The sequence below is a fragment of the Curtobacterium sp. MCBA15_007 genome, from assembly GCF_001864905.1.
GTDB lineage: Bacteria > Actinomycetota > Actinomycetes > Actinomycetales > Microbacteriaceae > Curtobacterium > Curtobacterium poinsettiae.
In genome coordinates, this window is the sequence record NZ_MJGM01000001.1 from 474981 (window position 1) to 532651 (window position 57671).

The 57671-nt window shown below is 70.4% G+C and carries 49 protein-coding genes (1 of these 49 only partly in view); 25 read left to right on the top strand and 24 right to left on the bottom strand.

From position 1 onward, the window contains the following. Positions 1–39: 39 nt before the first annotated feature. From BIU95_RS02340 to guaB, 4 genes are all read right to left on the bottom strand, one after another. Entirely contained in the window at positions 40–1368 is a 1329-nt protein-coding gene (locus tag BIU95_RS02340; protein WP_071250158.1) for an ABC transporter substrate-binding protein, read from the bottom strand. A gap of 309 nt (positions 1369–1677) precedes the next feature. Next, on the bottom strand, positions 1678–2079 hold the full coding sequence (locus BIU95_RS02345; protein WP_071250160.1) for a VOC family protein: 402 nt from the start codon (positions 2077–2079) through the stop codon (positions 1678–1680). A 181-nt stretch (positions 2080–2260) separates the two neighbouring features. Further along, positions 2261–3166, bottom strand: coding sequence for a hypothetical protein (locus tag BIU95_RS02350; RefSeq protein ID WP_071250162.1), 906 nt, complete (start codon positions 3164–3166; stop codon positions 2261–2263). A gap of 206 nt (positions 3167–3372) precedes the next feature. Then, a complete protein-coding gene (guaB, locus tag BIU95_RS02355; protein WP_071250165.1) occupies positions 3373–4875 on the bottom strand; it encodes an IMP dehydrogenase in 1503 nt (500 codons plus the stop codon). A gap of 242 nt (positions 4876–5117) precedes the next feature. Between guaB and BIU95_RS02360 the strand changes: the two genes are divergently transcribed. From BIU95_RS02360 to BIU95_RS02385, 7 genes are all read left to right on the top strand, one after another. Continuing rightward, positions 5118–6512: a branched-chain amino acid ABC transporter permease gene (locus tag BIU95_RS02360; RefSeq protein ID WP_231564098.1), complete on the top strand. Its 1395-nt coding sequence runs from the start codon at positions 5118–5120 to the stop codon at positions 6510–6512. A gap of 12 nt (positions 6513–6524) precedes the next feature. Beyond that, the gene (locus BIU95_RS02365) at positions 6525–7511 is read left to right on the top strand and encodes a branched-chain amino acid ABC transporter permease (RefSeq protein ID WP_017885477.1); all 987 of its coding nucleotides are present in this window, start codon (positions 6525–6527) and stop codon (positions 7509–7511) included. After that, complete coding sequence (locus BIU95_RS02370; RefSeq protein ID WP_017885476.1) at positions 7504–8406, top strand: ABC transporter ATP-binding protein; 903 nt, start codon at positions 7504–7506, stop codon at positions 8404–8406. Before BIU95_RS02365 ends, BIU95_RS02370 begins: the two co-directional genes overlap by 8 nt. Further along, the gene (locus BIU95_RS02375) at positions 8403–9209 is read left to right on the top strand and encodes an ABC transporter ATP-binding protein (RefSeq protein WP_071250167.1); all 807 of its coding nucleotides are present in this window, start codon (positions 8403–8405) and stop codon (positions 9207–9209) included. Before BIU95_RS02370 ends, BIU95_RS02375 begins: the two co-directional genes overlap by 4 nt. A gap of 361 nt (positions 9210–9570) precedes the next feature. Beyond that, positions 9571–9762, top strand: a complete 192-nt coding sequence (locus BIU95_RS18080; RefSeq protein WP_139179596.1) for a hypothetical protein — start codon at positions 9571–9573, stop codon at positions 9760–9762. A gap of 95 nt (positions 9763–9857) precedes the next feature. Continuing rightward, positions 9858–10976: a GuaB3 family IMP dehydrogenase-related protein gene (locus BIU95_RS02380; protein WP_017885473.1), complete on the top strand. Its 1119-nt coding sequence runs from the start codon at positions 9858–9860 to the stop codon at positions 10974–10976. A gap of 62 nt (positions 10977–11038) precedes the next feature. After that, complete coding sequence (locus BIU95_RS02385) at positions 11039–12925, top strand: glycerol-3-phosphate dehydrogenase/oxidase (RefSeq protein ID WP_071250169.1); 1887 nt, start codon at positions 11039–11041, stop codon at positions 12923–12925. Positions 12926–13182: 257 nt separating this feature from the next. Here the strand turns inward: BIU95_RS02385 and BIU95_RS02390 are convergent, their stop codons facing one another. Next, positions 13183–13686 carry a hypothetical protein gene (locus tag BIU95_RS02390; RefSeq protein WP_042539852.1) on the bottom strand — a complete coding sequence of 168 codons (504 nt, stop codon included), beginning with the start codon at positions 13684–13686 and terminating at the stop codon, positions 13183–13185. A gap of 75 nt (positions 13687–13761) precedes the next feature. On the opposite strand from BIU95_RS02390, the gene BIU95_RS02395 reads away from it, so the two are divergent. The 5 genes from BIU95_RS02395 to guaA are packed head-to-tail and all read left to right on the top strand — an operon-like array spanning position 13762 to position 18563. After that, complete coding sequence (locus tag BIU95_RS02395; protein WP_017885470.1) at positions 13762–14292, top strand: cation:proton antiporter regulatory subunit; 531 nt, start codon at positions 13762–13764, stop codon at positions 14290–14292. Positions 14293–14295: 3 nt separating this feature from the next. After that, on the top strand, positions 14296–15747 hold the full coding sequence (locus BIU95_RS02400; protein WP_071250171.1) for a cation:proton antiporter: 1452 nt from the start codon (positions 14296–14298) through the stop codon (positions 15745–15747). Between the two features lie 5 nt (positions 15748–15752). Then, positions 15753–16529 carry an SURF1 family cytochrome oxidase biogenesis protein gene (locus BIU95_RS02405; protein ID WP_071250173.1) on the top strand — a complete coding sequence of 259 codons (777 nt, stop codon included), beginning with the start codon at positions 15753–15755 and terminating at the stop codon, positions 16527–16529. A gap of 10 nt (positions 16530–16539) precedes the next feature. Further along, complete coding sequence (locus BIU95_RS02410) at positions 16540–16986, top strand: DUF3817 domain-containing protein (protein ID WP_042539755.1); 447 nt, start codon at positions 16540–16542, stop codon at positions 16984–16986. Next, positions 16983–18563 carry a glutamine-hydrolyzing GMP synthase gene (gene guaA, locus BIU95_RS02415; protein WP_042539757.1) on the top strand — a complete coding sequence of 527 codons (1581 nt, stop codon included), beginning with the start codon at positions 16983–16985 and terminating at the stop codon, positions 18561–18563. Before BIU95_RS02410 ends, guaA begins: the two co-directional genes overlap by 4 nt. Positions 18564–18913: 350 nt before the next feature. Here guaA and BIU95_RS02420 read toward each other — a convergent pair whose 3' ends face one another. Continuing rightward, positions 18914–19786: a Bax inhibitor-1/YccA family protein gene (locus BIU95_RS02420; RefSeq protein ID WP_017885465.1), complete on the bottom strand. Its 873-nt coding sequence runs from the start codon at positions 19784–19786 to the stop codon at positions 18914–18916. A gap of 31 nt (positions 19787–19817) precedes the next feature. Further along, positions 19818–20813: a DUF817 domain-containing protein gene (locus BIU95_RS02425; RefSeq protein ID WP_071250175.1), complete on the bottom strand. Its 996-nt coding sequence runs from the start codon at positions 20811–20813 to the stop codon at positions 19818–19820. Positions 20814–20919: 106 nt separating this feature from the next. Between BIU95_RS02425 and BIU95_RS02430 the strand changes: the two genes are divergently transcribed. The 6 genes from BIU95_RS02430 to BIU95_RS02455 all read left to right on the top strand — a co-directional run bounded on the left by BIU95_RS02430 (position 20920) and on the right by BIU95_RS02455 (position 31827). Then, the gene (locus BIU95_RS02430) at positions 20920–21930 is read left to right on the top strand and encodes a glycerophosphodiester phosphodiesterase family protein (protein ID WP_042539763.1); all 1011 of its coding nucleotides are present in this window, start codon (positions 20920–20922) and stop codon (positions 21928–21930) included. A gap of 12 nt (positions 21931–21942) precedes the next feature. Beyond that, positions 21943–24390, top strand: coding sequence for an ATP-dependent helicase (locus BIU95_RS02435; protein ID WP_017885462.1), 2448 nt, complete (start codon positions 21943–21945; stop codon positions 24388–24390). 99 nt (positions 24391–24489) lie between these two features. Further along, on the top strand, positions 24490–26481 hold the full coding sequence (locus BIU95_RS02440; protein WP_017885461.1) for a LamG-like jellyroll fold domain-containing protein: 1992 nt from the start codon (positions 24490–24492) through the stop codon (positions 26479–26481). Between the two features lie 95 nt (positions 26482–26576). Next, complete coding sequence (locus BIU95_RS02445) at positions 26577–28001, top strand: aminotransferase class V-fold PLP-dependent enzyme (RefSeq protein ID WP_071250177.1); 1425 nt, start codon at positions 26577–26579, stop codon at positions 27999–28001. Beyond that, complete coding sequence (locus BIU95_RS02450; protein ID WP_071250179.1) at positions 27998–29419, top strand: lysine N(6)-hydroxylase/L-ornithine N(5)-oxygenase family protein; 1422 nt, start codon at positions 27998–28000, stop codon at positions 29417–29419. Before BIU95_RS02445 ends, BIU95_RS02450 begins: the two co-directional genes overlap by 4 nt. After that, the gene (locus tag BIU95_RS02455; protein WP_071250181.1) at positions 29416–31827 is read left to right on the top strand and encodes a GNAT family N-acetyltransferase; all 2412 of its coding nucleotides are present in this window, start codon (positions 29416–29418) and stop codon (positions 31825–31827) included. Before BIU95_RS02450 ends, BIU95_RS02455 begins: the two co-directional genes overlap by 4 nt. Before the next feature lie 30 nt (positions 31828–31857). On the opposite strand, the gene BIU95_RS02460 is transcribed toward BIU95_RS02455, so the two are convergent. From BIU95_RS02460 to BIU95_RS02520, 13 genes are all read right to left on the bottom strand, one after another. Then, positions 31858–32493: a pyridoxal 5'-phosphate synthase gene (locus BIU95_RS02460; protein ID WP_017885457.1), complete on the bottom strand. Its 636-nt coding sequence runs from the start codon at positions 32491–32493 to the stop codon at positions 31858–31860. Between the two features lie 18 nt (positions 32494–32511). Then, entirely contained in the window at positions 32512–33162 is a 651-nt protein-coding gene (locus BIU95_RS02465) for an NUDIX domain-containing protein (protein WP_071250183.1), read from the bottom strand. Then, positions 33159–34757, bottom strand: coding sequence for a nicotinate phosphoribosyltransferase (locus BIU95_RS02470; RefSeq protein WP_083389181.1), 1599 nt, complete (start codon positions 34755–34757; stop codon positions 33159–33161). The genes BIU95_RS02465 and BIU95_RS02470 overlap by 4 nt, the downstream gene beginning before the upstream one ends. Next, complete coding sequence (locus BIU95_RS02475) at positions 34754–35605, bottom strand: phosphoribosyltransferase family protein (protein ID WP_071250185.1); 852 nt, start codon at positions 35603–35605, stop codon at positions 34754–34756. Before BIU95_RS02475 ends, BIU95_RS02470 begins: the two co-directional genes overlap by 4 nt. A 53-nt stretch (positions 35606–35658) precedes the next feature. Further along, complete coding sequence (locus tag BIU95_RS02480) at positions 35659–39972, bottom strand: FtsK/SpoIIIE domain-containing protein (RefSeq protein WP_205123970.1); 4314 nt, start codon at positions 39970–39972, stop codon at positions 35659–35661. Positions 39973–40242: 270 nt separating this feature from the next. Continuing rightward, entirely contained in the window at positions 40243–40476 is a 234-nt protein-coding gene (locus BIU95_RS02485; RefSeq protein WP_071250189.1) for a hypothetical protein, read from the bottom strand. After that, positions 40473–41264 (bottom strand): hypothetical protein, encoded by a 792-nt coding sequence (locus BIU95_RS02490; RefSeq protein ID WP_071250191.1) that lies wholly within the window; start codon positions 41262–41264, stop codon positions 40473–40475. The genes BIU95_RS02485 and BIU95_RS02490 overlap by 4 nt, the downstream gene beginning before the upstream one ends. A gap of 27 nt (positions 41265–41291) precedes the next feature. Next, entirely contained in the window at positions 41292–41834 is a 543-nt protein-coding gene (locus tag BIU95_RS02495) for a hypothetical protein (protein WP_071250193.1), read from the bottom strand. Positions 41835–41851: 17 nt separating this feature from the next. Continuing rightward, positions 41852–42436, bottom strand: a complete 585-nt coding sequence (locus tag BIU95_RS02500) for a hypothetical protein (protein WP_139179597.1) — start codon at positions 42434–42436, stop codon at positions 41852–41854. Beyond that, entirely contained in the window at positions 42433–42993 is a 561-nt protein-coding gene (locus BIU95_RS02505; RefSeq protein ID WP_175470706.1) for a hypothetical protein, read from the bottom strand. Before BIU95_RS02505 ends, BIU95_RS02500 begins: the two co-directional genes overlap by 4 nt. An 80-nt stretch (positions 42994–43073) precedes the next feature. Further along, a complete protein-coding gene (locus BIU95_RS02510) occupies positions 43074–44282 on the bottom strand; it encodes a putative T7SS-secreted protein (protein ID WP_071250201.1) in 1209 nt (402 codons plus the stop codon). After that, the gene (locus tag BIU95_RS02515) at positions 44279–44506 is read right to left on the bottom strand and encodes a hypothetical protein (protein ID WP_139179600.1); all 228 of its coding nucleotides are present in this window, start codon (positions 44504–44506) and stop codon (positions 44279–44281) included. The genes BIU95_RS02510 and BIU95_RS02515 overlap by 4 nt, the downstream gene beginning before the upstream one ends. Before the next feature lie 155 nt (positions 44507–44661). Beyond that, entirely contained in the window at positions 44662–44955 is a 294-nt protein-coding gene (locus BIU95_RS02520; RefSeq protein WP_042539789.1) for a WXG100 family type VII secretion target, read from the bottom strand. A gap of 106 nt (positions 44956–45061) precedes the next feature. Here BIU95_RS02520 and BIU95_RS02525 point away from each other — a divergent pair, with 106 nt between their 5' ends. Then, positions 45062–45586: an FHA domain-containing protein gene (locus tag BIU95_RS02525; protein ID WP_161598103.1), complete on the top strand. Its 525-nt coding sequence runs from the start codon at positions 45062–45064 to the stop codon at positions 45584–45586. Here BIU95_RS02525 and BIU95_RS02530 read toward each other — a convergent pair. The 4 genes from BIU95_RS02530 to BIU95_RS02545 form a co-directional block, all read right to left on the bottom strand. After that, on the bottom strand, positions 45559–46482 hold the full coding sequence (locus tag BIU95_RS02530) for an oxygenase MpaB family protein (RefSeq protein WP_083389182.1): 924 nt from the start codon (positions 46480–46482) through the stop codon (positions 45559–45561). The two genes, BIU95_RS02525 and BIU95_RS02530, sit on opposite strands and share 28 nt — an antisense overlap. Then, entirely contained in the window at positions 46479–46844 is a 366-nt protein-coding gene (locus BIU95_RS02535) for a hypothetical protein (protein ID WP_139179601.1), read from the bottom strand. The genes BIU95_RS02530 and BIU95_RS02535 overlap by 4 nt, the downstream gene beginning before the upstream one ends. A gap of 38 nt (positions 46845–46882) precedes the next feature. Then, the gene (locus tag BIU95_RS02540) at positions 46883–47170 is read right to left on the bottom strand and encodes a hypothetical protein (RefSeq protein ID WP_017888156.1); all 288 of its coding nucleotides are present in this window, start codon (positions 47168–47170) and stop codon (positions 46883–46885) included. 244 nt (positions 47171–47414) lie between these two features. Next, positions 47415–49046, bottom strand: a complete 1632-nt coding sequence (locus BIU95_RS02545; RefSeq protein WP_071250209.1) for a RecQ family ATP-dependent DNA helicase — start codon at positions 49044–49046, stop codon at positions 47415–47417. A gap of 223 nt (positions 49047–49269) precedes the next feature. On the opposite strand from BIU95_RS02545, the gene sucC reads away from it, so the two are divergent. From sucC to BIU95_RS02575, 6 genes are all read left to right on the top strand, one after another. Next, complete coding sequence (gene sucC, locus BIU95_RS02550) at positions 49270–50439, top strand: ADP-forming succinate--CoA ligase subunit beta (RefSeq protein WP_071250211.1); 1170 nt, start codon at positions 49270–49272, stop codon at positions 50437–50439. Positions 50440–50450: 11 nt separating this feature from the next. Further along, positions 50451–51338, top strand: coding sequence for a succinate--CoA ligase subunit alpha (sucD, locus tag BIU95_RS02555; protein WP_071250213.1), 888 nt, complete (start codon positions 50451–50453; stop codon positions 51336–51338). 141 nt (positions 51339–51479) lie between these two features. After that, complete coding sequence (locus BIU95_RS02560) at positions 51480–53540, top strand: DUF6350 family protein (protein ID WP_071250216.1); 2061 nt, start codon at positions 51480–51482, stop codon at positions 53538–53540. 41 nt (positions 53541–53581) lie between these two features. Then, positions 53582–54175, top strand: a complete 594-nt coding sequence (gene purN / locus BIU95_RS02565; protein WP_071250218.1) for a phosphoribosylglycinamide formyltransferase — start codon at positions 53582–53584, stop codon at positions 54173–54175. Beyond that, positions 54172–55806 carry a bifunctional phosphoribosylaminoimidazolecarboxamide formyltransferase/IMP cyclohydrolase gene (gene purH / locus BIU95_RS02570; RefSeq protein ID WP_071250220.1) on the top strand — a complete coding sequence of 545 codons (1635 nt, stop codon included), beginning with the start codon at positions 54172–54174 and terminating at the stop codon, positions 55804–55806. Before purN ends, purH begins: the two co-directional genes overlap by 4 nt. Before the next feature lie 592 nt (positions 55807–56398). After that, positions 56399–57671, top strand: the 5' portion of a protein-coding gene (locus BIU95_RS02575; protein WP_042539805.1) for an ABC transporter ATP-binding protein. Its footprint extends 536 nt past the window's final position; 1273 of the gene's 1809 nt are visible here — the first part of the coding sequence; the start codon lies at positions 56399–56401; its stop codon lies beyond the right edge, outside the window.

Below are 57671 nucleotides of genomic sequence, written 5' to 3' on the forward strand. Positions count from 1 at the left end.
GGGGGCCTGTCGCTTTCGCGAGCGGTGCTGGGCTGAACCCTACTTCTTCACCGCACCCTGGATGGCGCTCTGGTAGACGGGCTTGTTGTCGCCGTCGAACTTGTAGATGCCGATGTAGGCGCTCGACGGGTCGTTGTTGTCGTCGAACGGACCGATGCCGGACGGGCCGGTGTAGTGGATGTCCTTGCCGTCGTCCAGGAGCGTCTTGCACTCCTTGAACGTCGCACACTCCGTGCCGCCGTCAGCTCCCGACACCGCAGCCATGTTGGCCTGGATCGTGCCGGAGTCGGTGCCCTTGCCCTTCACCGCAGCGAGGGCGGCGAGGACCGTGGCGTCGTACGACTCGGCCGCGTACGAGTAGTCGGCGAGCGTCTTGCCCGACGAGTCCTTGTAGAACGCGGCGAGCTGCTTCTTGAAGTCGTCCTTCGGCGAGGCACCGGGGATGGTGCCCTGGGCGCCGCTCAGGGTGCCCTTGTCGAAGTCCTTCGAGTAGTCCGCCGTGTTGCCGTCGGACATGTAGATCTTCGCGTCGTTCCCCTGCGAGACGAGCTCCGGGATGATCGACTTCGTCTCGTCGAAGGCCAGGACGACGATCGCGTCGGGCTTCTGGGCCAGTGCCGCGGTCACCTCGGACGAGAACGTGGTCTGGCCGGGCGGGAACTCCTGGCCCTCGCCCTTGCCGCCGTAGACGACCTGGCCGCCCGAAGCCTCGACCGCGGCCTGCACGGAGTTGCGGAGGCCGGTGCCGTACGTGTCGTTGAAGACCAGGAAGGCGACCTTCGCGTTGCCGTCACCGGTCACGAGCTGACCGAGCGCGGAACCCTGCACCGAGTCCGGCGGTGCGGTCCGGTAGTAGTACGACGAGTACCCGGAGAGGTCGCTCGCCGTGTTCGCCGGCGAGATCTCGACGATGCAGTTGCTGGTCAGCTGGTCGATGACGTTCAGCGTGACGGACGAGGACTCGGCGCCGATCGCGACCGGGACCTTCGCGTTGACGAGCTTCGTCGCCGCGGAGCTCGACACGGTCATGTCGTTGCTGTCACCGGAGTCGGTCGCCGGGTCGATCGTGACGTCCTTGTCGAGGACACCGCCCGCGGCGTTGATGTCCTTGACGGCCAGGCCGACACCGGACTCGGCCGGCGGGTTCAGGTAGGCCAGCGAACCGGTCAGGGGCAGGATCGTGCCGATCTTCAGCGCGTCCGTGCCAGGGGTGTCGGGGGCCTTGCAGCTGGCGGCGGGATCCTTCTTCGCATCGCTCGACGCCGAGCTCGAGGGGGAAGCACTGCCGGTGGTGGAACACGCGGCGAGGAGGACGGCTGCTGCGCCCGCCAACGCCAGTGCCGCGGTGGCACGGGTGGTTCTGATCATCCGTGGAGCCCTTTCTCTGCGCGGAGGCTGTGCCGCTTCGGGTGAATGCGACGCCTCCACTGGATGTCGAGAAACGTAGGGTCCATGTGTTTCGCCCGTGTGACGGGGCGGTACGCAAAGGTGTTTCGTTACCGAGCCGTGACGTTCCTGTGCGTGGGGACAGGCATCCGTGCAGGAGCTGCGGTGCCGGCGTGGTGCCCTGACCTGCGCCAGGCGGATGGTCCGGCAGGGTGTTCGGGAGGCCCGGGGGCGCGCCGGTGGACGGCGGGCCGGTCAGCCGTGCTGTCCCGGTCAGCCGTGCTGGCCCGGTCAGCTCTGCTGTCCGGCTTCCTCGTCGAGTTCGGCCTGGGACCGCAGGACGCAGAACTCGTTGCCCTCCGGGTCGGCGAAGACCACCCATCCGCCGTCCGGGTGGCGCAGGTCGGCGAGCTCCACGGCACCGATGCCGCGGAGCCGCTCGATCTCCTCGTCGCGGGTGCGGTCGGTGGGGCGCAGGTCGAAGTGGATCCGGTTCTTCACGGCCTTCGTCTCGGGCACCTGGAGGAACAGCACCGTGTGCGATCGATCGGGTGCTGTGATCTCGCACTCCTCGTGCCCCGGAGCGTTCGGGTCGTCGGGCAGGTCCACGTACCCGAGCACCTGCTTCCACCACTCGGACTGGGCGTAGGCATCGCGGGAGTCGATCGTGGTGTGGGAGACAGCGCTGACCATGCCGCGACACTACCGCCGGGGAACGCAGCTGCGGGGGACGGGGGGAGACGGGGGTGAAGACGCCGTCGTGCTGCTCCGACGCCGCGGTGCTCGCGAGACGCCGCCGGATTCGGCGGCGTCTCGGGGACTCGGCGGCGCCCAACCCACACGACGGCGTCTCGCGCTGCCCGCCAGCCGCTGCTCACGAGCCCGGCTGGCGACGTGCGCTGATCGGTGCTGCGCGGAACAAGGGGAGCCCGGCAGCCGACAGCACCGCAGCCAGCGCTCGTGCATCCGCAGCCTCCCGCATCGTCCACCGCGCGAACCCGCGCACCTCGGGATCCCGTCGGAGCGCGTCCTCACGGTTCTTCTCGTCCCACAGCGCTCGAGGGTCGTCGTACTTCAAGCGACCGTCGAACTCCCCGATCACCCCGGCGTCGGGCCACCAGAAGTCCGTCCTGAACCTGCCGAGCGGTGTCTCGAACTCGCGCTGCAGCTCCGGAGCAGGACCCCCGAGGTCACCGGCGGTGACGCGGCTGATCGACTCGCCGGGCGATTCGGCACGGGCATCGGCGAAGTCGATCGCGGCGGCAGCCTGTCGGCATCCGCGCAGGCGCCCGGGTGGTCCGAGCGCGTCGAGTGCGGCGACGAGCCCTTCGCGGCCGACCAGGGCAGACCGGAGCACGTGGTCGAGCACGACGACGGCGTGGGTGAACGACTGTCGACGCGCGATGTCGAGCACGGTCCGGTCGAGCGAGGTCGTCGGGATCCCGTCGACCACGACGCGTTCGCCGTTCCGGATCCGCCCAGCGTGACGGACGACGCCTCGACCGGTGTGCGTCTTGTCGAGCCGGACGTCGATCACGTGCAGCCGCCAGTCGGTCGCGTCGAAGTCAGGCAAGCCCCAGAGCGCCGCGGCCGAGGTCCCCGAGACGACGCACTCGGACTGCAGAGACCCGTACCGTGCGCGGACGAACAGTCGCCGGCGTTCCAGGGGTGAGAGCGCCTCCCACTCCGGACGTTCGACGGCGGCGCCGTGGAACAGGCGTACCGGCTCGTGCAGGGCCGACGGGACACGGACCAGTGCTGTCCGGGCGAGCGCGTTCATCCCCGCAGCATGGAACGCGACCACGGCGCGAGGCGACTCGCACACCGGACCGGTGGAGAGCCTCCAGGCCGTTGCCGCCTGTGGAGGAGTCGCAAGACGCCGTCGTCTCCGAACCACGCCCGGAAAGCGTTGAGACGCCGCCGGATTCGGCGGCGTCTCAACGACACGACGGCGTCTTGCGGACCAGAACCGGCCCGGCCCGCGGGCTAGCTGCGGTAGTTCGGCGCCTCGACGACCATCTGGACGTCGTGCGGGTGGGACTCCTTGAGCCCCGCCGCGGTGATGCGGACGAACTTGCCACGGGCCTTCAGCTCGGGGATCGTGCGACCGCCGACGTAGAACATCGACTGCCGCAGCCCACCGGTGAGCTGGTAGACCACGTTGCCGACCGAGCCGCGGTAGGGCACCTGGCCCTCGATGCCCTCGGGGATGAGCTTGTCGTCGTTCGGCACGTCCGCCTGGAAGTAGCGGTCCTTCGAGTACGAGGTCTTCTTGCCGCGGGTCTGCAGGGCCCCGAGGGACCCCATGCCGCGGTAGGCCTTGAACTGCTTGCCGCCCACGAACACCAGGTCACCGGGGGACTCGTCGGTGCCGGCCAGCAGTGATCCGAGCATGACGGTGTCGGCACCGGCGACCAGGGCCTTCGCGATGTCGCCCGAGTACTGCAGGCCACCGTCGGCGATGATCGGCACACCGGCTTCACGTGCGGCGAGGGACGCCTCGTACACGGCCGTCACCTGCGGCACGCCCACACCGGCGACGACGCGCGTGGTGCAGATCGAGCCCGGGCCGACACCGACCTTGACGGCGTCGACACCGGCGTCGATGAGCGCCTGGGCGCCCGCGCGGGTGGCGACGTTGCCGCCGATGACGTCGATCGCGTCGAACGTCGGGTCGGCCTTGAGGCGGCGGACCATGTCGAGCACGCCTTCGCTCTCGCCGTTGGCGGTGTCGACGACGAGCACGTCGACGCCGGCGTCACGCAGGGCCTCGGCGCGCTGCCAGGCGTCGCCGAAGAAGCCGATCGCGGCACCGACGCGGAGCCGGCCCTCGTCGTCCTTGGTGGCGTCCGGGTACTGCTCGCTCTTGTCGAAGTCCTTGACGGTGATGAGGCCGCGGAGCTTGCCCTCGGCGTCGACCAGCGGCAGCTTCTCGATCTTGTGCTGGGCGAAGATGGCGATCGCCTCTTCGGGGTCGATGCCCTCGAGCGCGGTGATCAGCGGCGTCTTCGTCATGACGTCGCGCACGTACGTGGTGGCCTGCTCGAACGTGGCCACGAAGCGCATGTCGCGGTTCGTGATGATGCCGACGAGGGTGCCGTCCTGCTCGACGACCGGCAGGCCGGAGACACGGAACTGGCCGCAGAGCGCGTCGACCTCGGCCACGGTGGCGTCCGGGGTGGTGGTCACCGGGTTGGTGATCATGCCCGACTCGGAGCGCTTGACCTTGTCGACGTAGGCAGCCTGGTCCTCGATGGACAGGTTGCGGTGCAGGATCCCGATGCCGCCCTGGCGCGCCATGGCGATCGCCATGCGGGCTTCGGTGACGGTGTCCATCGCAGCGGAGAGCAGCGGGACGTTGACGGAGATCCGCTTGGTGAGCCGGGACGCGGTGGACGCCTCGCTCGGGATGACGTCGGTGTGCCCGGGCAGGAGCATGACGTCGTCGTACGTGAGTCCGATGAATCCGAACGGATCCGGCTGGTCCATGGGTCCCCTTCGTGGGCGAGTGAAGTGTCGAGACACCGGGAACACGACGACGGGTTCCGGATAGGACATGGTAACGCGAGCGGCTGTCGCCGCATTCCGCCTGGAGGCACGGATCGCGCCCGCCTCGGAGCATTCCTCCACAACGTCACAGTTCGGGTACGAATCACACAGGGAACGTGTTGGAAACACGGGTGTCACAAAATCCCCATAGGTTCCTCGTCATCCGAACGAGAGGCTCTTCCGTGGGATCCATCACTCCTCCGGGACGGGCGCAGCCGCGCCTGTTCCGCCTCCGCCAGACACGACGACGACCGGTCCTCGCGGCCGTGCTCGTGGCCGCGTTCCTGGCGACCTTCCTGATCGACTGGGCGGTCACCCTGCCGGCCTTCAGTGCCACGTCGGCTCCGGCCACCAGCCAGGCGTGCACCGTCAGCCCCGACAACGGGTGCATCCAGGGCACGATCACCGACTCCGAGCGTGATCCGGCCGAGGGCGTCGACGTCGACGTGACCGGCCCGAGCGGCTTCGACCAGACGGCTACGACCAACGCCGACGGCCGCTGGTCCGTCAAGGTCGAGACCGCTGGCGAGTACACGGTGAGCGTCGACCAGGGCACCCTGCCGAAGGGGCAGTACCTGACCAACGCCGCGGACGCCGAGCGGAAGGTGCAGGCGACGCTGAACGCCAACGTCGGGCAGATCTTCCAGCTGTCCGACCAGAAGGGCGCGACGACCTCGTCCGACTCGTCGGGTGTGAGCATGCAGCGGGCCTGGCAGCAGTTCGCATCCGGGCTCCGGCTCGGCCTGCTGATCGCGCTGGCGTCCATCGGGCTCTCGCTCATCTACGGCACGACGGGGTTGTCGAGCTTCTCGCACGGTGAGCAGGTCACCCTCGGCGGTCTGCTGGCGTACGTCTTCGCCAACCAGCTCGGCTGGAACATCTGGGTCACCGGCATCGTCGTCACGCTGTTGTGCGCCGCGACCGGGTACCTGCAGGACGCCGCGATCTGGCGCCCGCTCCGGCGCCGACGCATCAGCCTGACGCAGCTCATGATCGTGACGATCGGGCTGTCGATCGCCGCCCAGTACGCGTTCCAGTACTTCTTCGGCGCCTCGACGGTCCGCATCCAGCAGGGCAACCCGGAGACCGTGCGGTTCGCCGGCGTGACCCTGACGGTGCAGTCCTACGTCGCCATGGGGATCGCGCTCGTGGTCCTCGTCGCCACCGGGCTCTTCCTGGCGAAGACGCGCTTCGGTCGGGCCACCCGCGCCGTGTCGGACAACCCGGCGCTCGCCGCGGCCTCCGGCATCGACGTCGACCGGGTGATCCGCTTCGTGTGGACGCTCGCCGCCGGTCTGGCTGGCCTGTCCGGCGTGATGCTCGGGCTCGTCCTGAACGGCGTGAACTGGCAGACGGGGCTCCAGCTGCTCCTGCTCATGTTCGCCTCGGTCACGCTCGGCGGCCTCGGTACCGCGTACGGCGCCCTGGTCGGCTCGATGATCATCGGGGTCGTCGTGGAGCTCACGAACCTGGTGCTCCCCGGTGACTTCAAGTACGCCACCGCCCTCGTCATCCTCATCCTCATCCTGCTGTTCCGGCCGCAGGGCATCTTCGGCCGCGCCGAGCGGATCGGCTAAGGGAGCACGCGCATGGACTACATCCTCAACCTGCTGTCCTCGCTCACCCAGGAGGCACTCGCCCCGACCACGGCGGCGTTCGCGCTGGCCGCGATCGGCCTGAACGTGCACTTCGGGCTCACCGGGCTCGTGAACATGGGCCAGGCGGCGTTCCTGCTGCTCGGGGCCTACGGCTTCGCGATCTCGATCACCAACGGACTGCCGTTCGTGATGGCGGTGCTCATCGCCCTGCTCGTCTCGATCGTGTTCGCGATCATCCTCGGCGTCCCGACCCTGCGGTTGCGCGGCGACTACCTGGCGATCGTCACGATCTCCGGCGCCGAGATCATCCGCATGGTGGGCCGCTCGAGCCTGCTCACCTCGACCACGGGCGGCTCGAACGGCATCACCGGGTCGAGCTACCGCGACCCGTTCACCGCCCTCAGCCCACTGCCCGACGGCACCACCACGATCCTGTGGTTCACGTACGCCAACAACGGCGTCAACGGCTGGTGGATCCGCATCGCGGCGTGGGCCATGGTCGCTCTGTTCACCCTGGTGCTGTTCCTGCTCATGCGCAGCCCGTGGGGCCGGGTGGTGAAGGCCATCCGCGAGGACGAGGACGCCGTCCGCTCGCTCGGCAAGAACGTCTACTCGTACAAGATGCAGGCGCTCGTGTTCGGTGGGGCGCTCGGTGCGATCGCGGGCATCATCTACGTCCTGCCGAGTTCCGTGCAACCGGACGCCATGGGCCGCTCGATGACGTTCTTCATCTGGACGGCGCTCATCCTCGGTGGCGCGGCGACGGTGTTCGGACCGGTGCTCGGAGCCGTGCTCTTCTTCGTCGTCCGGCTCTTCATCCGCACGCTGGCCGGCGACTTCATCCCCGACTCGATCATGAACGCACAGCAGGCCGAGCAGTTCTCGTACGTGCTCGTCGGCGTCGCGCTCATGCTGCTCATCGTGTTCCGTCCACAGGGGTTGCTCGGCAACAAGAAGGAGCTGACGTTCAGTGTCTGAGACCTACGGCCACCCCAAGGCCGACCCGATCCTCACCGTCGACGACGTCACCCGCCGCTTCGGGGGCATGACCGCCGTGGACGTCGACCACCTCGAGGTCCAGCGCGGCTCCATCACCGCCCTGATCGGCCCGAACGGCGCCGGCAAGACCACGTTCTTCAACCTGCTCACCGGATTCGACAAGCCGAGCCCCGGTGCGAAGACGCAGTTCAACGGCGCCACGCTGCAGAAGACGAGCGCGACGCACATCGCGAACAAGGGCATGGTCCGCACCTTCCAGCTGACCAAGGCCCTGTCGCGGCTCACCGTGATGCAGAACATGCTGCTCGGCGCCCGCGACCAGCCCGGCGAGAACTTCTTCGCCGCCCTGGTCAAGCCGGTGTGGGCGAAGCGGGAGCGCGAGATCACGGCCAAGGCCGAGGACCTGCTCGCCCGGTTCAAGCTCGACACCAAGGCCGACGACTACGCGGGCTCGCTGTCCGGCGGGCAGCGGAAGCTGCTCGAGATGGCCCGGGCGCTGATGTCCGACCCGACGATGATCATGCTCGACGAGCCGATGGCCGGCGTGAACCCCGCGCTCACCCAGTCGCTCCTCGGGCACATCCAGTCCCTGCGCGACGACGGCATGACCGTGCTGTTCGTCGAGCACGACATGCACATGGTCCGGCACATCTCGGACTGGGTGGTCGTGATGGCCGAGGGCAAGGTCGTCGCCGAGGGCCCGGCGGACACGGTGATGGACGACCAGGCCGTGATCGACGCCTACCTCGGTGCGCACCACGACACCGACCTGGGTGACGACTCGCTCCTCACCGAGGAGACCTTCGAGGAACTGGCAGAGGAAGTGGCGGAAGAAGACGCGGCGGACGCAGCAGCAGAGGAGACGACCCGATGACGGACCAGGCGGACCCCACGAACGCGAGCAGTGCCTCCAGTCCGTCCCCGGCGGCCACACTGGAACGCGAGCCGGTGCTCAGCGCGAAGAACCTCGTCGCCGGGTATCTGCCGGGCGTGAACATCCTGAACGGCTGCGACCTGGACTGCTACCCGGGCGAGCTCATCGGCATCATCGGGCCGAACGGGGCGGGCAAGTCGACGCTCCTCAAGGCGCTGTTCGGGCTCGTGTCCATCCGCGAAGGCTCGGTGACCCTGCAGGGTGACGACATCACGAACCTCAAGGCGAACAAGCTCGTGCAGGCCGGTGTCGGCTTCGTGCCGCAGACGAACAACGTGTTCCCGTCGCTGTCGATCGAGGAGAACCTGCAGATGGGGCTGTACCTGCGGCCCCGGAAGTTCACCGAGCGGCTCGAGGTCATCTACGACCTGTTCCCGATCCTCGCCCAGCGGCGGAACCAGCGGGCCGGATCGCTGTCGGGCGGTGAGCGGCAGTCCGTCGCGATGGCCCGGGCGCTGATGATGGACCCGAAGGTGCTGCTGCTCGACGAGCCGAGCGCCGGACTGTCCCCCGTGCGTCAGGACGAGACGTTCCTGCGGACCCGCCGGATCAACAAGGCCGGTGTGTCGATCATCATGGTGGAGCAGAACGCGCGACGCTGTCTGCAGATCTGCGATCGTGGGTACGTGCTCGACCAGGGGAAGAACGCGTACTCGGGCACCGGGAAGGAACTCGCTGACGATCCCAAGGTCATCGAGCTCTACCTGGGGACGCTCGCCAAGGACGTCGACGCACAGCGCTAGCGCTGTCGTCGGCTACGGGTACCGCTGTGGGGGTGGTATCCGTGACGGGTGGGGCCGTGCGTGGTCGCTTCGCGCCGCACGGCCCCGCTCCTGTACCCGCCCGGAGGCGCGGCTCGCCTCTGGTCGCGTCCGATCGCGTCTGGTCGGGTGACTGTGGTCGCATGACGCCGTCGTGTTCCGTCGACGCCGCGGTCCCGTCGAGACGCCTCGGAATCCAGCGGCGTCTCGTCGGGATGGCGGCGTCCTGCGCTGACGACGGCGTCTTCCGTTGACGACGGCGTCTTCCGTTGACGACGGCGTCGCCCGTCGCACCCGGCCAGGAGGCGCTACTCGCCCCGCGCGGGTCGGTATCGTTCCGCAGGTGCAGAGATTGTCGGTGAGCGCGATGGACGCCCTGGTGTGGGTGGTCTTCATCGCGCTGTTCGTCGGTGCTGCGCTGCTCGTCAAGGTCGCGGCTGTGCTCCTCGTCGTCCTCGTGGTGCTCGCGCTCCTGCTCGGCTTCGTGCTGCGGGTGCTCCGCAAACGTCGACGAGCCCCGCGCCGCCCGCGCTGACGGCTCCGCCGTGACGGCTGCACGGTGCGAGGTTGCCGGCCGTCCGCACCGTCCGGCCCGTGCACGCCGCAGAGCCCGCCCGGTAGGCTGTCCTGGTGAGCGAAGTCGAGATCGGTGCAGGCAAGCGCGGACGTCGGGCGTACGCGTTCGACGACATCGCGGTGGTCCCCTCCAGGCGGACGCGTGACCCGCGCGACGTCAGCGTGCAGTGGTCGATCGACGCGTTCACGTTCGAGTCGCCGATCCTGTCGGCACCGATGGACTCCGTGTCCTCGCCCGCGACGGTCATCCAGATGGGCAAGCTCGGCATCCTGGGCGTGCTCGACCTCGAAGGCCTGTGGACCCGCTACGAGGACCCGACCCCGTACTACGACGAGATCAAGTCGCTCACCGACGGCAACGTCACGAAGCGCATGCAGGAGATCTACTCCGAGCCGATCAAGGCCGAGCTCATCACCGCCCGCCTGGCCGAGATCCGCGCAGCCGGGGTGCCGGTCGCCGGTTCGCTCAGCCCGCAGCGCACCCAGGAGTTCTCGAAGACGGTCGTCGACGCCGGTGTCGACCTGTTCGTCATCCGCGGCACCACGGTCTCGGCGGAGCACGTCTCCCAGACCGAGGAACCCCTCAACCTCAAGAAGTTCATCTACGAGCTGGACGTCCCGGTGATCGTGGGCGGTGCCTCGACCTACACGTCGGCGCTGCACCTCATGCGCACCGGTGCCGCCGGTGTGCTCGTCGGCTTCGGTGGCGGCGCAGCGTCGACCACCCGTGCCGCACTCGGCATCCACGCCCCGATGGCCACCGCCGTCGCGGACGTCGCAGGTGCCCGTCGCGACTACCTCGACGAGTCGGGCGGCCGCTACGTGCACGTCATCGCCGACGGCGGGCTCGACACCGCGGGCGACATCGTCAAGGCCATCGCCGTCGGCGCCGACGCCGTCATGCTCGGCACCGCGCTGGCCCGTGCGACCGAGGCCCCGGGTGGCGGCTACCACTGGGGTGCCGAGGCGCACCACCCCGAGCTGCCGCGTGGCCGCCGGGTCGAGGTGGGCACGATCGCCCCGCTCGAGAACGTCCTGAACGGCCCGACGCCGACCCACGACGGCCGCGCCAACCTGGTCGGTGCCCTGCGCCGCTCGATGGCGACGACCGGATACTCCGACGCCAAGGAGTTCCAGCGAGTAGAAGTGGTCGTGGCGCCGTACCACCAGTGACGGTGGCACCCGGACACTGCTCCGGGTGACGCCACGGCGCCGACCGTGACCCGGAGGCGACGATGGCGAAGTCCAGCACGACGAAGCAGACCAGCACGGCCGGACGTCCGCGTGACGTCGCGCCCGGCGTGGGGTTCGACCCCACGGCGAAGCTCGGACCGGACGAACGTGCGGCCGCGATCGAGACGCTGAAGAGCAAGGAGCTCGACGTCCTGGTCGTCGGCGGCGGCATCGTCGGTGCGGGCAGTGCGCTCGACGCCGTGACCCGCGGCCTGAGCGTCGGCATCGTCGAGGCCCGTGACTGGGGCTCGGGGACGTCGAGCCGTTCGTCGAAGCTCGTGCACGGCGGCATCCGGTACCTCGAGCAGCTCAACTTCGCACTCGTCCGCGAAGCCCTCATCGAACGCGGGCTGCTGCTGCAGCGCATCGCCCCGCACCTGGTGAAGCCCGTGCGCTTCCTCTACCCGCTCAACCACCGGGTCTGGGAGCGCTTCTACATCGGCATCGGCATGGCGATGTACGACGTGTTCAGCTGGTCCGGCGGCCGTCCGCCCGGCGTCCCGCACCACCGGCACCTCAGCCGGAAGCAGGTGCTCAGGAACATGCCCGGGCTCAAGAAGGACGCCTTCGTCGGCGGCATGACGTACTACGACGCCCAGGTCGACGACGCGCGCTACGTCGCGTCGCTCGTGCGCACCGCGGCCTCGTACGGTGCCGAGGCGGCGAGCCGCGTCCGCATCGAGGGGTTCATCAAGGTCGGAGAGCGCGTGGTCGGCGCGCAGGCCCACGACATCCAGACCGGTGAGCGGTTCGAGATCCGCGCGAAGCAGGTCGTCAACGCCACCGGTGTCTGGACCGACGACACCCAGGCGATGATCGGCACCCGCGGGCAGTTCAAGGTGCGGGCGTCGAAGGGCGTGCACCTCGTCATCCCGCGCGACCGGTTCCAGTCGAACACGGGCATGATCCTGCGCACCGAGAAGAGCGTCCTGTTCGTCATCCCGTGGGGCCGGCACTGGCTCGTCGGCACGACCGACACCGACTGGTACCTCGACAAGGCGCACCCGGCGGCGACCGCGGCGGACATCGACTACATCCTCGAGCACGTCAACAAGGTGCTCGCCGTCCCGCTGACCCGCGAGGACGTCGAGGGCGTCTACGCCGGCCTCCGCCCGCTGCTGGCGGGGGAGTCCGACCAGACGTCGAAGCTCAGCCGCGAACACGTCGTCGCGCACACCGTGCCCGGGCTCGTCGTCGTCGCCGGCGGCAAGTGGACGACGTACCGCGTGATGGGCAAGGACGCGATCGACGAGGCCGTCGCTGCCATGGACGGCAGGATCCCGGAGTCGACGACCGAGGACATCCCGCTCCTCGGCGCGGAGGGCTACCCGGCCGCGTGGAACCGACGCGCCCGCACCGCACGGAGCTGCAACGTGCACAAGGTCCGGATCGAGCACCTGCTCAACCGGTACGGCACCCTCGCGACCGAGGTGCTGCAGCTCGTCGAGCAGGACCCCGCGCTGGCCGAACCCCTACCCGGGGCCGACGACTACATCGGCGCCGAGGTCGTGTACGCCGCCTCGCACGAGGGCGCCCTGCACCTGGAGGACGTCCTCGCCCGCCGCACCCGCATCTCCATCGAGGCCTGGGACCGCGGCGAGTCAGCGGCGCCCGTCGCCGCGAAGCTCATGGCGGACGTGCTCGGGTGGGACCAGGAGACGACCGAGCACGAGGTCGCGAACTACCTGAAGCGCGTCGCCGCAGAACGGGAGTCGCAGCTGCAGCCCGACGACGAGAGCGCGGACCGCGTGCGGCTCGAGGCTCCGGACATCGCGTTCGGCTTCGACGAGGACGACGTGGTCGTGGGTGGCGGCCGTTCGGACGGCGCGGAGGGCGCGAAGGCGTCCGACGAGCAGGTCATCGGCGAGAAGACGAGCGAGCCGGAGTGAGGAGGCCCGCAGACGCCGTCGTGTCACCGAGACGCCGGCGTCTGCGGGTTGCGTAAGACGCCGTCGTCTCGGGTCGACGCCGTCTGGTCGCCGAGACGCCGCCAGATCAGGCGGCGTCTCGCGGTGGACGAGGCGTCTCGACGAGACGACGGCGTCTTGCGGAGTCCACCCGCGCCTCCAGGACGGAAGACCGGAAGACCGGAAGACCGGAAGACCGGAAGGACGGAAGACCGGACTGGAGGCCCGTGGTGCGTCCGTCAGACGGCGCGCGACCGCAGGGCCGCACGGCGCACGTGCACCGCCTGGCCGACCACGAGCACCACCGGGATCCCGATCAGCGCGACGAGGCTCGTCACGTACATCACGCCCGACCAGATCGTGTGGGCACCGCCGCCGACCCCGTAGGCATCTGCGACGTCCATCTGCAGGGCGAACGCCGCCACGAACGACATCGGCGTCCCCATCACGACGACCGCGAGCAGCACCGCCGCGATGACGTGCGCCCTCGCCCGGGTGATGAGCAGCAGCACCGACAGTCCCGCGGCGAACAGGACGCCGACGACGGCGATCCCCACGACGGTCGCGATGTCCGCCCCGACCGAGAACCCCTGCTCCGAGAGCTCGGCGTGGATCTCGGCCAGGCTCGCACCGGGGACCGCGGCGAGCGGGTCCAGCACCAGTGCGTTCAGCGCGAGCAGTGCCGCGTACAGCGCGACGACCAGCACCCCGACGACGGCCACGACGATCCGTGTTCTCCCCATCCACAGAACAGTAGTGCGCGGAATGCGCGGGGTCACCGGGTGGTTATCATCGGGGTACTCGAAGAGGGAGCCATCATGGTCGACGTCCATCGCGTCAAACTCCCCGGAGTCGGCGTGCTGCACAGCTTCTACACCGACGACGGTGGCAAGTGCGGTGTCATCACGCACCGGTCGGGGCACTCCGACCTCATCTCGTTCGCCGACGTCTCCGACGGCGCGGACAAGTCCGAGAAGGTCTCGCTCCGTCTCAGCGAAGACGAAGCGCACACCCTCGCCGAACTGCTCGGCGGCACCCGGATCACCGAGGGCCTCGACAAGCTCGACGAGATCCCCGGGCTGTCCATCGACTGGTTCTCGGTCGACTACGACGACGCCATCGCGGGCAAGCCCCTCGGTGACCTGCACGACTCGGGCTTCATCGGCCTGACCGTCGTCGCCGTGGTCCGTGGCGACAGCGCCAACCCGGCGCCCTCGTCGGACTTCGTCGTCTTCCCCGGTGACACCATCGTCGTGGCCGGATCCCCCGAGAAGGTCGCCAAGGCGTTCTCCTTCTACCGCAGCGGAGAGCTTGCGGCCGCCTCGGCCGAGGCCCCGCGGAAGAGCTAGCGCATGCACCTGGGTGGTGAGCTGCTCACCATCGGTGTGCTCTTCGTCATCGCCTACGTCCTGGGCCGACTCGGCAAGACCATCGGTCTGCCGGCCATCCCGATCTACATGGTGGTCGGCCTCGTCGCGAGCCCGAACACGCCGTGGTTCGGGCTGAGCGTCGAGTCCCACACGATCGAGCTCATCGCGACGTTCGGGCTCATCCTGCTGCTGTTCAACCTCGGGCTCGAGTTCGACCAAGAGGAGTTCTACGGCAACGCCGGCAAGCTCCTGGTGTCGGGCGGCACCTACGTCGTCATCAACATGGGCGTGGGGTTCGCCTTCGGGTTCTCGCTCGGCTGGGGCACCCGTGAAGCCCTGATCATCGCGGGCATGACGGCCACGTCGTCGAGCGCCATCGTGACGAAGCTCCTCATCGAACTCCGCCGTCTGGCGAACGACGAGACCCCGATGATCCTCGGCGTCACCGTCATCGAGGACGTCTTCATCGCCGTGTACCTGGCGATCGTCTCCGTCGTGCTGTCCGGCGACACCAACCTCTGGGCCGTCGTCGGCAAGCTGGCCCTGGCGTTCGGGTTCCTGATCGTGATGTTCACGCTCGCGCGCTTCGCAGGCAAGTGGGTCTCGAAGATCTTCGCCACGCGTGACGACGAGCTGTTCACCGTGCTGTTCTTCGGACTCGCGGTCATGTTCGGCGGCATCGGCGACCTGCTCGGTGTGACCGACGCCATCGGCGCCTTCGTCATCGGCCTGCTCTGCGGAGCGACCCGGTACCGCGACCGCATCGAACAGCTCGCCCTGCCGATGCGCGACGTCTTCGCGGCGTTCTTCTTCGTGAACTTCGGGCTCGGTCTCGACCTGTCGACCTTCGGCGAGGTGCTCTGGCCCGTCCTCGGCGCCATCGGGATGACCATCGTGCTCAACGCGGTCGCCGGCCAGATCGTCGCGCGGATGAACGGCTTCAACGTCCAGCAGGGCATCAACACCGCCGTCATCCTGGTGAACCGCGGCGAGTTCGCGCTGATCCTCGCGACGCTGTCGGCTGCCGCCGGGCTGGAGGCGCGGATCACCGCCTTCGCGGGCCTCTACGTCCTCTGCATGGCGGTCCTCGGGCCGCTGCTCGCGGTGAACTCGGAGCGGATCGGCCGCCTCGTGGTGCGCCCGGGCCGGCTCATCCGCCTGCGCGGACGCCTGGGCGGCCGACGTGCCGTCGCCGCGGCAGCCGCCGCCGAGAGCGCCGAAGCAGCCGAGGCCGAGGCGGACGCCACCGCCGCGGCACGGAAGGCCGAGCGGGATCGCCAGTTCGCCGAGGAGTTCGCCCTCGTGGAGGCCGCTGGCAGGGACGAGCGAGACAATGAGGGGTCCGAGCCGACGTCCGCACCCGTGACGTCGCCGGTCGAGATCCCCGCCGAGCGCCCCGAACGCCCGGTCCGACAGCGCGATCCGGAGTACTGATACAGATGTGGGCCGTTGCCCGACGACCGAGGTGGATCGCGCTGCTGTTGCTGGCGCTCGTGCTGGCGGCGGTGTTCGCCGGGCTGGGCAAGTGGCAGCTCGAGCGGTCCATCGCCAACGGCAAGCCCCTGCCGGCGACCACCGAGACCCGCCGCACGCTCGAGGCGGTCACGACTCCGGAGCGCCCCGTCAGCGAGAGCCTCGCCGGGCAGAAGGTGACCGTCACGGGGACCTTCGTCGCCGACGACACCACGGTGCTGACCGGACGCACCGGGGGTGGGAAGTACCAGACCGTCGGGCACCTGGTGGACTCGGATGGTGGGGCGAGCCTCCCGGTCGTCATCGGGTGGTCCGACCAGCGGTCGGCCGCCGTCGCCGGGGGCGAGCGCCTGGCGGACGGCCAGACGCTCACGATCCAGGGCCGGTACTACCCGGCCGAGTCCCCGGACCAGGACGCCTACAAGAAGGCCGAGTACTCGGCCGTCGCGCCCGCACGGTTCGTGAACACCTGGCAGGCCTTCGACGACCGCATGTACCTGGGGTACGTCGTCGCCGACGGTGCCACCGCGAAGGCCGCCGACCTCGGCACCATCGCCGACCGTGCTCCGTCACGCGAGGTCCAGTTCGACTGGCTCAACCTGTTCTACGCGATCGAGTGGGTCGTCTTCGCGGGCTTCGCCGTGTTCCTCTGGTACCGGTTCGTCAAGGACGCCTGGGAGCGCGAGCAGGAAGAGGAGCGCGAGGCACTGCTCGCCACCGAAGCCGACGCGCTCCGACGGTAGGATTGCCGGCATGGCCCTGACCGTCCGAACCCGTGACATCCCCAAGATCCCGGGGGCGGTGAAGTGGTACCGCGTCTCGGCGTACATCACCGGTGTGCTGCTGCTCGCCCTGGTGGTCGAGGTCATCATCAAGTACACGCCGCTGCAGCTCGAGATGCAGCTCGGCAACGGCCCGTTCTTCGTGCCCAACGGCACGGCGGGCGAGACCCCGGGCACGTTCAACCTGTCGATCGCGATCCTCATCGCCCACGGCTGGCTGTACGTGCTCTACCTCTTCACGGACTTCCGTCTGTGGAGCATCATGCGCTGGAGGCCGTCGCGCTTCCTGCTCATCGCCCTCGGGGGCATCATCCCGTTCATGTCCTTCGTGGTCGAACACCGTATGCAGCAGAAGGCCATGGACACCTACCACGAGCTGATCGCTGCCCAGCAGCGTGAGAAGGAGGCCGCTCGGTGAGCGAGACCGAACAGCGTCCCGTCCTCGTCGTCGACTTCGGGGCCCAGTACGCGCAGCTCATCGCGCGTCGGGTCCGAGAAGCGAACGTCTACAGCGAGATCGTGCCGCACTCCATCACCGCGGACGAGATCCGCGCCAAGGACCCGGCGGCCATCGTGCTGTCCGGCGGTCCGTCGTCCGTCTACGAAGCAGGTGCGCCGTCGCTCGACGGTGACATCCTCGACCTCGGCGTCCCCGTGCTCGGCATCTGCTACGGCTTCCAGGCCATGGCGACCGCCCTCGGCGGCGAGGTCGCGAACACCGGTCTGCGCGAGTACGGCGCCACCGACGTGACGCTCGCGCCCGGCACCAGCACCCTGCTCGGCGACCAGCCGGCAGACCAGGTGACGTGGATGTCGCACGGCGACTCCGTGGCGAAGGCCCCGGCCGGCTTCGAGGTGCTCGCCTCGAGCGCATCCACACCCGTCGCAGCGTTCGCGTCCGACGAGCGCAAGCTCTACGGCGTGCAGTGGCACCCCGAGGTGAAGCACTCCGTGTACGGCCAGGCCGTCCTCGAGAACTTCCTGCACCGTGCCGCGGGCCTGCCGGGCGACTGGAACTCCAGCAACGTCATCGAGGAGCAGGTCGCCCGCATCCGCGAGCAGGTCGGCTCCGCGCGGGTCATCGCCGGACTCTCCGGTGGTGTCGACTCCGCCGTCGCCGCAGCCCTGGTGCACAAGGCCGTCGGTGACCAGCTCACCTGCGTCTTCGTCGACCACGGGCTCCTGCGTGCCGACGAGCGCAAGCAGGTGGAAGAGGACTACGTCGCCTCCACCGGTGTCCGGCTCATCACGATCGACGCCGAGCAGCAGTTCCTCGACGCCCTCGCCGGTGTCAGCGATCCGGAGCAGAAGCGCAAGATCATCGGGCGCGAGTTCATCCGCACGTTCGAAGGCGCAGCCGAGGCACTCGTGCTCGAGGCCCAGGCGTCCGACTCCGATGCCGAGGTCAAGTTCCTCGTGCAGGGCACGCTCTACCCGGACGTCGTCGAGTCCGGCGGCGGAGCGGGTACCGCGAACATCAAGTCGCACCACAACGTCGGCGGCCTGCCCGAGGACATGACGTTCGAGCTCGTCGAGCCGCTGCGCACCCTGTTCAAGGACGAGGTCCGTGCGGTCGGTCGCGAGCTCGGCCTGCCCGAGGTCATCGTGGGTCGCCAGCCGTTCCCCGGCCCCGGCCTCGGCATCCGCATCGTCGGCGAGGTCACGAAGGACCGGCTGGAACTGCTCCGGGCCGCCGACAAGATCGCCCGCGAAGAGCTCACGGCGGCCGGCCTCGACGAGGAGATCTGGCAGTGCCCGGTCGTGCTGCTCGCCGACGTCCGCTCCGTGGGCGTGCAGGGCGACGGCCGGACCTACGGGCACCCGATCGTGCTCCGTCCGGTCTCGTCCGAGGACGCCATGACCGCCGACTGGACGCGTCTGCCGTACGACACCCTGGCGAAGATCTCGAACCGCATCACGAACGAGGTGCCCGACGTCAACCGGGTCGTGCTCGACGTCACGTCGAAGCCGCCGGGGACGATCGAGTGGGAGTAGGACTCCCCTGAGCGACGGGAGGCCCGGCACGCGTCACGCGCGCCGGGCCTTCGTGCGTCCGGGGGCGCTGCCGGAGCGGCGGGCGGTGCTGACGGGGTCGTTGAGTGGTCACAACACCCCGCGGGCCCGGTGCCGAGGGGTCACGAAGTGTCGACTGGCCCCGGCTCCGGCGACGCTTCGTGACCACTCGGCGGGCGACCGGCGGGGTGTTGTGACCACCCGGGACCGCCGCCGCCGCCGCCACCGCCACTGCCTCCCGCCACCGCCACCGCCCCGGCCGTCGCCGACCACCGGCCCGGGAACGACGAAGGGCCTCGGCAGCGCCGGGGCCCTTCGTGTGTGCGGTGGTTCTAGTTGCGCGAGCTGCTCGCGATGATGGCGAGGATGCGCAGGATCTCGAGGTACAGCCAGACGAGCGTCACGATCAGGCCGAACGCCGCGGTCCAGGCGTAGATGCGGGGTGCGCCGCGCTCGACACCGGTCTTGATCTGGTCGAAGTCGAGGATCAGCGAGTACGCCGCCATGACGACCACGAAGATGCCGATGAGCACACCGAGCGGGATGCCGAAGAGCGTCACGCCCATCAGGCCGAACGCGCTCTGCGTCACGCCGGTCCACATCAGGACCAGGTTGACGAGCGAGAACGCCATGTACCCGACCATCGCGATCAGGAAGAAGCGCGTGGCCTTCGGGGTCGCGCGGACCTTGCCGGAGCGGAACAGCAGCAGGGTGACGAAGAACACACCGAGCGTGCCGAACACCGCCTGCGCGACGATGCCGTCAGCTTCGGGGAACGCAGTCTGGAAGTAGTTCGAGATACCGCCGACGAACAGCCCCTCGAAGAACGCGTACGTCAGGATCAGACCCGGCGACGGCTTCTTCTTGAAGGTGTTGACGAGCGCCAGGACGAACCCGACGAGCGCGCCGACGACCCAGACGGCCGGCGGCAGGTTCCAACCGGCCACCGCACCGACGACGAGCACGCCGAACGCGAGCAGCGTCTTGACGATGGTGTCTTCGTACGACATGCGGTCGGTGTCCACCGGGGACGCAGTCGGGCGGTCGTACATGTACTGCAGCTGCTCGGGGGTCATGCCGCCCTGTGCCTGCTGCGGGGTCTGTCCCCAGCCGGCCTGCTGCTGACCAGCACCGCGCCCGCCCCAGGTGTTTGCCCCCTGTGCGTTGAAGGCGGGGGACTGGTCGAAACCGGGCTTGAAGGCCATGGTGTCCTCTTCCTAGGAGATTCGAGTCCTCTCAGCCTAGGTGCGCTCGGTCGCGGAAGGCTGAGGATTCGCGGCGAGCGGACGCGGGCCCAGCGGGCCCCGACGAGGGAAGCCTAGGGTCGCCCGCTGCACGCGCGCCTCGAAGACGTCGAGAGTCCGCCGTCGAGCGCGGGGAGCCCGCGGGTGACGCCGGGTGCAACCAGGTCACGAGCGCGACCGAGATCGTCATGAGCAGGAACCACGCCACGATCTTCGTCGGGGCCACCGGGTGCCAGGCGGCGAGCTGCGCCGGGTAGCTCCACGCCCCGGCCCAGGTCGCGACGTTCTCGGCTGCCCAGACGAACACGGCCACCAACCCCATCGCGACGAGCACGGGCATCCGCATCGTCGCCCGGTGGATCCGGACGTCCATGGTGGTGCGGGCGAAGAGCAGCAGCACGAGCGCCAGCAGGACGTACCTTGCGTCGGCGACGAAGTGGTGTCCGAAGAAGTTCAGGTAGACGCCGCCCGCGACGACCGCCAGCAGCCACTGCCGCGGGTACCGGTCGAACCGCAGGTCGAACAGCCGGTGGACCCTGACCATGTACGACCCGACGGCCCCGTACATGAACCCCGAGAACAGCGGCACCCCGGCGACGACGAGCAGCCCTCCGGGTTCGTAGGTCCACGAGCCCATGTGGGTCTTGAACACCTCCATCACGGTGCCGACGACGTGGAACAGAACCACCACCCGGAGTTCCCGTACGGTCTCGAGCCCGAACACGAGCATGCCGACCTGCAGCAGCACGGCCGCGGTCGTCAGGACGTCGTTCCGCATCGGGGCCGGCACGGTCAGGTGCCCGAGGGCCATCGTCGCGAGCAGCAGCGCCCCGAACGCACACGCCCAGGCCTGCTTCGCACCGAACACCAGGAACTCGGTGACGAACACGCGGACGGGTCGGTGCGGTCGGTGCCCGGCGTCGAGCACACGGCGTGCGGCCCGGTCGATCCGGGCCTCGACGGCGGTGGAGAGCGATCGGACGGTCATGCGGTGATGCTCGGCGTCGGCGCTGGGAACGGCGGTCCCCGGCGCGACGAGTGTGTCCCGCGACACAGGTGGCCCGCTCGTCATCCCGGGCAAGTAGGGTCGCGCCATGACCCTCGTGATCGCCCACCGCGGCGCGTCCGGCTACCGCCCCGAGCACTCGCGGAGCGCGTACGACCTGGCCATCGAACTCGGCGCCGACGCGATCGAACCGGACCTCGTGCCCACGAAGGACGGCGTCCTGGTGCTCCGGCACGAGAACGAGGTCTCGGGCACCACGGACGTCGCCGACCACGCCGAGTTCCGGCACCTGCGCACGACGAAGACCGTCGACGGCCAGACGCTGACGGGCTGGTTCACCGAGGACTTCACGTGGGCGCAGCTGCAGACGCTCCGCACCCGCGAGCGCTTGCCCGCACTGCGCCCGGGATCCGCCGAGCACGACGGCGCGCAGCCGATCCTGCGGTTCGTCGACCTGCTCGCGATCCTCGACGCGGCGCCCCGCCCGGTCGGGCTCGTCGCCGAGGTCAAGCACGCCGCGTCCTTCGACCGCGCCGGGTTCCCGATGGGCGAGCTCGTCGACGCCGCGCTCGGCGAGGCCGGGTGGCGGCAGGACGAGCGGCTCACGGTGGAGAGCTTCGAGAAGGGCGTGCTGCGGGACCTGCGCGAGCGGGCGACCGGTGGTCGGCTCGTGTACCTCCAGGAGGCCCGTGGCAGCGCCGCGGACGAGGTCGCGTCCCACGGGGCGCTCGCCCCCACCTACGCCGCCGAGCGCTCCGAGGACGCGCTCGCGTCGTTCGCAACCGAGTTCCACGGCATCAGCGTCGACCTCGGCACCCTGATGGCCGGCGTGGACAGCGTCGCGCTCGACGACCCGACGCCGGTGCGCAGCGCGATCGTCGACCGTGCCCACGCCGCCGGGCTCGCGGTGTACACGTGGACCCTCCGGCCGGAGAACCGGTTCCTGCCGTCGCCGTTGCGTCGCGGCGGGGACGTCGCGGCCTTCGGCGACTGGGAACGCTGGTTCACCTCGGTCATCCGCACCGGACTCGACGGCGTGTTCGCCGACCACACGGACCTGGCGGTGCTCGCCCGGTCCGCTGTCGGGGGTCCCGCCTAGACTGTTCCGGACATGACGATCGTGCTCGACCCCTTCGAATCGACGCCCGAACCGGGCGCCGGTGCCCGCGCGTACCAAGACCCGTTCACCGCGGGTCTGAACCCCCAGCAGAAGGAAGCCGTCGAGTACCGCGGCGAGTCCCTGCTGATCGTGGCCGGTGCCGGTTCCGGCAAGACGAGCGTGCTCACCCGCCGCATCGCGCTGCTGCTCGCCAACCGCGAAGCCTGGCCGTCGCAGATCCTGGCGATCACGTTCACGAACAAGGCCGCCGCCGAGATGCGCGAGCGTGTCCGGGCCCTGGTGGGCGGCGAGGCCGAGGGGATGTGGATCTCCACCTTCCACTCGGCGTGCGTGCGCATCCTGCGGCGCGAAGCCGAGCGGTTCGGGTTCCCGCAGTCGTTCACGATCTACGACTCCGCCGACTCCAAGGCGCTGCTGAAGCGGATCATCAAGGAGCTCGAAGCCGACTCCCTCGGGCTGACCGTCGGTGCCGCGGCGTCGAAGATCTCGAAGCTCAAGAACGAGCTGCAGGACATCGACACCTACGCGCGCAACATCAACGTGAACGACCCGCAGGAAGTCATGTTCACCGAGGTGTTCCGGCGCTACACGAACGAGCTCCGCCGGGCGAACGCGTTCGACTTCGACGACCTCATCGGCCAGACGGTGTTCCTGTTCCGCGCCTTCCCGGACGTCGCCGCCCTGTACCAGCGGCGCTTCCGGTACATCCTGGTCGACGAGTACCAGGACACGAACCACGCCCAGTACGCCCTGATCCGTGAGCTCACCCGCCCGGTGCCGGTCGAACAGGTCGACAAGCTCGAGGACTCCGGCCAGCACGTCGCCCGGATGCGCGAGACCGACGGCTCGATCGCGCCCGCGTCCCTGACGGTGGTCGGTGACTCTGACCAGTCGATCTACGCCTTCCGCGGGGCGGACATCCGCAACATCGTCGAGTTCGAGCGGGACTTCCCGAACTCCAAGACGATCCTGCTCGAGCAGAACTACCGGTCGACGCAGAACATCCTCGACGCCGCGAACGCCGTCATCGCGAACAACTTCGACCGCCAGGCGAAGAGCCTGTTCACCGACGTCGGAGCCGGCGAGAAGATCGTCGGTTTCACCGGGTACACCGGCCACGACGAGGCGCAGTTCGTCGCCGACGAGATCCAGCGCCTGCGTGAAGACGGCATGGACTACCGCGACATGGCGGTGTTCTACCGGACCAACTCGCAGACCCGTGCGCTGGAGGAGATCTTCATCCGTGCGGCGATCCCGTACCGGGTGCTCGGCGGTACCAAGTTCTACGAGCGCGCCGAGATCAAGGACGCCATGGCGTACCTGATCACGGTCGCCAACCCGGCCGACCCGATGGCCCTGCGCCGCATCCTCAACGTGCCGAAGCGCGGCATCGGGTCGGTCACCGAGACCACGCTGCAGCGCTACGCCGACGAGCACGAGACCACGATGCGCGACGCCCTGCGGCACGCGGGTGAACTCGGGTTCGGGCCGAAGGTGCGGAACGCCATCACGGAGTTCGCGGCGCTGCTCGACGCCGTGTCCGAGAAGGCGCAGACGCAACCGGTGGTCGACACCCTGACGCAGCTGCTCGACGGCTCCGGGCTGCTCGACAACCTGCGGAAGTCGCCCGACGCGCAGGACGCCGCCCGCGCCGACAACATCGACGAGCTCGTGGCCGTGACGCGTGAGTTCCAGAAGAACAACCCCGAGGGCACCCTGTCGGACTTCCTGACCGAGGTCTCCTTGGTCGCAGCGGCGGACGAGCTCGACGACTCCTCGGGCACGGTCTCGCTGATGACCCTGCACACCGCGAAGGGCCTGGAGTACGACGCGGTGTTCCTGACCGGTGTCGAGGAAGACCTGCTCCCGCACCGGATGTCCGCCAACGAACCCGGTGGTCCGTCGGAAGAGCGCCGGCTGTTCTACGTCGGCATCACCCGCGCCAAGAAGGTCCTGTTCCTGTCGCTCGCGATGACCCGTGCGCAGTTCGGCGACGTCAACGTGGCGATGCCGTCGCGCTTCCTGCAGGAGATCCCCGAGGGGCTCATCGAGTGGAAGCAGTCGCCGGGCATGGCGAACAGCCGCGGTGGCACGCAGCCCCGGGCCCTGAACGCCAAGCGCGACGGCGGCTTCAACGGTGGCGGCGGCGGCGGTGGCTACCGCGGTGGTGGTGGCTGGGGCGGCGGATCGTACGACCGTGCAGCAGCAGCCTCGAAGACCCGTCCGAAGACCGAGTGGGCGAACCGGGTGTCCGGCCAGGTGCGCGACAACGGGGACATGGAACTCGTCGCCGGCGACCGCATCAAGCACGTCGACTTCGGCGAGGGCACGGTGTCCGCGGTGACGGGGCAGGGTGCCAAGCGCATCGCCGAGATCGCGTTCGACTCCGCGGGCCGCAAGAAGCTCCTCATCAAGATCGCCCCGATCGAGAAGCTGTAGGAGCCCTCACCGGTCCACACCGAACCGGCAGCAGCGGCCGGTCTGGTGTTCACGGGACAGACCCGGGGCGTTCCCCCGCGGACCGTACGGTGCGGTGCTGTGCAGAACAGCCCTGACGACCACGAAGCCGCCCACGACGGTGCAGCAGCCCCCGCCGACGATCGCAGCAAGCGCATCCCGGTCTCCCGCCGTGGTTTCCTGGTCGGGTCCGGACTGGCCGGCGCCGCAGGCCTCGTGGCGTCGAACGGTTTCGGCAGCGCCCCGGCCGTCGCCGACGCGCTGACCGCAGCCCCCGCCGTCACCCCGGCGGCCCTCGGCGGGTCCGGCATCGCGGCCCAGCAGGCGGTGGCACGTGGGCGCACCGGTCCGTGGCGACCCGACACGACCTCGCCGCGCTTCACCGTCGCGGTGATGCCGGACACCCAGTACATGTTCGACGGTGCCGCGGTCGACCAGGCCCCGATGCGCGCCTCGCTCGAGTACGTCGTGCGCGAGCAGGCCCGGCACAACACGGTGTTCCTCGTGCACCTCGGCGACCTGACCCAGAACGGTGCGGCGTCCGAGATGCGCGCGTCCGGCGAGGTCTTCGACGTGCTCGACCGTGCCGGAGCGCCCTACAGCGTGCTCGCCGGCAACCACGACGTCGACTCGTCGACCGACGACCAACGCGGCCGCACCCCGTACCTCGACGTGTTCGGTCCGCAGCGGTTCCGGAAGGCCCCGGGCTGGATCGGTTCGAGCCCCGACGGCTACAACACCGCCCACCGGTTCACCGCGGCCGGCCGCGAGTGGGTCGTCCTGGCCCTCGACTGGCGGACGAGCGCGAGCGGCCTCGCCTGGGCCAGCTCCGTGCTCGCAGCCCGGCCGCACTCGCCGGTGATCCTCACGACGCACGCCATCGTCGACTCGGACGCCGACGGCGGGGCGGCGTTCGACCCCTACGGGCAGCAGCTCTGGGACTCCTTCATCACGAAGCACGACCAGGTGTTCCTGACGCTCAACGGCCACTACTGGGGGCCGGGCCGCACGACGGCGAAGAACGCGGTGGGACACGACGTCGCCCTGCACCTGACCAACTACCAGAACCGGTACTACGGCGGGGCGGCCATGATCCGGCTGTACCACGTCGACCTCGAACGGAACGTCATCGACGTCGAGACGCTGTCGCCGTTCCTGCTCGCCGGCGGGCTCGGCGAGGCGAACGAGCTCGCCGCCCAGGAGGTCAACCTCAGCGGTGACGTCGACCGCTTCACCATGGCAGTGGACTTCGAGGCGCGCTTCGCGGGCTTTGCGCCGGTCGCACCACGGGCCTCCCGGCCGGCGGCACGCATGCTGGTACCGGGGACGCTCGCGTACTGGCGGTTCGACGGCAACCCGGACGGGGCGGCGCTCGCGCCGACCACGCGGGTGCGCGACCAGAGCGGCAAGGGCAACGACCTGGTGGTCGCCCGCCGGACCGGCGCCGTCGCAGGGGCGTTGCGCTGGACCGCCGCGCACCACCCCGACCAGCCGGGTGCCGGCAGCCTCGCGCTGCAGGGTGGCAAGACCGGGGGCGACCACCTGCAGACCGTCCGGGCGGCGCCGCTCAACCGCACCCACTTCCCTCGCGGGTACACGGTCGAGGCGTTCTTCGCGCTGCCGACCACCTTCGACCCGAGCACGAACGGGTTCAGCGCCCTGCTGTCGCAGTACTCGAGCGCCGGCCAGGCGGGGAAGGCGACCGGAGCCGACGGCGACCCGGACGAACCCGCGGTGACCCTGAGCCTGTCGGGGGACCGCGAACTGCAGTGGTGCGTGTACCCGACGAGCCAGGACGGTTCGTTGACGAACTGGGGGCACGAGCTGCCGCTCGGAGCCTGGTGGCACGTGGCCGTGGTGAACGACGGGACGCACACCGTGCTCTACGTCGACGGGTGCCCGGTCGTGCGGAACCCGTCCACCCAGAACCGCGGTCTGAGCACGATCGGCAAGCCGTGGCTGCTCGGCGGGTACCGCTACGGCGGCAAGCTCGACAACGTGTTCGTCGGGTCGATCGGTGACGTGCGCATCGTCGGCCGGGCGCTGCAGCCGAGCGAGTTCATGAACGCCTGACGACCCGACAGACGGCCGTCTGACACGCCCGGCCGACCAGGACACCCCTCGTTCGGGTGGCGTGAACGCGTTTTGTGAGGTTAGCCTTACCTAACGTGACACCTCCCATCGAACTCCTGACCACCGCCACCGCCGAGCGCTACCGCTCCGCCGTGACGTCCACGGTGGACCGTCTGGCCGACCGGTTCGCCGCGGCCGACCGTCCGACCACCGACACCGCCCCGGACGTCCTCCGGGCCCGGGTGCAGGACGTCGACCTCGACGCCGAACCCCTCGGGACGGACCGCGCGCTCGCCGAACTCGACGAGCTGTTCGTCAGCGAGGCCGTCTGGTTCCACGACCCGGCGTACCTCGCGCACCTGAACTGCCCGGTCGCGCTGCCCGCGGTCGCTGCCGAGTCGGTCCTGGCCGCCGTGAACCCGTCGGTCGACACGTGGGACCAGTCCCGCATCGGCACCGAGATCGAGCGCCACGTCGTCGCCTGGCTCGCCGGTCGGATCGGGTTCGCCGCGGGGGACGGCATCTTCACCTCGGGCGGCTCACAGTCGAACCTGCAGGCCCTGCTGCTGGCGCGCGAGGCCCTCGGCACCGGCGGCACCGTGTTCACGACCGCTGAGACCCACTTCAGCATCGCGAAGTCCGCCCGGCTGCTCGGGCTCGAGACCGTGGTCGCCGTCGCGACCGACCACGCCGGCCGGATGGTGCCCGCGGCCCTCGCCGAGGCGATCGCTGCAGCCAGGGCCAACGGGCAGCGACCGATGGCCGTCGTCGCCACGGCCGGTACCACCGACCGCGGCGTGATCGACCCGATCGAACCGATCGCGGACGTCTGCGACCTGGAGGACGTCTGGCTGCACGTCGATGCCGCGTACGGCTGCGGGCTGCTCGTGTCGCCGACGCGCCGCCACCTGCTCGACGGCGTCGAACGAGCCAGGAGCGTGACCGCCGACCTGCACAAGTCGTTCTTCCAGCCGGTGTCGTCGAGCGCCCTGCTCGTGCAGCGCCCGGAGGACCTGCGCCGCACCGCGTGGTACGCCGACTACCTGAACCCGGAGGACGCCGCCGAGCCGAACCAGGTCGACAAGTCCCTGCAGACCACCCGCCGGTTCGACGCCCTGAAGCTCTGGGCCACGCTGCGGGCAACGGGGGCCGACGCGATCGGTGCGGCGTTCGACGCCGTCATCGACCTCGCCGTGGTCACCCACCGGATCGTCGAGGAGCACCCCGACCTGGTGCTCGTCGCGCCGACGCAGCTCAGCACGGTGCTGTTCCGCTGGCAGCCCGCCGGCATGACCGACGAGGCCGCCGACGCGCTGGTCGCCCCGATCCGCTCGGCCCTGCTCGCCGAGGGCCGGGTGCTCATCGCCAAGACGGTCATCGACGGCCGGCCGTGCAACAAGCTCACGCTGCTCAACCCGGAGACGACGCCGGAGCAGATGCGCGCGTCGCTCGAGCACGTCGTCGCCACGGCCGCCCGGGTCAGGGCCACCACCACCGCCCCGGAAGGAGCGTCCCGATGACCGCCGACCGCGCAGCAGACCGCGCAGCAGACCGCACCGCCGACACCGTGCACGACGTCGTCGGCATCGGCATCGGCCCGTTCAACCTCGGCCTGGCCTGCCTGACCGACCCGATCGCCGACCTCGACGCGGTGTTCCTCGACGCTGCCGACGGCTTCGCCTGGCACCACGGCATGATGCTCGACGACGCCACGATCCAGGTGCCGTTCCTCGCCGACCTGGTGACGATGGCCGACCCGACGTCGCCGTTCTCGTTCCTCGCCTGGCTCAAGGAGACCGGACGCCTGTACCCGTTCTACATCCGCGAGGACTTCCACCCCCTGCGCAGCGAGTACGACGCCTACTGCCGTTGGGCCGCCGACCGGCTCGACACCCTGCGGTGGGGCCGCCGGGTGACCGCCGTCGAGCACGACGCGGACACCGACACGTTCACGGTGCACGCCGAGACCGATCAGGGTCCCGAGACGTACCGCGCACACCACGTCGTCGTGGGCATCGGCACCGAGCCGTCCGTCCCCGCCCCCTTGCGCGGGATCGGCGGGCCGGCCGTCCACTCCGCCGAGTTCCTGCCGAACCGCGACGCCCTGCGCGACGCCGGGTCGATCGCCGTCGTCGGCAGCGGGCAGTCCGCCGCCGAGGTCTACCGCGAACTGCTCGAGGACATCCGGCAGGACGGCTACCGCCTCGACTGGATCACGCGCTCGCCCCGGTTCTTCCCGATGGAGGACACCAAGCTCACCCTCGAGATGACGAGCCCGGAGTACACGGACCACTTCCACGGGCTGCCCGAAGCCGTCCGCGACCGCCTCGGACGGGAACAGCGGGGGCTGTACAAGGGCATCAGCGCCGACCTGGTCGACGACCTGTACGACCAGCTCTACCGGATCAGCGCGCGGGGTCCGGTCCCGACGACGCTCCGGACCGAGACGAGCGTCGTCGACGCCGCCTGGCTCGCCGACCGCGGCACGTACCGGCTGACGCTCCGCCACGAGCAGCTCGACCAGACGTACGAGCACGAGGTCGAGCAGCTCCTCCTCGCCACCGGGTACACCCCGCGGGTCCCGCGCTTCCTCGACCCGGTCGAGCACCTGGTCGCCCGCGACTCCCGCGGTCGCCTCGCCGTCGCCCGCGACCACCACGTCGACACCCTGGGCGGGCGCATCTGGGTGCAGAACGCCGAGGAGCACACGCACGGCCTGACCGCGCCCGACCTCGGCATGGGGGCGTGGCGGAACGCGTCGATCATCCGGTCCGTCACGGGTCGCCCCGTGTACGGCCTGGAGGCCCGGATCGCCTTCCAGGAGTTCGGCCTGCCCGCCTCGGAGCAGTCAACACCAGAGCCGTCCACCGCCCATCCCGGCGCCGCGGAGCGCGCGCCGGCCCGTCCCGCGACCGAACGTGCGGAGGTCTCCGCATGAGCACGACCGTGACCACCACGGCGCCGGACGCGACCGCGCCCGGAGGAGCCGGGCCGGGCCTCCTGACCGTCGAACCCGTGGACCCGGAACGCGACGCCGCCGTCGTGCAGTTGTGGCTCGCCCACCCGGCGTCGTCGTGGTGGGAGATGGGCGACCTCGACGTGGACGGCGTCCGCACCTACCTGGCCGGCGTGCAGGCCGACCCCGCGCAGGCCGCGTGGCTCGGCCGCCGGAACGGCGAACCGTGCTTCCTGGCCGAGACCTACGACCCCTCGGCCGTCCTGCTCACCGACGTGTGGGCTGCCGAACCCGGCGACGTCGGCATGCACCTGCTCGTCGCACCGGTGCCGGCCGAGGGCCGCGTGCACGGCCTGACGAGCGCGGTCATGCGTGCCGTCGTCGAGCACTGCCGGGACGTCCTCGGCGCGCGTCGGGTCGTCGTCGAACCGGACGTGCGGAACACCGCCGTGCAGGCGAAGAACGCCGAGGTCGGGTTCCGTGCCCTGCGACAGGTCGACGTCGACGGCAAGCGGGCGCTGCTGTCGGTGCTCGACACCGACCGGATCGGCGTCCCCGACGACGACGGGCCGGCCGCGCACCTGCGGCCCGAGCACCTGGAACCCGCCGAACGGCACCTCGTCGCGAAGGCGATCGCGGAGTTCACCCACGAACGGCTCATCGCACCCGTGCCGGACGGGGACGGGTGGCGGCTCGACACGGGGGAGTCGAACTACCGGTTCCGGGCACGGCAGCACCTGCTCGAGCACTGGTCGATGGACGAGGCCTCGCTGACGCGGACCCGTGCGGGGGCGTCGGCACCACTCAGCGCGCAGGAGCTCGTGCTCGAACTGCACGAGGTGCTCGGGATCCCCGACGAGTTGCTCGGCACGTACCTGGAGGAGATCGCGTCGACGCTGGCGAGTGCTGCGGCGAAGCTCCGGCGGGGCGGGCCGTCGGCAGGGCAGCTGGCGCGGGGGCGGGGCGGGGCCGGGTCGGCCGGTTCGGTCGGTTCGACCGGTTCGACCGTCTCGTCCGGGGCCGTCGACGACGCCGTCGCGTCGTTCCAGGACGTCGAGTCGGCGATGACCGAGGGCCACCCGGCGTTCGTCGCCGCCAACGGGCGGATCGGGTTCGGCCTCGACGAGTACCGGGCGTTCGCGCCCGAGTCCGGCGGCCGGTTCCGGTACCGGTGGCTCGCCGCCCGACGCGAGCACACGCACCTGGCGCTCGCCGCGGACCGGACCGAGCAGGCGCACTGGGAGTCCGAGCTCCCGGCCGCGGTCGTGACCGGGTTCCGCGCCACCCTGGAGCGCCACGGGCTCGACCCCGACGACTACGTGTGGCTGCCCGTGCACCCCTGGCAGTGGCAGCACCGGATCGCCGTGACCTTCGCGCCTGACCTGGGGCGGCAGGACCTGGTGGACCTGGGCGAGGGGCCCGACGAGTACCAGCCGCAGCAGTCCATCCGCACCGCGTTCAACCGCACCGAGCCGGCACGCTCGTACGTGAAGACGGCGCTCGCCGTGCAGAACATGGGGTTCCTGCGGGGGATGTCGCCCGCCTACATGCGGAACACGCCGGCCGTGAACGACTGGGTCGCGTCGATCGTCGCCGCCGACCCGACGCTCGCCGAGGCCGGGTTCTCGGTGCTCCGGGAGCACGCCGCCATCGGCTACACCGGCGACGCGTACCACCGGGTCGACGTGTCCTCGCCGCAGCGCAAGATGCTCGCGGCGCTGTGGCGGGAGAGTCCCGTCCCGCAGCTGGCCGAAGGCGAACGCCTGCTCACCATGGCGGCACTGCTGCACCGGGACGCTTCGGGGAACGCCGTCGTGTCAGCCCTGATCGAGGCATCGGGAGTCCCTGCCGACGAGTGGGTCCGACGCTGGCTCGACGCCTACCTGCTGCCCGTCGTGCACTGCCTGACCGTGCACGACCTGGTGTTCATGCCGCACGGTGAGAACCTGGTGCTCGTCGTGCGCGACGGTGTCGTCGTCCGCGCCGTGATGAAGGACATCGGCGAGGAGGCCGCGGTGCTCGGCCGGCACGACGACCGCCCGGTGCCCGCCGACATCGACCGGATCGTGCACCCGGTGTCCGACGACGAAGCCGCGCTCGCCGTGTTCACCGACGTGTTCGACGGGGTGCTGCGGTTCGTCGCCGCGATCCTCGACGACGACGGGGTGCTGCCGGAGGCCCGGTTCTGGCAGGTCGCGGGGGAGTGCATCGACGCGCACGCCGCCGCACACCCGGACCGCCGTCGACCCCTGGACCTGCGGGTGCCGACGTTCGAGCACTCGTGCCTGAACCGCTTGCAGCTGCGGAACACCCTGTCGATGGTGGACCTGGCCGACCAGTCGTCGTCGCTCATCCGGGCGGGCGCGATGCCGAACCCGATCGGGCGGTAGGGGGCGCCGGCGCTCGCGATGCGCGAGACGTCAGGGCTGCAGGCGGGTGGCCGACCACGCAGCGTCGGCGAGGACGTACTGCAGCCGGCGGTGCATCCGGTCACGGCTGCCGTGCCAGAACTCGACGACGTCGGGTTCGAGTCGCCAAGCCACCCAGCCGGCCGGCCGCGGCACGGCGTCGTCGGTCTCGTCGAGCAGGTCGTTCGCGTCGTCGATCAGGTCCTGCAGGGTCCGCGGTTCGAGCACGTCGGACTGGTCGGCGATCGCGGTCGCCGCGCGGGACTTCGGGGAGCGGTCGGCGAACAGCGCGTCGGACTCGTCGTCGGAGAGCTGCACCGCCCGGCCCTCGAACCGCAGCTGCTGCATGGTCTCGCGCCAGTAGACCTGCAGTGCTGCATGCGGGTTCTCGGCGAGCTGGCGTCCCTTCGGGCTCAGGGTCGAGGTGCCGAACACCAGCCCGCGGTCGTCCAGGCGCTTCACGTCCACCGTCCGGGCGCTCACCCGACCGTCGGCGCCGGCGGTGGCGAGGGTCATCGACCTCGGCTCGGAGACGTCGCGCTCGTCGGCGGCCTCGAGCCACTGTCGGGCCAGGTCGAGGGGTGATGCCGGGGGAGCGTCGAACTCGGGCAGCTGCAGGGAATCGTCACCGGACAGGGAGGAGGACATGCCTCCACCCAACCGTGCTCAGGCGCTCCACGTCCAGGCTGCCGGGGGACGACCCCCGCGGGGACCGGCCGCGGCGGGGGCGTCGACACGGCTGAGCACCGGGTTCGTCCGGAGCATCCGGTTCAGGTTGCCCGGGTCCGGGCTCGCGCCGGTCAGCGCGGTGAGCAGCCGACGGGCGTCCGCCGTGGTGAAGGGCGATCCGAGCAGCGCACGCGTCAGGGGGACGTCCGACCAGCACCGCAGTCGCACGTGCTCCAGCGCGGCGTCGACGATCCGGTCGTGGTCGAAGGGCAGCGCGAGGGGGCGGTCCGCGGCGGCGTGCCACGTCGCCGTCGAGTCCGTGCCCGGCTCGACGACCGCCAGGAACGCGATGCTGATCGCGGCGCTCCGCGGGTCGCGGTCGGGTCCGTCGAACGCGCCGATCTGCGCCAGGTGGCGGACCGCGGCCGCGTCGATCCCGGTCTTGGTGCGCAGCGCGCGCCGCGCACCGTCCGCCAGGATCTCGGTGCCGTCCAGGAGCACGCCGGGCAGGGCCTCCAGTCCGGCGTACGGGGCGTAGGCCCGACGCGCGGTGGCGACCCGCAGGCCGTCCGCCCCCGCGAACGACACCGGGACGACGTCGATCGCGATGAGCGGTTGGCCGCGGGTCGCCGGTCCGGCGGCCGTCACGCGATGGTCGTCCGGCGGGCGGCGCGGGCCGCACGTTCGTCCCGCAGCGTCTGCCGGACGTCGGCGAAGGACTGGAGGCGCGTGAACCGTCCGTCGATCCACACCGGCTGGAGCAGGCTGGTCGCCTCGTCCTCGGCCGTGGCCTGGTCGGTCTGCCGGATCTCGCCGGTCTCGTCGCGGTGCAGGGCGATGCGGCCCTTCGCGCTCTTCTTGCCGCTGCCCGTCTTCGGGTCCTTCTGGATGTCGACCGGCTCGCCGTCGACCAGCGCCCAGGTCGCCTTGACGGCGCTGCCGAGGTTGTCGCGCGTCATGTACTGGTACGTGTACGACCCGATGCCGAGCACGATGTTGTCGCTCGAGTAGCCCTTCGCGGCGAGGCGCTCGTAGATGCGCTGCGCCCGGTCGAGCGTGATGCTGTCGCCGTAGATGACGCCGATGTGCTGATCGAGGACCTTGAAGCCCTGGTCGTTCACGGTGTGGCCGAAGATCTCGTCGAGCAGTTCGACGACGCCCTTCTCCTCGTGGCTGCGCCCGGGGGCGAGCAACTCGGCCTCGTCCACGCCGTGCACGGTGCCGGTGACGATCTCGACCGGGTCGCCCGAGTCGGGTCGGATGACGAGCTTGCCGTCGCGGGCCGTGATGCGGTCCTTCAGGGCCGGGAGGGTCTCGGTGACGACCTTGAACAGGTCGAAGCCGTCGCTGACCGCCGACACGATGCCCGTCGGGTAGACGTCGAGGATCTGCTCGAACGTCGCGAGCTCCCCGTCGGCACCACGGACGCACATCACGCTGTGCTCGGTCGCGGGGACGCTCGCTGCCACCAGCCCGTTGTCGCCCGGGTAGTACCGGTCGATGAAGTCGAGCGACGGCATCGAGTCGGTGCCGAGGAACGAGAGCAGGTGGCCCGCCCCGCCCGCCGCAGCCGACTCGATGCTCGACTGCCCGCGGAACGAGAAGTCGTGCGCGGCGAAGTCGATGCCGGCCGGGACGGCACCGGTGCGCGCTGCCCAGTCCTCCATCAGGTCGCGGTAGGCGAGCGCCTTGGTCGCGACCGTGGACGGGTGCCAGATCGATGCGGACAGGGCGGTCTCGATGTAGTTGGGCAGCCAGAAGAACTCGTCGATCGTGTTCTCGACGGTCAGGGTTGCTACGCCGATCGGGGCGAGGGTGCCCTCGGGCAGGGCACGGATCTCGAGCGGCAGGTAACCCAGGCGGTGCAGGGCGCGGACGTGGTCGGTGCCGATGTGGTTCGGGCCGAAGTACCCCTGCAGGGCTTCTTCGAACAGTCGGGCGACCTCGTCCTCGTCCGCGGCGAAGAACGGCGCCCAGGCCTCGACGAGCGAGCGCTGGATGAACGCCTGCAGCCCGAAGACCACGGCGTGCGTCGACTCGGGCATGTGCGCGTTCGACCGGTTCGTCCAGTTGATCAGGATCCGGGTGGTGCCCGCGGGGTAGACCTGCCGGTGCGAGTGCTTGTACCCGTCGACGGCCAGCAGCGGCGCGATCGGGCTCGCCGTGGTGATGCGGGGTTCGAGGCCGGCGGCAGTGCCGGTCGCGTTGGCTCCGGCGGTGGTTGCGGGCGCGGTCTGGGTCATCGGATCTGCTCCGTCAGGTAGGGGGTGAGTGCGATCGTGCGCAGGCCGTCGATGGCGTTCTGCGCGGGGTACGAGTCGGTGGTGACGATCTCGCCGAAGTGGTCGGCGAGCTGCGCTGCCCGGCCGGAGAAGACACCGTGCGAGACCCAGAGGCTGAGCCGCTCCTTCGGCAGTCCCGTCGAGCCGGCGAGGCCCATGAACGTGCCGCCACCGTCGCAGATGTCGTCGACCACCAGGAACCGGCCGGTTTCCGGCAGCGGTTCGCAGGTGAAGCCGTCGAGCTTGCCGGTGTCGGGGTTGCGGTGCTTCTCGGCGCGGTACACCGGCAGGCCGCATGCCCGGGCGACCGCGGTCGCCCGGGGGACCGCGCCCTTGTCCGGGGCGATGATGCCGGTGTACGGGTCGCCACCGCCGTGCTCGGATGCCCCGACCACCGCGTCTCGGACGACCTGTTCGCTCGTGACGACGGTGAGGTTGTCGACCAGGCCGACGATGACCGGCGAGTGCGGGTCGAACGCGATGACCTGGTCGACGTGGAAGCCGTTGAGGATGTCGGCGTAGACCTTCGCGCCGAACGGCAGGCCACGGTCCTGCCGGGCTCCGGGCAGGTAGGGGACGAGCGCGACGGACTTCGAACCGCGCTGTCGCACGGCGTCCGCCCACATGCCGAGCATGATCAGGTCGTCGCCGTTCGTGCCGCGCAGGGTCGCGATCTCGGTGAGGCCCCCCGGCTCGGCGGTGTCGTTCGCGACCTTGACGTGGGCTTCACCGGCGGGGAACCGCATGGTGCAGAACGTCGGTGTCGTCTGGTTGCCCTGGGCGTCCCAGGTGCTGAGTTCGACTGCCATGGCTCGACCGTACCACGGTAATTGTCAGTGTGACAATTATTGTTCCGGTGTGATCACGGGGAGGGGACCTGCACCGACACGAGTGCACCGTCGCCGAGGTGCACGAGTGCCGAGCCGACCTGGACGCGCTCGACGATGCTGCTCCGTGGCAGGCGCATGCCGAGGAGGTCCCCCTCGGTGATCGCCTGTGGGCTCAGCAGCGCACCCGAGCGGTTGCGCTTCATGTCGACCTGCCAGCCGGTGAACCCGACACCGAACTCGGCGGTCAGTCCGGCGGCGACGATCGCCTGACCGTTGTCGGCCGCCCGCTTGACGAACCCCTGCAGCCAGCTCTTCGCCGGCGCGTCCTTGACGAGCTCGGCGTCGTCGATCACCAGGACGCGTCGACCAGGCTGCCCGTCGAACAGGGGTGCGAGGTCGTCCTCGGTCAGATCGGCACCCTCGTGCACCGCCAGGACACCCGGTTCCGCCGCCAGCCCGCGCAAGGGGGATTGTCGCGGGGTCACGAGCACGACCTCGCCGCCCTCGCGCAGGACCGAACGGGTCATCGAGAGCAGGACGGCGCTGCGTCCGGACTTCGCGGGGCCCCCGACGACGAACGAACCGGCCGCGGCCAGGTCAGGCCCGATCGCGGTGAGGTCGTCGCCGCCGATGCCGACCAGACCGAACAGGCCGGCGTCGTCGTCGCGCATCTCCCACGCACGGTCGAACGGCACGGGGCCGGACAGTTGGTCGACGCGGAAGGGACGTCGGGCGCGTTCGACGGCTCGGTCGCGTTCCGTCGCGAAGGTCGCGAGCGCCGTGATGGCGGCGGCCTGCGACTGCCCGGTGCCGGCTGCGGCGAGCAGCGCGATCTGGGTCTCCGTCGCGGACTCGGAGGCGAACGCGCGTCCGTCGGGGACCTGCTCCGGGAGCTTGCGTGGGTTCAGCGACGCCAGTCCGTAGTCGCCCCGGTCCGACAGCCGGAGGACGAGTTTGTCCTCCACCAGGGTGGCCATCCGGCTCGAGAGCAGCTGTCGGTCCCCGGTGACGACCAGGTGGATCCCGACGCTGGCGCCTTCGCGCAGCAGTGTCATCACCTGGTCGGTCGGAGCGCCGTGGTCGAGCTCGCCGAGTGAGCCGACGAAGCCCTCCCAGCGGTCGAGCATGAAGACGATGTGCGGCAGGCGTTCCGCCGGGACGACGGCCGCGGCACGCTGCTCGACGATGCTGGCGAAACCACCGTCGGCGAGCACTTGCTGGCGCCGAGCGAGTTCCTGGGTCAGCTTGGTCAGCAGCCGCTGGGCTCGTTCGGTCTGGACTCGCTGGACGACGGCACCGGCGTGCGGGAGCGCCTGGATCGGCAGCAGCGCGCCGTTGCCGCAGTCGAGCGCGTACACGTGGACGTCGGCGGCCGAGGTGTTCCGGGCGATGGCCGCCGCGAGCGTCCGCAGCACCTGCGACCGGCCGCTCCGCGGGGCGCCGACGACGTACAGGTGCCCGTCGGAGTCGAGGTCGAGGCTGCGCACCCGCTGCGCCTGCTCGCCCGGGAAGTCCTGCAGCGCGAACGGGAGCGGCCCGACCCTGGCATCCGTGGCAGTGCTGTCGTCGAGTTCCCACGCGCGGTCGTTCAGGTCGGTGAAGAGCAGCGTCTCCGGCAGGGCATCGAGCCAGGGGCGGTAGGGAGCCGGACCGCCGAGTTCCGCTGCGGCCGCGGTGACAGCGCCGACGAGCTCCTGCAGGTCCGTTCGCTCGTCGGTGTGCTGCACCTCGGACTTCGGCGGTGCGGGCGGTGCAGTGCCGAGCGCCGACCACGAGACGGCACCGGCCCAGACCTGCTTGCGCTGGGTCGACTGCCCGGGGCGACGGCCACCGACGCGGCCCGACTGGAACGGCAGCAGAGCTCCGGCACCCAGACGGATGTACCCGCGGCCGGGGGTGCTCTTCTGGATCTGGGCCGCGTCGCCGGCGTCGATCACGTCGGTGCTCTCGCTCGAGTCGGTGACCCGCAGCGCGATCCGCAGGTTCGTGTTCGCGCGGATGTCGTTCGAGACGACACCGGTCGGACGCTGCGTGGCGAGGATCAGGTGGATGCCGAGGGACCGACCGCGCTGGGCGATGTTCACCAGGCCGGTGACGAAGTCGGGCAGCTCCCGCACCAGGCTCGCGAACTCGTCGATGACGATGAGCAGCCGCGGCATCGGCGGCAGCGGCTCACCACGACCGAGGCGGTCGAGGTAGTCCTCGATGTCCTTCGCTGCCGCATCGGCCAACAGGTGCTCGCGGCGGCGGAGTTCCGCGCCCAGGGACTCGAGCGCTCGCTCCACCAGGTGCGTGTCGAGGTCGGTCACCATGCCGACGGTGTGCGGCAACGGTGCGAAGTCGCGGAAGGCCGCCCCGCCCTTGTAGTCGATGAGGACGAAGTTCATGCCCTCTGGGGTGTTCGTCGCCGCGAGCGAGGCGACGATCGTCTGCAGGAGCTCCGACTTGCCCGAACCAGTGGTGCCCGCGACGAGGCCGTGGGGGCCGTCCTTCCGCAGGTCGAACGCGAACGGGCCGTCCAGGCTCTCGCCCACGACGACCTCGGTCGTGCGCGGTCGCACCGACCACTTCCCGGTGATCGCACGGGCCGTCGGCGGCTCGAGCAGCATGACGTCGAGCAACCGCGACGAGGTGGGCAGTCCGCCGGCGTCGCTCTCGTCGTCGGCGTCGACCATCGGCGCGACCGCGCGGGCGACGGTCTCGAACCAGCCGTCCGGGATCCGGTCCGGCCGCACGTCGGTGACCGTCGCCTGGCGCTGCGCAGCCACCCGGATGCGTTCCGGTCCGACGGTGACGACGACGGAGCACTCCTCGGGCAGCAGCCGGGCCTCTTCCTCGATGCAGATCGCCCGGACACCCACCGCCGGCCCTTCCTTGAGGATGCGGATCAGGCCGGGCAGTGCTCGGAGCCGCCGGGCGCCGTCGAGCACGACGACGACGTCCGGACCGGGGATGCCGCGCATGTTGGACTCACGCATCGCCCGCTGTCGCGCATCGATCAGCTGACCGACCTCGGCCACCCGGGCGCCGAGCGTCTCGGCGTCGTTGCCGATCGCGATCACCGCGTCCTGCCCGAAGCCCGGCCGGGCCTGGGGGATCCACCGCAACCACGCCCACTCATCGTCCGACCGGGCGTCAGTCAGCACGACGAACTGCGTGTCACGGGGACTCTGGAGCACCGCGAGCTGCGCCACGAACCACGACGTCAGGTGCCGCGTGTGCTCGTCACGACCCGCGACACCGACGACGCCCTGCCCGCCCAGGTCGACGATCACCGGCACGTCCTCTGCCAGCTTGTCGACCGCACGACGGTGCTCGAGCGCCGCTGGGTCCTCGAGCACGACGCCGGACGGCACGTCAGCGGTGCCGACGCGCAGCGTCAGGTAGTCAGGATCGGTCCGGCGCCGCTCCCACAGGCGGGCACGACGCCGCAACGCGACGTCGAGCACGGTTGCGGGGTCGGGCGCGCTCGTCCGCAGCTCACGCTGGTACCGGACCACTGCCTCCAGGGCGTCCGCCTCGACCGCCTTCTTCGTCTCCTCGTACTCGGCGACGCGCTGCTTGTGGGTCTTCTTGCCGTTCCGGCGGTCCCACCAGGCGTTGCCGAACATGATGATCGGCGACATCAGACCGAACGCGAGGTACGCGACGTTGTGGAAGATCGAGATCATCACGGCAGCCATGCCGAGCGGCGCCAGCGCCGCGATGATCGGGATGGAGCGCCGCGACTGCTGCGCCGGCACGGCCGGCAGCTTGAAGACGGACGGGTGGTCCTCGGGCAGGAGCCGTGGCGGCCGGGTGTAGTCGAGCGAGCCGCCACCGGCGGTCAGGGTGATCGCCGCTCGGTCGGCGTCCGGCACCGCGACCGACAGCAGGGTGTCGCCGATGGTGACGATGCTGCCCGGTTCGACCGGGGTCTCGTCGTCGACCTCGGTGCGGTCCACCAGCACCGTGGAGCCCTCGGTCGGGGTGATCGTGAACCGACGGTTGAGATCGAGCCGCAGGATCGCGGCGTACTCCGGGGCGGTGCGGTCCGGCAGGGGCACCGTCGCATCAGGCGCGGAACCGACGTGGGCGATGCCCGCGTCGAGCACCACCACGGTGCCGGCACCCGGACCGCCGACGATGCGGACGCTCGGCAGGTCACCGGGCAAGGGCAGCACCGGAGCCGGTGCCCCGAACGTCAGCCGAGCGCCCTCGAGCAGCACACCATCACCGATGCGCGCGTGCGGGGTGGTCGGGACGGAGTCGACCGCGACGTCCACGATCGACGAGGCTCCCTGGCCGAGCCGCTTGGCGACGACCTCGACGATCTCGCCGAGCAGGGTGTCCTCGTCGCACTCCACCACGAAGTCGGCAGAGGCATTCGACGGAAGGTGGCTCGCAGTGAACGTCAGGCGCACGTGGAGCGCCCCGCACCGGAGATCGTGGTCGTCGTGGTCGCAGCGCGGTGGTCGGACGAAGCCCCCCGCAGCGTCATGCTGCCGCTCATGGCCTGATTCTCGCAGGTTCCCCGGTCCGGCAGGCACGGTCCGGTCGTTCCTGTGGACACCGATTGCAGAGTGGAGGCGCGGTGGAGGAATCGAGGCCGGTCACGTCGTGCGTCGGGCGCAGAATCACCGCCGTGCCCCGCGGATGTGTCGGCTCCCGATGGCAACGCCGAGGCCAGCGGCGACTGCCCACGAGATGTACCGGACGAGCCATGCCGTCTCCCCGTTCCACGGACCGACGTCGTACTTGCCGCCGGGGAGGAACGACAGGCCGACGCCGATGGCGAGGACGATCAGGGCGTCGCGTGTGAACGACCACCACGGGTTCTTCGGCGTGTTCCGCCTGCGGCGTCGAGTCATTTCCTGGGCACCTTCCTGGTATCGGCAGCTCGGGGAAGCCACATCGGGCGCGTGAGGAACTGGAGCACGAGGACCAGCGACAGGACGAACAGGACGACCACGCTGATCGGGAACCACCCCGGCCGGATCCCGATGATCCCGAACGACTGCAGGAAGAGCGAGACCAATCTCATCCCACCGGCTCCGCGACCGGGATGGGATACCTCGACGCCCGGTGGGTCGGGGGCGATGGCGGAGCAGAGGACAATCAGCGCACCGCCGAGCACAGCACCCGCTGCCGAGAACGCGCGGATGCGTCGACGCGCGTCGGCTCGCGGCAGACGCGCGGCCTGGATGAACATGAAGGTCGCGCTGACGAGGGCGATGATGATCGCTCCGACGACGATGAGCGCGACGATCGCGGCCGAGGCGATCCCGATCCCGAGACCCGGACCGATCGCGAGCGTTTCCAGCGCCACCGCGAACCGGCGGCCAGGCGGAACGACTGTGAAGTCGAGGGCCGTCACCAGGACGATGTGGCTGCCGACGATGGTCGACGAAGCGGAGAGGAATTGCCGACGAGCAGGCCGCTCGGCGAGGACCAGGGCCCAGAAGTAGCCGAAGCCGACTGCGCCGTACGTGCACCAGAGGGCAATTCGGCTCCGTTCCGGCGTGCCGTCGGTCGGGAACGTGATCCACAGGCAGACCGCGGTCAGCCCGAACGCGGTCAATGATGCAAGCGTCCAGGCCTGCGCCCGACGAGACATCTTCCGGTCCGTGATGTCGAGGAAACGATACGTTCTCGTCATCCTCGACGACACCCTCGGCTGGTACCGCTACTGCGCACGGAGCGAACGCGCGAGTGACTCGACGTCGGGTTCGAGCGACGGGATGAATTCTGGTGGAAGCTCCATCCGGAGTTGTGTCGCGAGGCCGTCGACCACGAACGCCGCAACCCAGCCGACTCGCTCCCCGGCACGGTTCAACGCGGCGCGCAGCCCCTGAACCCCTGGGGTGATGACGGCGGGCTCCGCGACATCGATCTCGACGTCGGTGCTGTTGCCCGGACCGACGAGCCGTCGGAGCTGTGCGGAGACGTCTTGCTCGGCTGGTTCCCAGCGCACCCGCACCATGAGCACCTCTTCCGGGAGTTCGGCGAGGTGGACGAAGTACTGCTCGTTCGGTTCGGTTGCCTGCGCGACCGACCCCAGCAGCGTCTGCAGGAACATCTGCTTCGGATGCGGGCTGAAGAGGCGACCGGGGAGGACGTCGCGCACGGCCGGTTGCGCCCACTTCATGATCTTCTTGACGGGCGCGCCGCCGAGGTCGTTCGGGACGGGAAGCCACGTCTCATGGGTCCCCGGGGCTGCGATCTGCATTCCGCTCCTCATCGCGCTCATCTGGTCGGTGGCTCACCGTATTGCATCGTGATCGCTCCGACGAAGTCGTCCACGATCGCGGACAGGTTCGTGAGTCGGGTGAGGTCGGCGTCGGCGTACGACACGCGGACAACAGTCCCGGCGACGGCGAACGCGTACGAGACGATCCCGGTCACGGAGCGGTCTTCGCCCCCGACGTGGAACCGCACCGCGCGGACACCCTCTCCGAGGCCGGCCGCGGTGAAGGGCTCGACGATCGGGGTCTCGATGGCTGCCGGGTCTTCTACCCCGACGGCCAGAGCCAGGTCTCCGGTGTCGGTGTCGTGACCGGCAGCGATGACGCGGACGAGGGCGAGGTCCGCGTCCGCGGAGGGCAAGTAGACGGCGCGGAGTTCGTCGGGGTTGCTCGATGCGGCAACTGCCGTGAGTGACAGGGAGAGCCACTCGAAGGCCTCGGGCCGTGCGAGTGTCTTGGCCCGTGCGGTGGACGCGGCCCAGTCCTGCAGCAACTCCGGGGAAGCGAAGGACTCCCGTCCGGGTACGAGGATCCACTCGGGTCCAACGTTAGCGACCACGACTCCGGTGGCGATTCGCGAATTCATGCTGGTCCCCTGTCGGCAGCGGACATCACGGTGCCGTCACCGTCGAGCCAACGGAACGTCCCGAGGAGCGCATCGAACAACTCGGTGAGTGAACGCACCACGGCGGTCACGGCGTCGAGGCCGTGCTCGTCCGTCACGGCACTCACCACCGTGAAGACCAGCCCCAGCAGGAACGTGTCGTTGCCTGGCACCTGGACCAGCGCCGTCTGACGGGCCAGGACCTGTACGCCGTCTTGCACCGGCTCATCGGGGTCGAGTGGAGCATCGTCGACGACGCAGACCGAGCCTCCTACCGACCTGACTCGTGCACGACCTCTCGCCATCCGAGCGAGCAGGAGTTCCTCAGGGCTGTGCCCGGACGAAGCGGTCACCTCGACCTTCGCAACAGTGATGTTCGCTGCGATGGCAGTGGTGGGGATCGGCCCTTGCGTCATGTAAGTGTCGAGGAGCCGGTGGTCCGGGTCGCTCGCCAGCGCCGTGTCGAACTGGGTACCGACGGCAGCGCGCCAACCAGGCTCGTCCGGCGCGGTCGCTACGGTCCCGACCAGGTCGAGCATGCTGTCGCGATCCAGAACAGGGATGTGCATCCAGCCCGCAGGGAGGGCGATCGCGTACGATCTCGCGACAGCCTCAGCTGCTACCACGCTGCGCCTGTCCGGAAGGTCGTCTTCTTGGCCAAGTCGTTCCATGCGGGAACGTAGTCCTTGAGCCATCCGCCCCCGTCGAGCGCCATCCCGGTCCACCCCGCGCCGGTCCCGACTCGGATCCAGGTCTGGAGTTTCGCAACCGCTTCGGCGCTCTGCCCTGCAGCGCCGACACGGGAGCGGTTGAGCCACTGCGCCATCTGAGCGATGTCCTCGTCACCGGCCGCGGCGAACCGGTACCAGGGACGGAGCCCCTCGCTCGCGACTCGTTCGAAGCTCCGGTTCACCCGGACGACGGCGTTCGCGACGTCGTCCCCGCCTCGGACGAGCGATCCGACACGCGACATCCCTACCTCTGACACCGCGGTCCGACCAGCCGACACGGCGAGCTTGCCAGTACCGAACGTCGCCATGCCGACCAGGTCGAGTCCGACGTCCGCCCAGGAACCGGTACCAGCCGCTGCCTTGGCGGTGTCGCCTACCAACGCCGTACCCATGAGGATGAGCGCGGCGGCTCCGAGCCACGACGTCAACGGGAACAGCAGCGCAGCGATCGCGAGGACCGTCGCCGCGAACTGCACGACCTTCAGGACGACCGAGATCCACTCGTCGTTGTCTTTCATCCACTGCTTGAAGTCGTCCCACGCGCTGTCGTTCAGGCCGTCGTCAACGCTGTCGTCGATCTTCGCTATGGCGCGCTGCGCGGCAGTATCGAGCCCTTCCAAGGCGGCAAGCATGCTGCTCGCGGCCTGGGTCGCGTCTGCTCGTGCTCCATCGGCCCGCGACCGCTGCGTGTCCGCGAGTGTCTGGTACTCCTGCTGCTGATCGGGATCGGTGGAGCTGTTCGCGAGGTCCTGGTAGCGGTCATGGGAGCGGCTGGAGGACTGCGCTTCGGTTTCGCTCTGATCGTGCAGCCGAGTGGCACTGGATGCCTCGTCGATCGCCGTAGTGAGCGCCGTCGCGTACTCGGACAGTGCGTCTCCGGTGCCCGAGTAGCGGCCTTCGGCGCGCCCGAGCTTGTCGGCGAGGTCGCCTGCCTTTTTCAGGAAGGCGGTGACCGCTTTGCTCTCCGAATCCGAGCCGTCCAGTCGCTTGAGGGTGCTGGCCGCGTCGCTGATCGCGGTAGCGATCTGGTGGTAGCGCTGCGCCATGTCCTGAACGGCAACGGGATCGCCCGTAGGACCTGCCACGAGCGCGCTCACTTCTCGCTCGCAATCGACTTGACGAGTTCCGATTCGGTGTCGTCGAAGGCGCCATCGACGTTCAGTGCGAGCTTCGCGAGCTTCTCGATGGAATCGCTGAGTTCGCGTCGGTGACTGTCCCACCCCGATGAGAACGACCGGATGCGGTTCGCAAGTGCGGCATGCCCAACGGCGTCCGCCGCGTCACCCGAGTGCTGGTCCGCGTGGTCGAACTCGTTCTTCACCGCGTTCAGGTCGCTCCAGAGCGACTGCATCTTCGCGCCCTGGTAGCGCAGAGTCCCGCCTGCCAATGTCTTCCTCTTCCCCCGGTGTCACGTGGTAATACTGAGAGGAGTGGCCGACGTCCGAAGACGCCGGCCACCACCGTTCAGAGCCGGTCTCAGCCGATGCTGGACGCGAGCTGCTCGTCGGTCGACTCGAGCGTGTTCGCCGCGCTCTCGAGGAACCCGGCCATGCCGTCGATGGCCTGGACCGTCTGCGTCGCACCGGAGTTGAACTCCGAGTACGTCGAGTCGAAGGCCTTCGAGGACTTGTCGGTGACGTAGCCCGACGAGACGAGGTTGTCGATCTGGCTCTTGAGCTGGCTCAGCTGGTCTTCGATGGCCTTCTGGCCGTTGCGAAGCTGCGAAGCCTGGTTGCGAAGATCGTCGTAGGTGACGTTGACATTGGCCATGGCGCATGCCCTCCCGATGCGTATGTGAAGTACCGGGAGCCCCCCGGCGCTTCTCGACCATACTTGATCCCGTTGCAGCCCGCACCATTCCTGAACGATCTCCATGATGAAGGGGGACACCGTGGCACGACGCCGCAAGGACGACGAGGGGCCGAAGCGCCCCGCGGTCACGCGTGCAGACGTCGAGCGCGACCGGCAGGCCGGCTACCTGTCCCGCGCCTGGGTGCTGCCCGCTGCCCCGGTGTCGGACGACGAACCCGACGCCGTCGTCCAGACCGAGCAGCCGCTGCCCACGATCGGGGTCGTGCCGCGCCTCGTGCTCGAGATCGCCCCGGGCAACGTCGTCCCGCTCGACCAGCCCGTGGTCGTGGGGCGACGCGTCCCGACCGCGCCGGGGCGACGAGCGGTCCTGCTCGACGACCCGGGGAAGTCGGTGTCGCGCGAGCACGCCGCGATGCGGCCGACGGGTGACGGCGGCCTGGTTGTCGAGGACCTCGGTTCGTCGAACGGCACCGTGGTCGTGCGCGCGTCCGGTGCCCAGGAACCCAGCGTGGGCGGTGCGCAGGTCATCGCCCGGCCCGGTGACGTCGTGATGGTGGGGGACTACGCCGTGCGCGTGCTCGCAGGCTGACCAGCACCAGCACCAGCACCAGCACCGCCACCGCCACCAGCACCGGCGCCACCAGCCCCACCAGCCGCGCTGCGTCGCTCGGCGGTCCGCCGCATCGCCCACAGCAGCACCGGCCCCGGCACCCGCAGCAGCGCCCGCGGCACGAGCGCCCGCACCCCGGCCACCACCCGCACGGTCCGCCGGAAGCGCCGCTCCTCGCGCCGCCCCCACGCGAAGCCGTAGGCCGTGCGCACCGGTTCCGGCAGCATCCCCACGGTCACGATGCGCACGAGGGGCATCGCCGCCCGCACCCACCGCGGCGCGAACCGCGGGTGCAGCAGGTCACGGACGACCCCGCGGGCGTCGTCGGTGACCTGCAGTCCGTCGAGCGTCTGCTGCCAGTACCGGTCGAACGCCGCCACCGAGGTCGGCCAGCGCTCCGCTGGCACCCGCAGCGCGGTCGCGATCGGCGCGTAGGCGGCGAGGACCTGCTCGGCCCGGGCAGCGGAGACCTTCGTGCCGAACAGGTCGTGCGCCCGCCGGGCGGAGTCGAACAGGGTCGCGGCCACCCAGAGCTGCCGGTCGACGTCGTCGGCGCCGGCGACGGGCCCGTGCGCGTGGTTGACGAAGCCCGTCGCGGTCGCCGAGTCGGACTCCGTGCCGATGACGACGGCGTAGATGAACATCAGGGTGTGGGCGAGCCGCTGCTGGGGTCGCCGGGCGAAGTCCGAGTGCCGTCGGACACCGGCCGCGACGACCGGGTCGGCGATCTGCAGCAGGATGGCGCGGCCGCCCGCGGCCACGGGTGTGCTGTCGGCGAGGAACCGACGCAGGTGACGGCCGTGGACGTGCGCAGGAGACGGACGGGAGGCCCGGTGCGGGCCGTGCGCCGCGCCTCCAGGCCCTGGGGTGGTCACGCCGCACCCCGTCGGCGTCGCGCCCGCAGGACGGGTCGCAGGTCCACAGCGATCGCCACCAGGAGCGCGACTCCGCCGACGATCACGGCGACCCGTGCGGAGGCGGGGTCGACGGGCGCGTCACCGGTCAGGGCGAGGAGCGTCGCGACGAGCCAGATCGCGGGGAGCGGCCAGAGGCGGGTCGGGGAACCGGTGACCAGCGCGCCGAGGACGCCGGCGACGAGCAGCGGGACCCAGCGGCCACCGGGCTCCGAGCGGGCGGCGAGGTGCGCCGCGGCGGCGACCAGCAGCATCACCGCGACGGCCAGCAGCCGCGCCGCCGAGGGCATGCTGCGGACGCTGGCACGGACTCGTCGGAACACGGCCCGATGCTACCGAGCCGTGTTCCGGGGGAGCCTGGTCAGAGCGGCTTCGTGCCGAGGTCGCCGCCGAGGTCCGGGCGCTCCTCGTCCTGCTCCCACAGGTCGGGCGAGCCCTCGCGCGGGGATCCGCCGGTGGGACCGTCGTCGGAGCCGTCACCGGGCTGCGGTTCCACCGTCTCGCCGGCGACCGCGTCGTTCGTGACGGTCTCGAGCGACTCCTCGGCCTCGTCCACCTCGTACGGGCCGACGTGCTCACGGTCGATGTCGTCGTCGCGACGCTGCTGGGAGTCGAAGTCGTCGACGGGGCTGATGCCGGGGTCGCTCATGGTGGTTCCTTTCCGTTGCGGGCTTCCTGCCTACCCGCGGGTGCTTGGCGGCTGTCCGGTTTCGTGTCGTGTTCACCCGGGCGTCACCTCCCGGTCACGCCGTCACGGCAGCATCGCCGATGCTCGGGGGAGTGGAGCGCGGTCGCCGACGGGTGGTCGAGCGGCCGCGCCTTCCCCGCCCGGGTCGGCTGCGCTGGTGCGCTGGCCGCCGGTGTGCTCCGTCCGTGCTCCGTCCGTGCCGCTGTCAGACGCGTTCGAGCAGGTCGCGTTCCTCGACGTCGGCGAGTGCGAGGGTGCGGTAACCGGCGGACTCGAAGAACACCGTGATGCGGTCCTCTTCCGTGCTCATCACCACGCCCGTGCCCCACTCCGCGTGCTCGACGCGGGCATCCGGTGGCCAGACGGCGTCGTTCGCACCGTCGGCCACGTGGGCGGAGGCGTCGCGTGCCGTGCCCGACGAGCAGGTGTCGCAGTTGCCGCACGGCTCCGGCAGCTCGTCGCCGAAGTAGCCGAGCAGGAACTGCCGGCGGCACGCGGTCGTCTCGGCGAGCTGGCGCATCATCGCGATGCGGGACTCCTCGACCCGTTCCCGTTCGGCGGCTCGGTCGGCGGTGGCGCGAGCCGCGCGGTCGGCGTCCCGGGGGCCGTCCGGCATCCGGGAGACACCGTCGACGTCGTCTCGCAGGGCGCCGGCGTCGAGCAGGGCGTTGAGCGCACGGCCGGCGGTGCGGGCCGACAGCCCCGAGGCCTCCGTGAGCGCGGAACGGGCGATCGAGCCGCTGGGCGGGACGGCGTCGAAGACGGCCCGCACCGATGCGGGGCGGGGGGAGCCGGACGCGAAGAACGTGCGCAGGCCGAAGTCCTCGGCGCGGTAGTGCAGGGTGGCGCCGGCCGGTTCGGCGTCCCGCCCGGCCCGTCCGATCTCCTGGTAGTAGGCGTCGACCGACTCCGGGACGTCGGCGTGCACGACGTACCGGACGTCGGGCTTGTCGATGCCCATGCCGAACGCGCTGGTCGCCACCACCACGTCGACGTCGCCGTCCAGGAACCCGGTGTGCACGGACTCGCGCTCCGCCACGCGCATGCCGGCGTGGTACGGCTGCGCGCGACGACCACGGGTGGCGAGGGCATCGGCGTACTCGGTGGTCGCGGCGCGGGTGGCGACGTAGACGACCGTGGCCCCGTCCAGTTCGGCGACCTGGTTGACCACGGCCTGGCGCTTCTCGGCGTCCTCGGCGTGCCGGATGACCTCGAGTCGGATGCCGGGTCGGTCGAACCCCGACGCGAGCACGAACGGGTCGCGCATGCGGAGCCGCTCGACGATGTCGTCCCGCACCGGAGCGGAGCCCGTCGCGGTCAGGGCGAGCACGGGCGGGCGGCCCAGGCGCTCCGCGACCTCGCCGAGCGCCAGGTAGTCCGGTCGGAAGTCGTGACCCCAGGACGAGATGCAGTGCGCCTCGTCGACGGCGACCAGCGCGACGCCGGCATCGCGGAGTCGCTCGAGCACGTCGTCCTTCACCAGCTGTTCGGGCGCCAGGAACACGTAGCCGACCTGGCCCGCGGCCACGGCGTCCCAGGCATCGGCGACGTCCCGGGCCTTCTTCGTGGCGTTCAGGGCGACGGCGCGGGGCGCACCCGGATGGTGCTCGAGCCCGACCACCTGGTCCTCCTGCAGCGCGACGAGCGGGGAGACCACGACGACGAGCCCGTCCAGGCCGAGGCCGGCGACCTGGTAGATCGCCGACTTCCCCGAACCGGTGGGCATGACCGCCAGGGCGTCGCGGCCTTCGAGGACCGCGTCGATGACGGACTCCTGGTCGGGGCGGAGCTTCCAGCCGAAGACCTCGGTGGCGCGGGTACGGAGTTCGGGGTGCACCGATCCACAGTGCCGAGCGGGAGCCTGAGGCCGGTCCCAGCGATGCGCGCAGCGGCTCACGCCCGTCGGAGCCGGCCCGCTCCGGCATCCGTGCACCGGCCGTCCACCGAGCAGCGCTAGGCTGCGTGGCGGCCGTTGTCTCGACATCGAGCGACCCTCGATGTGGAGTGCGCGACCGGGAAACCGATGCCGATCGCACGAACCGTGCGGGAAGAAGAACAGCGTGGATCTTTTCGAGTATCAGGCCAGGGACCTCTTCGAGTCCTACGGCGTCCCCGTGTTGCAGGGGATCATCGCCGACACCCCCGAGCAGGCGAAGGCGGCGGCCGCGAAGATCGGCGGCGTCGTGGTCGTCAAGGCGCAGGTGAAGGTCGGCGGTCGCGGCAAGGCCGGCGGCGTCAAGGTCGCGAAGACCCCGGACGAGGCCTTCGAACACGCGCAGGCCATCCTCGGCCTCGACATCAAGGGCCACACCGTCCAGCGGGTCATGGTCGCCCAGGGTGCCGACATCGCCGAGGAGTTCTACTTCTCCGTGCTGCTCGACCGGGCCAACCGCTCCTACCTCTCGCTCACCAGCGTCGAGGGCGGCATGGAGATCGAGCAGCTCGCCGTCGAGAAGCCCGAGGCACTCGCCCGGGTCGAGGTCGACCCGCTGACCGGCATCGACAAGGCCGCCGCGCTCGAGATCGCCGCGCAGGCGAACTTCCCATCGGAGCTGCAGGACGCCGTCGCCGACGTCTTCGTCAAGCTCTACGACGTCTACAAGGGCGAGGACGCGACCCTCGTCGAGGTCAACCCCCTGGTCCGCACCGGCGACGGCCAGATCCTGGCACTCGACGGCAAGGTCTCGCTCGACGAGAACGCCGACTTCCGCCACGAGGGCCACAAGGACCTCGAAGACACCGCCAGCGAGGACCCGCTCGAGGCCAAAGCGAAGGCCCACGGGCTGAACTACGTCAAGCTCGACGGCCAGGTCGGCGTCATCGGCAACGGCGCGGGGCTCGTCATGTCGACGCTCGACGTCGTCGCCTACGCCGGTGAGCGCCACGGCGGCGTGAAGCCCGCCAACTTCCTCGACATCGGCGGCGGCGCCTCGGCCGAGGTCATGGCCAACGGCCTCGACGTCATCCTCGGCGACCCGCAGGTGAAGAGCGTCTTCGTGAACGTCTTCGGCGGCATCACCGCGTGCGACGCCGTCGCGAACGGCATCGTCGCCGCGCTCGGCATCCTCGGCGACGCGGCCACCAAGCCGCTCGTCGTGCGCCTCGACGGCAACAACGTGGAAGAGGGTCGTCGGATCCTGGCGGAGGCAGCGCACCCGCTCGTCACCGTTGCCGCGACCATGGACGATGCGGCCGAGCAGGCCGCCGAACTCGCCGCCGCAGCGGCCTGAAGGGACTGACCATGTCGATCTTCCTCAACAAGGACTCCAAGGTCATCGTCCAGGGCATCACCGGCGGCGAGGGCACGAAGCACACCGCCCTGATGCTCAAGGCCGGCACGAACGTCGTCGGCGGCGTGAACGCCCGCAAGGCCGGCACCACCGTCACCCACGGCGACGTGTCGCTGCCGGTCTTCGGCTCGGTGCGCGAGGCCATCGACACCACCGGTGCCGACGTCTCGATCGTCTTCGTCCCGCCGGCGTTCGCGAAGGACGCGGTGACGGAGGCCATCGACGCCGAGATCCCGCTCGTCGTCGTCATCACCGAGGGCATCCCCGTGCAGGACTCGGCCGAGTTCTGGGCGCACGCCAAGGCGAAGGGCGGCACGACCCGGATCATCGGGCCGAACTGCCCCGGCATCATCACCCCGGGGGAGTCCCTCGTCGGCATCACCCCGGCGACGATCACCGGCAAGGGCCCGATCGGGCTCGTCTCGAAGTCCGGCACCCTGACGTACCAGATGATGTACGAGCTCCGGGACCTCGGCTTCTCGACCGCCATCGGCATCGGCGGCGACCCCGTCATCGGCACCACGCACATCGATGCGCTCGCCGCGTTCGAGGCCGACCCCGAGACCGAGGCCATCGTGATGATCGGTGAGATCGGTGGCGACGCCGAGGAGCGCGCGGCCGAGTTCATCAAGGCGCACGTCACCAAGCCGGTCGTCGGCTACGTCGCGGGCTTCACCGCTCCCGAGGGCAAGACGATGGGGCACGCCGGCGCGATCGTGTCCGGTTCGGCCGGCACCGCCGAGGCGAAGAAGCAGGCGCTCGAGGCCGCAGGCGTCAAGGTCGGCAAGACGCCGTCCGAGACCGCCGCGCTGCTGCGCGAGGTCGTCGCCGCCCGCTAGCGACCAGCCCGTTCCGCAACACACCGGTGTTCGTCGGGTGAACCGCGTCTTGCGCGTGTTCGTCCTGCGAACACCGGTGTTTTGCGTCGGCAGCCGCGCGGCTCCGGGGTGGCCGCGCGAGGGGCACGTATCCTCGCTGCGATGAACCGCCTGGGAACCGCTCTGCTCGCCGCGATCGAGGCGGTCGTGACGGTCGGCGTCGGCATCGGGATCGCCCTCGTGCCGCTGACGCTGCTCTGGGGGTTCGAGTACGGCCTGCAGGTCGACTGGGACGTCTTCTGGAAGGCCACCGGCAGCGTCTGGCTCGTCGGGCACGGCGTCGACGTCTCGTTCCTGCTCGGTTCCGCACTCGCCAAGAGCACCGGGGTCAGCGGCGCTGCCGACCCCATCCACGTCACCCTGGCGGCCCTCGGGTTTGCGGTCGTGACCGCCTGGCTCGGCGCCCGTGCCGGACGCCGGTTCGCCGAGACCGAGCACCGCACGACCGGCCTGCTGGTCGGCACCGCCGTCGTCGCGCTCCTCGGTCTGGCCGTCGCGCTGTCGACGACCTCCGCCGCCACCCACCCCACGCTCTGGCAGGCCGTGGTGCTGCCGGCGCTCTGGTTCGGGATCCCCGCACTCGCCGCGTCCGAGGTCTGCCGTCGTCGCCGGGACATGCCCGCCGACGCCGTCACCCAGCGGGTCATCGACCTGGTCGACCGCGTCCCAGCCGTCTGGCGGTCCGTCGCCGGGTTCGGGCTGCGCGCCGGGACCGCAGCGACCGCCGTGGTCGTCGGCGTGGCCGCGGTGCTGGTCGGCCTGCTGCTCTTCACCTCGTTCGCCGAGGTCATCACCCTGTACGAGCAGTCGCACGCCGGGGTGATCGGCGGCGTCGCGCTCACCGTCGGACAGCTCGCGTTCCTGCCGGACTTCGTCGGGTGGGCGACCTCGTGGCTGATCGGCCCCGGGTTCGCCATCGGCACCGGGTCGAGCGTGTCCCCGATCGCCACGACCCTGGGCCCGATCCCCGGCCTGCCGGTCTTCGGCGCGCTGCCGACCTCGGGTCACACCTTCGGGCTCGTCTGGATCCTGGTGCCCGTCATCGCCGGGTTCGCGATCGGCGGCTCGATGCGGCCCCGGTTGGTGCGGGCCCTGGGCACCGCCGACTCCGCGCTGCACCGTGCGTTCGGCGGCGTCGCGGCAGGACTCGTCGCCGGCGTGCTCACGGGGCTCATCGCCTGGGTGTCGTCCGGATCGTTCGGCCCGGGACGCCTGGCCGACGTCGGCCCGAACGCCCTGGCGGTCGGTGGGTTCGCCGCACTCGAGGTCGGCCTGCCGGCGATCATCGCCCTCGCCGCGGGCAGTGACCTCGTCCGCCTGCCGGAGGGCGGGTGGAGGCGCGAGCGCTGGACCGAGGCGGACGAGGCCGACGAGGACCACGACACCGCGCGCGCCGGAGCAGACCTCGGCGAGGGGTCCCTGCTCGCCGCGCTCGACCAGGCCGGGGCCGGACGGACCACCGACGTGCACCGCTTCGTCGTCGAGGAGTCCCACGACGGGTCGACGGCAGCGCGCCCGCGGGTGACGACCGAACGCGCGACGACCGAACACACGACCGGGCCGATCGGCAGCGAGGTCGTCGGGGACGAGCCGGCCGATGCGACACCGCCCCGCCCCGCCCGCGAACCCGACCCCGCCTCCGCACCCACGCCTCCACCCCGTGCCGGCGACACCGACCACGACGTCGAGCTCCCCGACTGGGCGAAGACCGACGCGGTGGCCGCCGACCGCCTCGCCGCCGAGCCCGAACCGGTGCGACGCGGTGCCGGACGAGCAGCCCTGGGCGGCCTGCGCGACCGTCTGGCCGGCGCGGCCGAGGGGGTCCGGGGACGAGCCGGTGCACTGCGCGGCCGCGTGACCGGCTCCGACGCCGAGCCGCAGCAGCCCGCCCCCGAGCCGCCCACGGCCACCGCCCCCGCGGCAGCACCGCCGCGCGTGCCCACCGACGCCCAGCCCGCGTTCCCGTGGAGCACCGAGGAGTTCGTCGCCGGCCGGGACGACCTGGACGAGACCGCTGAGGCGGACCGCGTCGACGTCGTCCACGACACCCGGGCGCCCGCACCGGAGCGGGAGCAGCAGCCCCGACCGGCGAAGTGGGACGTCACCGACCAGATCCCCGAGGACGAACTGCCCTGGTGGCGACAGCCGAAGGACGACCGGTAACCGCGCCCGCCGACGCCGTGCCTCCCGGTAGGGTTGGTGCCGTGCTCGAACTGGTCGTCCTGATCTCCGGTACCGGGTCGAACCTCCGAGCCCTGCTCGAAGCGACCTTCGACGCCGAGTACCCCGCCCGTGTCGTCGCCATCGGTGCCGACCGCGACGCCGAGGGGCTCGGGCTGGGCGAGGAGTTCTCGATCCCGACCTTCACGGTCCCGTTCACCCGCTACGACTCCCGCGCCGAGTGGGGGCAGGCCCTGGCGGAGCAGATCCGTCCGTGGTCGCCCGACCTGCTCGTGCTCTCCGGCCTGATGCGCCTGCTGCCCCCGGCCGTGGTGTCCGAGTTCGCACCGGGGATCATCAACACCCACCCGGCGTACCTGCCCGAGTTCCCCGGCGCCCACGGCGTGCGGGACGCACTCGCCGCCGGCGTGACCCAGACCGGCGCGAGCGTCATCGCGGTCGACGACGGCGTCGACACCGGGCCGATCCTGGCCCAGGAGCGCATCCCGGTGCTGCCGGGCGACAGCGAGTCGACGCTGCACGACCGCATCAAGCCGGTCGAGCGCCGCCTGCTCATCCAGACCATCCTCGACATCGCCAACGGCACCACCGAACTGAAGGGCACCCCGAGCGCATGAGCGTGCACGCAGCCGACCCCAGCCTCTACCGCGACCGGGACGTGGTGCCGGTCCGCCGTGCACTCATCTCGGTGAGCGACAAGTCCGGCCTGCTCGAGCTCGCCGGCGCACTGGCCGACTCCGGGGTCGAGATCGTGTCGACCGGCTCCACCGCCCAGACCATCCGTGACGCCGGGTACGCCGTCACCGACGTCGCGAGCGTCACCGGGTTCCCCGAGTCGCTCGACGGTCGCGTGAAGACGCTGCACCCGTCGGTGCACGCCGGCCTGCTCGCCGACCTGCGGCTCGAGTCGCACGAGCAGCAGCTCGCCGACCTCGACATCGCGCCGTTCGAACTCGTCGTGGTGAACCTCTACCCGTTCGTCGAGACCGTGGCGTCCGGCGCCGACACCGCGACCGTGGTCGAGAACGTCGACATCGGCGGCCCCGCGATGGTCCGTGCCTCGGCGAAGAACCACCCGAACGTGGCGATCGTCGTGTCCCCGGCGTCCTACCCCGAGGTCGTCGAGGCCGTGCGTGCCGGCGGCACCACGCTCGAGCTCCGCAAGTGCCTCGCCGCCCAGGCCTTCGCGCACACCGCCGCGTACGACACCGCGGTGGCGTCCTACTTCGCGAGCGACGTCGTCTCCGCCGCCGCAGCCCCGACGACCTCCGGCGACATCCGGACCCCTGGCGCGTTCGACGAGCACCTGTCGGTCGGTGCCGAGCTGTCCGCGACCCTGCGTTACGGCGAGAACGCCCACCAGGCCGCGGCGCTCTACACGACGCCGGACGGCACCGGTATCGCACAGGCGACGCAGCTGCACGGCAAGGAGATGTCGTACAACAACTACGTCGACGCCGACGCGGCGGTCCGCGCGGCCTTCGACTTCGACGAGCCCGCCGTCGCGATCATCAAGCACGCCAACCCGTGCGGCATCGCGATCGCCCCGGCCGACGCCGCCGACCCGATCGCCTCGGCCCACGCCGCCGCGCACGCCTGCGACCCGCTGTCGGCGTTCGGCGGGGTCATCGCCGCGAACCGCCCGGTCACCCTGGCCATGGCCGAGACCGTCAAGGACATCTTCACCGAGGTCGTCGTCGCCCCCGGGTTCGACCCCGAGGCGCTCGAGGTCCTGTCGCGCAAGAAGAACATCCGCCTGCTCACGCTGCCGGCCGACTTCGCGCTCGCCGACCGCGAGGTCAAGCAGGTCTCCGGCGGGTTCCTGGTGCAGGACGCCGACCGCTTCACGGGCTTCGACCAGTCCACCTGGACCCTCGTCGCCGGCGAGCCCGCCGATGCGCAGACCCTGACCGACCTGGCCTTCGCGTGGCGTGCCAGCCGTTCGGTGAAGTCCAACGCCATCCTGCTCGCGAACCAGGGCGCGAGCGTCGGTGTCGGCATGGGCCAGGTCAACCGGGTCGACTCGTGCCACCTCGCCGTGAACCGTGCGGGTGACCGGGCTGCCGGCAGCGTCGCGGCGTCGGATGCGTTCTTCCCGTTCGCCGACGGCCTGCAGGTGCTGCTCGACGCCGGTGTCCGTGCGGTGGCGCAGCCCGGTGGCAGCGTCCGTGACGACGAGGTCATCGCTGCGGCGAAGGCTGCTGGCGTGACGATGTACTTCACGAGCGAGCGCCACTTCTTCCACTGATGTGCACTGCCACTTCGTCCACCGATGTGAACAATCGGTGGCAGACCATTGCGCGGCGACAGTCACTGTGAATAGTCTGTAAGGCTCCGCGGCAGGCAGCCGACGATCCCTCGGGACCGGCGGCACCGCGGACACAACGGTGACGAAGACGACGACTGGAGTGACGATGGACAACATGACCGGAACCGTGGCGACGGCCGCCCGCGCAGGTCTCGTGTCCGTCGTGGGGACCACTCCCGCACGGCGATCCCCGATCGCACCGCGACCCCGCGTCGCGGCCGCCGTCTAGTCGGGCCGTTCCCACGGCCCCGCGACGCAGCACCACCGGCGTCCGCGAACCACCCGCCTGAACCCGGGGGACGACGCTCCCCCGGTGCCTCCGGCCCGACCGACGTCACGCGAGTGACGGCGGAGACGCGACCACGCGCCCGGCCGATGATCACCACGCAACGCCACACCGAGCCTCCAGGCCGAAGCCGCGCGACGCGAGCAAGCAAGCAGCAAGCAAGCAGTAAGCAAGCAAGCAGCAAGCAAGCAAGCACGCACCGCGCAGCGCGACCCGGGGACCCGGCAGACGCATGAGGACGCAACCATGTCCAAGTCGCCCACCACGGCGCGCCCGTCCACCTTCCGCGCGATCGCGCGGATCTACCCCTACGTGAAGCCCTACCAGGGGCGCCTCATCGGCGGCATGGCCGCAGCGATGGGAGCCTCCCTGGTGGCGCTCGCAATCCCCTACGTGCTGCAGTGGCTCGTCGACGGTCCGCTGTCGTCGCGCGACTCGGCACAGATCTGGCCCGCCGGGCTCGGGGTGCTCGCCCTCGGTGTGCTCGAGGCGTTCTTCATCGCCTCGCGCCGTCGGCTGGTGATGCGTCCCTCGACCCGCATCGAGACGAGCATGCGCAACTCGCTCTACGCGAAGCTGCAGGACCTGCCGGTCGCGTTCCACGACCGCTGGGAGTCCGGGCAGCTGCTGTCCCGTTCCGTGTCCGACCTGTCGCTGATCCGGCGCTGGCTGGCCTTCGGCGTCGTCCTGCTCGTCGTCAACATCGTGACGATCGTCGTCGGCTTCGTCGTGCTGTTCACCTTCGGGTGGATCCTCGGGCTGATCTTCCTGATCGCGTCGATCCCGCTGTGGATCAACGGCCTGCTGTTCGAGCGCCGGTACTCCGCCGTCGCACGCCGCAGCCAGGACCAGGTGGGCGACCTCGCCACGAGCGTCGAGCAGTCGGTGCACGGCATCCGCGTGCTCAAGGCGTTCGGTCGCGGCGGCGCGAAGCTCGAGGAGTTCAGCGAGCAGGCCGAAGCCCTGCGCGGCACCGAGATCAAGAAGGCGAAGGCCATCGCCGGCATCTGGCTGTGGCTGCTGCTCGTGCCGGACGTCGCGTTCGCGCTGTGCCTGCTCGCCGGCATCTGGCTCGCATCGCAGGGGCAGCTCACCGTCGGCCAGCTGTTCGCGTTCTTCGCGACGGCGACGGTGCTGCGGTTCCCGATCGAGTCGATCGGCTTCCTGCTCTCGATGACGTTCGACACCCGCACGGCGGTCGACCGCTTCTTCGAGGTCATGGACTCCGAGAACACCATCACGGACCCGGAACACCCGAAGACGATCGCCGAGCCGCACGGTGCGCTGTCGTTCAACGGCGTGCACTTCCGGTACCAGGACTCCGCACCGCAGTACCCGGACCTGATCAACGGCGTCGAACTGCAGCTGCAGCCGGGCGAGACCATGGCGCTCGTCGGGCTGACCGGCTGCGGCAAGACCACGCTGCTCTCGCTCGTGCCGCGTCTGTACGACGTGACCGGTGGTTCGGTGACGATCGACGGGGTCGACATCCGCGACCTCACCCGCGAAGAGCTCCGCC

Coding starts and splice junctions, on each gene's coding strand:
- BIU95_RS02340 (WP_071250158.1), bottom strand. CDS start 1,368: ATGATCAGAACCACCCGTGCCACCGCGGCACTGGCGTTGGCGGGCGCA.
- BIU95_RS02345 (WP_071250160.1), bottom strand. CDS start 2,079: ATGGTCAGCGCTGTCTCCCACACCACGATCGACTCCCGCGATGCCTAC.
- BIU95_RS02350 (WP_071250162.1), bottom strand. CDS start 3,166: ATGAACGCGCTCGCCCGGACAGCACTGGTCCGTGTCCCGTCGGCCCTG.
- guaB (WP_071250165.1), bottom strand. CDS start 4,875: ATGGACCAGCCGGATCCGTTCGGATTCATCGGACTCACGTACGACGAC.
- BIU95_RS02365 (WP_017885477.1), top strand. CDS start 6,525: ATGGACTACATCCTCAACCTGCTGTCCTCGCTCACCCAGGAGGCACTC.
- BIU95_RS02375 (WP_071250167.1), top strand. CDS start 8,403: ATGACGGACCAGGCGGACCCCACGAACGCGAGCAGTGCCTCCAGTCCG.
- BIU95_RS02385 (WP_071250169.1), top strand. CDS start 11,039: ATGGCGAAGTCCAGCACGACGAAGCAGACCAGCACGGCCGGACGTCCG.
- BIU95_RS02390 (WP_042539852.1), bottom strand. CDS start 13,686: ATGGGGAGAACACGGATCGTCGTGGCCGTCGTCGGGGTGCTGGTCGTC.
- BIU95_RS02395 (WP_017885470.1), top strand. CDS start 13,762: ATGGTCGACGTCCATCGCGTCAAACTCCCCGGAGTCGGCGTGCTGCAC.
- BIU95_RS02400 (WP_071250171.1), top strand. CDS start 14,296: ATGCACCTGGGTGGTGAGCTGCTCACCATCGGTGTGCTCTTCGTCATC.
- BIU95_RS02405 (WP_071250173.1), top strand. CDS start 15,753: ATGTGGGCCGTTGCCCGACGACCGAGGTGGATCGCGCTGCTGTTGCTG.
- BIU95_RS02410 (WP_042539755.1), top strand. CDS start 16,540: ATGGCCCTGACCGTCCGAACCCGTGACATCCCCAAGATCCCGGGGGCG.
- BIU95_RS02420 (WP_017885465.1), bottom strand. CDS start 19,786: ATGGCCTTCAAGCCCGGTTTCGACCAGTCCCCCGCCTTCAACGCACAG.
- BIU95_RS02425 (WP_071250175.1), bottom strand. CDS start 20,813: ATGACCGTCCGATCGCTCTCCACCGCCGTCGAGGCCCGGATCGACCGG.
- BIU95_RS02430 (WP_042539763.1), top strand. CDS start 20,920: ATGACCCTCGTGATCGCCCACCGCGGCGCGTCCGGCTACCGCCCCGAG.
- BIU95_RS02435 (WP_017885462.1), top strand. CDS start 21,943: ATGACGATCGTGCTCGACCCCTTCGAATCGACGCCCGAACCGGGCGCC.
- BIU95_RS02450 (WP_071250179.1), top strand. CDS start 27,998: ATGACCGCCGACCGCGCAGCAGACCGCGCAGCAGACCGCACCGCCGAC.
- BIU95_RS02455 (WP_071250181.1), top strand. CDS start 29,416: ATGAGCACGACCGTGACCACCACGGCGCCGGACGCGACCGCGCCCGGA.
- BIU95_RS02460 (WP_017885457.1), bottom strand. CDS start 32,493: ATGTCCTCCTCCCTGTCCGGTGACGATTCCCTGCAGCTGCCCGAGTTC.
- BIU95_RS02470 (WP_083389181.1), bottom strand. CDS start 34,757: ATGACCCAGACCGCGCCCGCAACCACCGCCGGAGCCAACGCGACCGGC.
- BIU95_RS02475 (WP_071250185.1), bottom strand. CDS start 35,605: ATGGCAGTCGAACTCAGCACCTGGGACGCCCAGGGCAACCAGACGACA.
- BIU95_RS02485 (WP_071250189.1), bottom strand. CDS start 40,476: ATGACTCGACGCCGCAGGCGGAACACGCCGAAGAACCCGTGGTGGTCG.
- BIU95_RS02490 (WP_071250191.1), bottom strand. CDS start 41,264: ATGACGAGAACGTATCGTTTCCTCGACATCACGGACCGGAAGATGTCT.
- BIU95_RS02495 (WP_071250193.1), bottom strand. CDS start 41,834: ATGCAGATCGCAGCCCCGGGGACCCATGAGACGTGGCTTCCCGTCCCG.
- BIU95_RS02500 (WP_139179597.1), bottom strand. CDS start 42,436: ATGAATTCGCGAATCGCCACCGGAGTCGTGGTCGCTAACGTTGGACCC.
- BIU95_RS02505 (WP_175470706.1), bottom strand. CDS start 42,993: ATGCTCGACCTGGTCGGGACCGTAGCGACCGCGCCGGACGAGCCTGGT.
- BIU95_RS02520 (WP_042539789.1), bottom strand. CDS start 44,955: ATGGCCAATGTCAACGTCACCTACGACGATCTTCGCAACCAGGCTTCG.
- BIU95_RS02525 (WP_161598103.1), top strand. CDS start 45,062: ATGAAGGGGGACACCGTGGCACGACGCCGCAAGGACGACGAGGGGCCG.
- BIU95_RS02540 (WP_017888156.1), bottom strand. CDS start 47,170: ATGAGCGACCCCGGCATCAGCCCCGTCGACGACTTCGACTCCCAGCAG.
- sucD (WP_071250213.1), top strand. CDS start 50,451: ATGTCGATCTTCCTCAACAAGGACTCCAAGGTCATCGTCCAGGGCATC.
- BIU95_RS02560 (WP_071250216.1), top strand. CDS start 51,480: ATGAACCGCCTGGGAACCGCTCTGCTCGCCGCGATCGAGGCGGTCGTG.
- purH (WP_071250220.1), top strand. CDS start 54,172: ATGAGCGTGCACGCAGCCGACCCCAGCCTCTACCGCGACCGGGACGTG.